Annotated in this window: 54 protein-coding genes and 2 pseudogenes (2 of these 56 running past the window's edge); 31 read left to right on the forward strand and 25 right to left on the reverse strand. The window is 54.9% G+C overall.

The window, feature by feature from the left end; translation table 11 throughout:
* The 5 genes from rstB to AC6I8B_RS10380 all read left to right on the forward strand — a co-directional run.
* On the forward strand, positions 1-703 hold the 3' portion of the coding sequence (rstB, locus tag AC6I8B_RS10360; RefSeq protein ID WP_010244663.1) for a two-component system sensor histidine kinase RstB. The gene continues 599 nt to the left of window position 1, outside the view; only the last 703 of its 1302 coding nucleotides appear in the window; its start codon lies beyond the left edge, outside the window; its stop codon occupies positions 701-703.
* Between the two features lie 19 nt (positions 704-722).
* Positions 723-2210 (forward strand): carboxypeptidase M32, encoded by a 1488-nt coding sequence (locus tag AC6I8B_RS10365; RefSeq protein WP_332837840.1) that lies wholly within the window; start codon positions 723-725, stop codon positions 2208-2210.
* A gap of 159 nt (positions 2211-2369) precedes the next feature.
* Positions 2370-2897: an acid resistance repetitive basic protein Asr gene (gene asr, locus AC6I8B_RS10370; RefSeq protein WP_064704288.1), complete on the forward strand. Its 528-nt coding sequence runs from the start codon at positions 2370-2372 to the stop codon at positions 2895-2897.
* 81 nt (positions 2898-2978) lie between these two features.
* On the forward strand, positions 2979-3059 hold the full coding sequence (gene ydgU, locus AC6I8B_RS10375) for a small membrane protein YdgU (protein ID WP_010244657.1): 81 nt from the start codon (positions 2979-2981) through the stop codon (positions 3057-3059).
* A gap of 115 nt (positions 3060-3174) precedes the next feature.
* Positions 3175-3984, forward strand: a complete 810-nt coding sequence (locus AC6I8B_RS10380) for a trypsin-like serine peptidase (protein ID WP_010670211.1) — start codon at positions 3175-3177, stop codon at positions 3982-3984.
* 58 nt (positions 3985-4042) lie between these two features.
* Here AC6I8B_RS10380 and hrpA read toward each other — a convergent pair whose 3' ends face one another.
* Positions 4043-7945, reverse strand: a complete 3903-nt coding sequence (gene hrpA / locus AC6I8B_RS10385) for an ATP-dependent RNA helicase HrpA (protein ID WP_157352229.1) — start codon at positions 7943-7945, stop codon at positions 4043-4045.
* A 257-nt stretch (positions 7946-8202) separates the two neighbouring features.
* On the opposite strand from hrpA, the gene azoR reads away from it, so the two are divergent.
* Positions 8203-8802: an FMN-dependent NADH-azoreductase gene (azoR, locus tag AC6I8B_RS10390; protein ID WP_010244651.1), complete on the forward strand. Its 600-nt coding sequence runs from the start codon at positions 8203-8205 to the stop codon at positions 8800-8802.
* Between the two features lie 64 nt (positions 8803-8866).
* Here the strand turns inward: azoR and AC6I8B_RS10395 are convergent, their stop codons facing one another.
* Genes AC6I8B_RS10395 through AC6I8B_RS10405 form a run of 3 tightly spaced genes read right to left on the reverse strand, consistent with a single transcriptional unit; the run spans position 8867 to position 12032 of the window.
* On the reverse strand, positions 8867-9205 hold the full coding sequence (locus AC6I8B_RS10395; RefSeq protein WP_033779117.1) for a YdbL family probable chaperone protein: 339 nt from the start codon (positions 9203-9205) through the stop codon (positions 8867-8869).
* A gap of 11 nt (positions 9206-9216) precedes the next feature.
* Entirely contained in the window at positions 9217-9405 is a 189-nt protein-coding gene (locus AC6I8B_RS10400; protein WP_009090058.1) for a YnbE family lipoprotein, read from the reverse strand.
* Positions 9402-12032: a YdbH family protein gene (locus AC6I8B_RS10405; protein ID WP_157352232.1), complete on the reverse strand. Its 2631-nt coding sequence runs from the start codon at positions 12030-12032 to the stop codon at positions 9402-9404. Before AC6I8B_RS10405 ends, AC6I8B_RS10400 begins: the two co-directional genes overlap by 4 nt.
* Before the next feature lie 146 nt (positions 12033-12178).
* On the opposite strand from AC6I8B_RS10405, the gene AC6I8B_RS10410 reads away from it, so the two are divergent.
* Positions 12179-13171 (forward strand): 2-hydroxyacid dehydrogenase, encoded by a 993-nt coding sequence (locus AC6I8B_RS10410; protein WP_157352235.1) that lies wholly within the window; start codon positions 12179-12181, stop codon positions 13169-13171.
* A gap of 31 nt (positions 13172-13202) precedes the next feature.
* Here AC6I8B_RS10410 and AC6I8B_RS10415 read toward each other — a convergent pair whose 3' ends face one another.
* Positions 13203-13478: a putative hemolysin gene (locus tag AC6I8B_RS10415; protein WP_003853763.1), complete on the reverse strand. Its 276-nt coding sequence runs from the start codon at positions 13476-13478 to the stop codon at positions 13203-13205.
* A gap of 184 nt (positions 13479-13662) precedes the next feature.
* Here AC6I8B_RS10415 and AC6I8B_RS10420 point away from each other — a divergent pair, with 184 nt between their 5' ends.
* From AC6I8B_RS10420 to ttcA, 3 genes are all read left to right on the forward strand, one after another.
* Positions 13663-14319 carry an MgtC/SapB family protein gene (locus tag AC6I8B_RS10420; RefSeq protein WP_010244641.1) on the forward strand — a complete coding sequence of 219 codons (657 nt, stop codon included), beginning with the start codon at positions 13663-13665 and terminating at the stop codon, positions 14317-14319.
* 213 nt (positions 14320-14532) lie between these two features.
* Complete coding sequence (locus tag AC6I8B_RS10425) at positions 14533-14793, forward strand: hypothetical protein (RefSeq protein WP_022625602.1); 261 nt, start codon at positions 14533-14535, stop codon at positions 14791-14793.
* Positions 14794-15947: 1154 nt separating this feature from the next.
* The gene (gene ttcA, locus AC6I8B_RS10430; RefSeq protein ID WP_157352240.1) at positions 15948-16883 is read left to right on the forward strand and encodes a tRNA 2-thiocytidine(32) synthetase TtcA; all 936 of its coding nucleotides are present in this window, start codon (positions 15948-15950) and stop codon (positions 16881-16883) included.
* 87 nt (positions 16884-16970) lie between these two features.
* Here the strand turns inward: ttcA and ynaL are convergent.
* The 3 genes and pseudogenes from ynaL to AC6I8B_RS10445 form a co-directional block, all read right to left on the reverse strand.
* Positions 16971-17075, reverse strand: a pseudogene (ynaL, locus tag AC6I8B_RS10435) (proline-rich small protein YnaL); the annotation flags it as partial.
* A 294-nt stretch (positions 17076-17369) separates the two neighbouring features.
* Positions 17370-18353 (reverse strand): zinc transporter ZntB, encoded by a 984-nt coding sequence (gene zntB, locus AC6I8B_RS10440; RefSeq protein WP_010244630.1) that lies wholly within the window; start codon positions 18351-18353, stop codon positions 17370-17372.
* Positions 18354-18470: 117 nt separating this feature from the next.
* Complete coding sequence (locus AC6I8B_RS10445) at positions 18471-20090, reverse strand: peptide ABC transporter substrate-binding protein (protein ID WP_010670219.1); 1620 nt, start codon at positions 20088-20090, stop codon at positions 18471-18473.
* 152 nt (positions 20091-20242) lie between these two features.
* Between AC6I8B_RS10445 and mpaA the strand changes: the two genes are divergently transcribed.
* On the forward strand, positions 20243-20950 hold the full coding sequence (mpaA, locus tag AC6I8B_RS10450; protein ID WP_010244624.1) for a murein tripeptide amidase MpaA: 708 nt from the start codon (positions 20243-20245) through the stop codon (positions 20948-20950).
* On the opposite strand, the gene ycjG is transcribed toward mpaA, so the two are convergent.
* On the reverse strand, positions 20925-21908 hold the full coding sequence (ycjG, locus tag AC6I8B_RS10455; RefSeq protein ID WP_497817429.1) for an L-Ala-D/L-Glu epimerase: 984 nt from the start codon (positions 21906-21908) through the stop codon (positions 20925-20927). The two genes, mpaA and ycjG, sit on opposite strands and share 26 nt — an antisense overlap.
* A gap of 146 nt (positions 21909-22054) precedes the next feature.
* Here ycjG and tpx point away from each other — a divergent pair, with 146 nt between their 5' ends.
* The gene (gene tpx / locus AC6I8B_RS10460; RefSeq protein WP_010244619.1) at positions 22055-22558 is read left to right on the forward strand and encodes a thiol peroxidase; all 504 of its coding nucleotides are present in this window, start codon (positions 22055-22057) and stop codon (positions 22556-22558) included.
* A gap of 52 nt (positions 22559-22610) precedes the next feature.
* On the opposite strand, the gene tyrR is transcribed toward tpx, so the two are convergent.
* The 7 genes from tyrR to pspA form a co-directional block, all read right to left on the reverse strand.
* A complete protein-coding gene (gene tyrR, locus AC6I8B_RS10465; protein ID WP_010244616.1) occupies positions 22611-24176 on the reverse strand; it encodes a transcriptional regulator TyrR in 1566 nt (521 codons plus the stop codon).
* A 336-nt stretch (positions 24177-24512) separates the two neighbouring features.
* A complete protein-coding gene (locus AC6I8B_RS10470) occupies positions 24513-25574 on the reverse strand; it encodes a YcjF family protein (RefSeq protein ID WP_157352246.1) in 1062 nt (353 codons plus the stop codon).
* A complete protein-coding gene (locus tag AC6I8B_RS10475) occupies positions 25571-26968 on the reverse strand; it encodes a YcjX family GTP-binding protein (protein ID WP_157352249.1) in 1398 nt (465 codons plus the stop codon). The genes AC6I8B_RS10470 and AC6I8B_RS10475 overlap by 4 nt, the downstream gene beginning before the upstream one ends.
* The gene (pspD, locus tag AC6I8B_RS10480) at positions 26949-27197 is read right to left on the reverse strand and encodes a phage shock protein PspD (protein WP_010670225.1); all 249 of its coding nucleotides are present in this window, start codon (positions 27195-27197) and stop codon (positions 26949-26951) included. Before pspD ends, AC6I8B_RS10475 begins: the two co-directional genes overlap by 20 nt.
* A gap of 61 nt (positions 27198-27258) precedes the next feature.
* A complete protein-coding gene (gene pspC, locus AC6I8B_RS10485) occupies positions 27259-27609 on the reverse strand; it encodes an envelope stress response membrane protein PspC (RefSeq protein WP_157352253.1) in 351 nt (116 codons plus the stop codon).
* Positions 27606-27833, reverse strand: a complete 228-nt coding sequence (gene pspB / locus AC6I8B_RS10490) for an envelope stress response membrane protein PspB (RefSeq protein WP_010244592.1) — start codon at positions 27831-27833, stop codon at positions 27606-27608. The genes pspC and pspB overlap by 4 nt, the downstream gene beginning before the upstream one ends.
* Positions 27834-27868: 35 nt before the next feature.
* On the reverse strand, positions 27869-28534 hold the full coding sequence (pspA, locus tag AC6I8B_RS10495) for a phage shock protein PspA (protein ID WP_010244588.1): 666 nt from the start codon (positions 28532-28534) through the stop codon (positions 27869-27871).
* Between the two features lie 164 nt (positions 28535-28698).
* On the opposite strand from pspA, the gene pspF reads away from it, so the two are divergent.
* Positions 28699-29700 carry a phage shock protein operon transcriptional activator gene (pspF, locus tag AC6I8B_RS10500; protein WP_010670227.1) on the forward strand — a complete coding sequence of 334 codons (1002 nt, stop codon included), beginning with the start codon at positions 28699-28701 and terminating at the stop codon, positions 29698-29700.
* Between the two features lie 92 nt (positions 29701-29792).
* On the opposite strand, the gene AC6I8B_RS10505 is transcribed toward pspF, so the two are convergent.
* The gene (locus tag AC6I8B_RS10505) at positions 29793-31028 is read right to left on the reverse strand and encodes an MFS transporter (protein WP_157352256.1); all 1236 of its coding nucleotides are present in this window, start codon (positions 31026-31028) and stop codon (positions 29793-29795) included.
* Between the two features lie 424 nt (positions 31029-31452).
* Here AC6I8B_RS10505 and AC6I8B_RS10510 point away from each other — a divergent pair, with 424 nt between their 5' ends.
* Genes AC6I8B_RS10510 through AC6I8B_RS10520 form a run of 3 tightly spaced genes read left to right on the forward strand, consistent with a single transcriptional unit; the run spans position 31453 to position 32764 of the window.
* Positions 31453-31938, forward strand: coding sequence for an Hcp family type VI secretion system effector (locus AC6I8B_RS10510; protein ID WP_033757795.1), 486 nt, complete (start codon positions 31453-31455; stop codon positions 31936-31938).
* A gap of 3 nt (positions 31939-31941) precedes the next feature.
* Positions 31942-32358: a polymorphic toxin type 44 domain-containing protein gene (locus AC6I8B_RS10515; protein WP_157352261.1), complete on the forward strand. Its 417-nt coding sequence runs from the start codon at positions 31942-31944 to the stop codon at positions 32356-32358.
* Positions 32336-32764, forward strand: coding sequence for a hypothetical protein (locus tag AC6I8B_RS10520; protein WP_157352264.1), 429 nt, complete (start codon positions 32336-32338; stop codon positions 32762-32764). The genes AC6I8B_RS10515 and AC6I8B_RS10520 overlap by 23 nt, the downstream gene beginning before the upstream one ends.
* On the opposite strand, the gene AC6I8B_RS10525 is transcribed toward AC6I8B_RS10520, so the two are convergent.
* Positions 32725-32928 (reverse strand): hypothetical protein, encoded by a 204-nt coding sequence (locus AC6I8B_RS10525; protein WP_157352268.1) that lies wholly within the window; start codon positions 32926-32928, stop codon positions 32725-32727. The two genes, AC6I8B_RS10520 and AC6I8B_RS10525, sit on opposite strands and share 40 nt — an antisense overlap.
* A gap of 171 nt (positions 32929-33099) precedes the next feature.
* On the opposite strand from AC6I8B_RS10525, the gene sapA reads away from it, so the two are divergent.
* The 4 genes from sapA (at position 33100) to AC6I8B_RS10545 (ending at position 37233) form a co-directional block, all read left to right on the forward strand.
* Positions 33100-34722, forward strand: a complete 1623-nt coding sequence (sapA, locus tag AC6I8B_RS10530) for an ABC transporter substrate-binding protein SapA (RefSeq protein WP_031292936.1) — start codon at positions 33100-33102, stop codon at positions 34720-34722.
* On the forward strand, positions 34723-35688 hold the full coding sequence (gene sapB / locus AC6I8B_RS10535; protein ID WP_010244573.1) for a putrescine export ABC transporter permease SapB: 966 nt from the start codon (positions 34723-34725) through the stop codon (positions 35686-35688).
* Between the two features lie 151 nt (positions 35689-35839).
* Positions 35840-36046 (forward strand): TraR/DksA C4-type zinc finger protein, encoded by a 207-nt coding sequence (locus tag AC6I8B_RS10540; RefSeq protein WP_157352272.1) that lies wholly within the window; start codon positions 35840-35842, stop codon positions 36044-36046.
* A 296-nt stretch (positions 36047-36342) separates the two neighbouring features.
* The gene (locus AC6I8B_RS10545; protein WP_010244568.1) at positions 36343-37233 is read left to right on the forward strand and encodes a GNAT family protein; all 891 of its coding nucleotides are present in this window, start codon (positions 36343-36345) and stop codon (positions 37231-37233) included.
* Between the two features lie 224 nt (positions 37234-37457).
* Here AC6I8B_RS10545 and AC6I8B_RS10550 read toward each other — a convergent pair whose 3' ends face one another.
* Together AC6I8B_RS10550 and AC6I8B_RS10555 are read right to left on the reverse strand one after the other, a co-directional pair.
* Entirely contained in the window at positions 37458-37847 is a 390-nt protein-coding gene (locus tag AC6I8B_RS10550; RefSeq protein WP_232526428.1) for a helix-turn-helix domain-containing protein, read from the reverse strand.
* Between the two features lie 304 nt (positions 37848-38151).
* Positions 38152-38340, reverse strand: a complete 189-nt coding sequence (locus AC6I8B_RS10555; protein ID WP_033757798.1) for a hypothetical protein — start codon at positions 38338-38340, stop codon at positions 38152-38154.
* 90 nt (positions 38341-38430) lie between these two features.
* Between AC6I8B_RS10555 and AC6I8B_RS10560 the strand changes: the two genes are divergently transcribed.
* Positions 38431-38634 (forward strand): hypothetical protein, encoded by a 204-nt coding sequence (locus AC6I8B_RS10560; RefSeq protein ID WP_010244562.1) that lies wholly within the window; start codon positions 38431-38433, stop codon positions 38632-38634.
* A gap of 68 nt (positions 38635-38702) precedes the next feature.
* Here AC6I8B_RS10560 and AC6I8B_RS10565 read toward each other — a convergent pair.
* A pseudogene (locus AC6I8B_RS10565) lies at positions 38703-38983 on the reverse strand (Arm DNA-binding domain-containing protein); the annotation flags it as partial.
* Positions 38984-39165: 182 nt separating this feature from the next.
* On the opposite strand from AC6I8B_RS10565, the gene sapC reads away from it, so the two are divergent.
* The 5 genes from sapC (at position 39166) to AC6I8B_RS10590 (ending at position 44117) form a co-directional block, all read left to right on the forward strand.
* The gene (gene sapC / locus AC6I8B_RS10570) at positions 39166-40056 is read left to right on the forward strand and encodes a putrescine export ABC transporter permease SapC (protein WP_010670235.1); all 891 of its coding nucleotides are present in this window, start codon (positions 39166-39168) and stop codon (positions 40054-40056) included.
* Positions 40057-41052 carry a putrescine export ABC transporter ATP-binding protein SapD gene (sapD, locus tag AC6I8B_RS10575; RefSeq protein WP_157352276.1) on the forward strand — a complete coding sequence of 332 codons (996 nt, stop codon included), beginning with the start codon at positions 40057-40059 and terminating at the stop codon, positions 41050-41052.
* Position 41053: 1 nt separating this feature from the next.
* Positions 41054-41857: a putrescine export ABC transporter ATP-binding protein SapF gene (sapF, locus tag AC6I8B_RS10580; protein WP_010244550.1), complete on the forward strand. Its 804-nt coding sequence runs from the start codon at positions 41054-41056 to the stop codon at positions 41855-41857.
* Between the two features lie 141 nt (positions 41858-41998).
* Positions 41999-42787 (forward strand): enoyl-ACP reductase FabI, encoded by a 789-nt coding sequence (fabI, locus tag AC6I8B_RS10585; RefSeq protein ID WP_010244547.1) that lies wholly within the window; start codon positions 41999-42001, stop codon positions 42785-42787.
* Positions 42788-43004: 217 nt separating this feature from the next.
* Complete coding sequence (locus AC6I8B_RS10590) at positions 43005-44117, forward strand: CMD domain-containing protein (RefSeq protein ID WP_157352284.1); 1113 nt, start codon at positions 43005-43007, stop codon at positions 44115-44117.
* A 6-nt stretch (positions 44118-44123) separates the two neighbouring features.
* On the opposite strand, the gene AC6I8B_RS10595 is transcribed toward AC6I8B_RS10590, so the two are convergent.
* From AC6I8B_RS10595 to AC6I8B_RS10610, 4 genes are all read right to left on the reverse strand, one after another.
* Positions 44124-45020 (reverse strand): LysR family transcriptional regulator, encoded by an 897-nt coding sequence (locus AC6I8B_RS10595; protein ID WP_029519092.1) that lies wholly within the window; start codon positions 45018-45020, stop codon positions 44124-44126.
* Between the two features lie 191 nt (positions 45021-45211).
* Entirely contained in the window at positions 45212-45943 is a 732-nt protein-coding gene (locus AC6I8B_RS10600; protein WP_052271812.1) for a YoaK family protein, read from the reverse strand.
* A 151-nt stretch (positions 45944-46094) separates the two neighbouring features.
* The gene (locus AC6I8B_RS10605) at positions 46095-47639 is read right to left on the reverse strand and encodes a methyl-accepting chemotaxis protein (RefSeq protein ID WP_157352291.1); all 1545 of its coding nucleotides are present in this window, start codon (positions 47637-47639) and stop codon (positions 46095-46097) included.
* A 186-nt stretch (positions 47640-47825) separates the two neighbouring features.
* Positions 47826-49412: a PTS transporter subunit EIIC gene (locus AC6I8B_RS10610; RefSeq protein WP_033787723.1), complete on the reverse strand. Its 1587-nt coding sequence runs from the start codon at positions 49410-49412 to the stop codon at positions 47826-47828.
* Positions 49413-49673: 261 nt separating this feature from the next.
* On the opposite strand from AC6I8B_RS10610, the gene AC6I8B_RS10615 reads away from it, so the two are divergent.
* From AC6I8B_RS10615 to pdeR, 5 genes are all read left to right on the forward strand, one after another.
* Positions 49674-51977, forward strand: coding sequence for an FdhF/YdeP family oxidoreductase (locus AC6I8B_RS10615; RefSeq protein ID WP_157352294.1), 2304 nt, complete (start codon positions 49674-49676; stop codon positions 51975-51977).
* Between the two features lie 112 nt (positions 51978-52089).
* A complete protein-coding gene (locus AC6I8B_RS10620; RefSeq protein ID WP_157352297.1) occupies positions 52090-54024 on the forward strand; it encodes an exoribonuclease II in 1935 nt (644 codons plus the stop codon).
* 201 nt (positions 54025-54225) lie between these two features.
* Positions 54226-56295 carry a carbon starvation CstA family protein gene (locus AC6I8B_RS10625; RefSeq protein ID WP_157352300.1) on the forward strand — a complete coding sequence of 690 codons (2070 nt, stop codon included), beginning with the start codon at positions 54226-54228 and terminating at the stop codon, positions 56293-56295.
* The gene (locus AC6I8B_RS10630) at positions 56288-56578 is read left to right on the forward strand and encodes a YbdD/YjiX family protein (protein WP_033779088.1); all 291 of its coding nucleotides are present in this window, start codon (positions 56288-56290) and stop codon (positions 56576-56578) included. The genes AC6I8B_RS10625 and AC6I8B_RS10630 overlap by 8 nt, the downstream gene beginning before the upstream one ends.
* 159 nt (positions 56579-56737) lie before the next feature.
* Positions 56738-57671 carry the 5' portion of a cyclic di-GMP phosphodiesterase gene (gene pdeR, locus AC6I8B_RS10635; RefSeq protein WP_010244518.1) on the forward strand. 1052 nt of this gene lie beyond the right edge of the window, so the window shows 934 of its 1986 coding nt (coding positions 1-934); the start codon lies at positions 56738-56740; its stop codon lies off the right edge, out of view.

Below are 57671 nucleotides of genomic sequence, written 5' to 3' on the forward strand. Positions count from 1 at the left end.
GATGGCTGAGAATATCAATACGCTGGTCGCCAGTAAGAAGCAGTTGATTGACGGTATTGCGCATGAGTTACGCACTCCGCTGGTGCGCCTGCGTTACCGGCTGGAGATGAGCGACAACCTCACGGATGGCGAACGGGTGGCGCTGAATCGCGATATCGGCCAGCTCGAAAGCCTGATTGAGGAGCTGCTGACCTATGCGCGTCTTGATCGGCCGCGCGTCGATCTCAATCTGAAAACACTGGATTTGGCCAACTGGCTGCGCGAACGGCTTGACGATTTCCGCACTATCAATCCCGACGTGCGGCTCGACCTTGAGCTGCCGCAGCGTGAAAACATCGGCATTTCTGATACCCGCCTGATGGAGCGGGTACTGGATAACCTGGTCAACAATGCACTGCGTTATGCGCAACAGCGGCTGCGCGTCAGTTTGTGGTTCGACGGTCCGATAGGATGTCTGCAGGTGGAAGATGACGGTCCCGGCATTCCGCCTGAAGAGCGTGAGCGGGTTTTCGAACCCTTTGTCCGGCTGGACCCCAGCCGCGATCGCGCTACAGGCGGCTGCGGACTGGGACTTGCGATTGTGCACTCTATTGCCCAGGCGCTGAGCGGCAATGTGACTATTGAATCCAGTCCGCTGGGCGGCGCCAGCGTTCGCTTTTGCTGGCCGGTTGATCTAACCTTGCGGGAAATTCCGCTGCGTTAAAAACCACAAGGAGTCTTACGTGACCTCAGCGTATCAACAACTTACCAAGACGTTCCAGCGCCTTTCCCGTTTCAGCCACGTCACGGCCATCGCCGGATGTGACATGCAAACCACCATGCCGCCGGGCGGCAGTCAGGCGCGTGGTGAAGCGCTGGCCGAAATGAGCGTGTTGCAGCACCAGATCCTCACTGCCCCTCAGGTTGGTGAGTGGCTCAGGGCCGCAGAGCAGCAGTCACTCAACGATGTTGAGCGGGCCAATCTCAACGAGATGCAGCGCGCTTACCAGCAGGCCACCCTGCTGCCTGATGATTTTGTTGAAGCCAAATCAATCGCCGGTTCGGTATGTGAACATGCATGGCGCACTCAGCGTCCCGCCAACGACTGGCAGGGCTTCGCCGCCAATCTCAAAGAGGTGGTGCGTCTGAGCCGCGAAGAGGCCCAGCGCCGCGCCGACGCCACTGGCTGCTCGCGTTACGATGCGCTGCTGGATCTTTATGAACCGGGGATGACCCGCGCCCGGCTGGATGAAACCTTTGGCGAACTGAAAACCTGGCTGCCCGATCTGTTACAGCAGGTCGTGGAAAAACAGGCGCAACAGACTGTTGTCACGCCGCAGGGACCGTTCGCCCTGCCTGCTCAGCGTCAGCTCGGCCTGAGCATCATGGAAACGCTGGGTTTCGACTTTAACCATGGCCGGCTGGATATCAGTGCGCATCCCTTCTGCGGTGGCGTGCCGGAAGATGTGCGCATTACCACCCGTTACAACGAGAATGAGTTTCTCAGCGCCCTGATGGGCGTGATCCACGAAACCGGCCACGCCCGCTATGAGCAAAATCTGCCGCAGCAGTGGCGCGGGCAGCCGGTGGCGCTGGCGCGCTCCACCGCTATCCACGAATCACAAAGCCTGTTTATGGAGATGCAGCTTGGTCGCAGCCGCGAATTCCTGCAGCACATTCTGCCGCAGGTCATCGCCACCTTTGGCGACCAGCCTGCCCTGCAGGCGGATAATTTTGTACGCCTGACCCAGCAGGTCAAGCCTGGCCTGATCCGGGTTGACGCCGATGAGCTCAGCTATCCGGCGCATGTCATTCTGCGTTATGAAATCGAGCAGGCCCTGATTGAAGGTGAGATTGAGGTTGAGGATATTCCGGCGCTGTGGGATGAGAAAATGATGCAGTCGCTGGGTCTGGATACCCGGGGTAACTACCGCGATGGCTGTATGCAGGATATCCACTGGACCGACGGCGCCTTTGGCTACTTCCCGACCTATACGCTGGGCGCGATGTACGCCGCACAGCTATTCCGCTCGGTACATCTTGCGATTCCTCAGCTCAGCGAGCTGATTCAGCACGGTGAGCTGCAGCCGGTATTCGACTGGCTGCAACAGAACATCTGGCAGCACGGCAGCCGTTTCTCCACCGACCAGCTACTGATCAACGCCACCGGCGAAGCGCTGAATCCGGCTTTCTTCCGCCAGCACCTTGAACAACGTTACCTGAATAGCTAAGCTCTCGGGCGGTCTGCTGACCGCCCTTTCCCGCCTTTGTACAATCGGTTACACGCCGATACCAAACACCCACGGACACCGTTCATTGATATCCCTATAGTCTCTTCACCGGCCCCGCAGTGGGCTACACATGAAAAAATAGTCTTCGAGGGATTTGCAATGAAAAAATTATTTGCACTGGTTGTCGCCGCTGCTATGGGTATGTCTTCTGTTGCTTTCGCTGCTGACACCACAGCTGCTCCAGCTGCTGCGCCAGCCGCAACAACCACTACTACCGCTGCAGCACCGGCTAAAACCGTTCACAAAACTGCGCACAAGAAACACCATAAAGCGGCTCAGAAAGCGCAGGCTGCTAAGAAACACCACAAAAAAGCTGTGAAAAAAGATGCCGCGCAGAAAGCGCAGGCTGCTAAAAAAGTTCACCACAAAAAAGTAGCTAAACCTGCTGCACAGAAAGCCCAGGCCGCTAAAAAAGTTCACCACAAAAAAGCCACTAAACCAGCTGCTCAGAAAGCCCAGGCCGCTAAAAAAGTTCACCACAAAAAAGCCACTCAGCCAGCCGCTCAGAAAGCCCAGGCTGCTAAAAAAGTTCACCACAAAAAAGTAGCTAAACCAGCTGCACAGAAAGCTCAGGCTGCTAAAAAAGTTCACCACAAAAAAGTTGTGAAACCAGCAGCTAAAAACTAAGGTCGCCTTCAGCGCACGGCCACGAGATGATGATTAAAAACACCCGGTTCTGCCGGGTGTTTCTTTACTGGAGTGGATGATATGGTGCGTCGCTATCGCTTCGAAATTATTCTGCTGGTGATGATCCTGTGTGGCATTGTTGCAGCAAGCTTTTTTGTTTAACCGCTGTAGCGTACTGATTAACCAATAAAACTCCCTTTTTCAACGCTCACCGACTATAGTTACCGTACTTACGTAATAACAATAACGTTAATTTTTTCTCGCCATTGAGATTTCTATGCGCCTGGCTACCCTGTTAATGGTTGGACTCTTCAGCTTTGCCACCACGGTTCATGCCGATGATGACGATGACTCGCCTACTCCTGCTGAAATTAAGATGCTGTTTTTCGGTAAGGATCATCGCCAGGCAATCACCGATATTACCGCTGCCCCCTGGGATGCCATTGGTCAGTTGGAAACCGAAAGCGGCAACCTCTGTACTGCCACACTCATCTCTCCGCATCTGGCGCTGACCGCCGGACACTGCCTCCTTGCCCCGCCGGGTAATTTCGATAAGCCGGTTGCGCTGCGATTTATGGCCAGCGATAAAGGCTGGCGCTACGAGCTTCATGATATTGATGCGCGGGTTGAACCCTCGCTGGCGTCAAAGTTAAAAGCGGATGGTGAAGGCTGGATCGTGCCGAGCAGTGCAGCCCCCTATGATTACGGCATCGTGATTTTACGCAATCCGCCCTCAGCGATTACGCCTATTCCGCTGTTCGATGGCTCACGCAGCGATCTCACTGCGGCGCTGAAGCTGACCGGACGCAAAGTGACGCAGGCGGGCTATCCGGCTGATCATCTGGACACGCTTTACTCCCACAGCGATTGCCTGATTACCGGCTGGGCGCAGCGCGCCGTGCTGTCGCATCAGTGTGACACCCTGCCAGGTGACAGTGGTTCGCCACTGCTGCTCAACAGCGATAAAGGCTGGCAGTTAATCGCGGTACAAAGCTCAGCACCGGCTGCGAAAGATCGCTACCTGGCTGATAACCGTGCGATTTCGGTCACCTCGTTTAAAGATAAGCTGGAATCCCTCGCGCAGTAGTCCGCACTCTCACTCCCCATCATCGGATGCGCGCCTGTTACGGCGCGCATCCCGGCGTTTAACCCGCTATCTGCTCCATCATCTGCAGAATACGCTTATCTGAGATGGGATAAGGCGTACCCAGCTGCTGAGCAAAATAGCTGATTCGCAGCTCTTCGATCATCCAGCGGATGCTCTGCACCTCTTCATCATCCTGACGCTGCGGCGGCAACTTGTTGCGCCACGCCTGATAAGCCTGCTCCACTGCCTGCACTTTTAACATCCGCGCACGATCGCTGTGCGGATCGGCAGGCAGTTTTTCCAGTCGGCGCTCAATCCCATGCAGATAACGCAGCGTATCGGCCAGTCGCTGCCAGCCGTTGCCTGTGACAAAGCCGCGATAAACCAGGCCACTTAACTGCGCTTTGATGTCAGATAACGCCAGCGCCATGGTCATATCGACCCGACCCTTCAGACGCTTATTGATGTTGAAGACTGCCGTCAGGATCTGCTCGACCTGCTTCGCGATGGTCACCACGGTTTCATTGAGTTCGCCGCGCACTTTGTCACGCAACTGCTCAAACGAGGTTTGATCCCAGGCCGGACCGCCCGCTTCCCCCATCAGCTTGTCGATGCCACAGGCGATGCAGTCGTCAATCAGCTCCAGCACTTTGCCATAAGGGTTAAAGTAGAGTCCGAGCTTGGCTTTGTTCGGCAACTTCTCGTGCAGATACTTAACCGGTGACGGCACATTCAGCAGCAGCAGGCGACGCTGACCGCGCCACATCATTTTTTGCTGCTCCTGCTCGCTGTCAAACAGGCGAATGGCGACGCTCTCTTTCTCGTCCACCAGCGCAGGCCAGGCTTTAACCTGGTAGCTGCCGCGTTTCTGTTCATAACTGCGTGGCAGATCGCCAAAACTCCAGATATGCAGCCCGCTCTGCTCCAGCCCGTCATCCGCCACTTTCGACAGCGTTTCCTGCACTTTGTCTTTCAGCTGTGCCTTAAGCGCAGTGAGATCTTTGCCTTCCAGCAGTTTACGGTTGTGCTCGTCGACTACCCGGAACGTCATTTTCAGATGATCGGGCACCTGTTCCCACTGCCAGCTTTCCCGCTCCAGCGTGACGCCGGTCATGCGGCGAAATTCCCGCGCCAGCGCATCAGGCAGCGGCATCTCCATCGCTTTCACCCTTCCCAAGAACGCCTCGGCATAGTTGGGCGCAGGCACCAGGTTACGGCGCAGCGGCTTAGGCAGCGACTTAATCAGTGCGATGATCAGTTCACGGCGTACACCGGGGATCTGCCACTCAAAACCGCTATCCTCTACCTGGTTCAGCAGCGGCAGCGGAATATGTACCGTCACGCCATCCGCATCTGCGCCAGGCTCAAACTGATAACTCAGCTTAAGTTTGAGGTTGCCCTGATGCCAGAAGTTGGGGTAGTCGAGCTGACTGACTTTATCCGCACCCTCTTTGATCAGCATCTGTTTGTCGAAATTCAGCAGTTCTGCGTTTTCGCGACTGGCCTGTTTCCACCAGCTGTCGAAATGCTTCGCTGAGACCACCTCTTTGCCAATGCGCTGGTCATAAAAAGCAAACAGTGTTTCGTCATCGACCAGAATGTCGCGACGACGGGATTTGTGTTCCAGATCTTCCACTTCGCTGCGCAGCTTCTGGTTTGCGCGGAAGAAGGCGTGCCGGGTCTGCCAGTCGCCCTCCACCAGCGCGTGACGAATAAACAGTTCACGGCTCAGGGTGGGATCGATGCTGCCATAGTTAACTTTACGGGCGGCGACAATCGGCAGGCCATAGAGCGTGACTTTTTCGGTGGCCATCACCGCGCCCTGCGATTTCTCCCAGTGCGGTTCACTGTAGCTGCGCTTGATCAGATGCTGTGCCAGCGGCTCAATCCACTCCGGTTCAATACGGCCCGCCGTGCGGCCCCACAGGCGGCTGGTCTCGACCAGTTCCGCCACCATGGTCCACTTCGGCGGCTTTTTAAACAGCCCGGAGCCAGGGAAGATCGCGAAGCGGGTATTGCGCGCGCCGGTATACTCCTGCTTATCGGTGTCTTTCTGCCCGATATGCGACAGCAGACCACTTAACAGCGCGCAGTGGACAGGCTGCAGCTCAGCCGGTTCACTGTTAACCGGAATGCCCAGTTCACGCACCACCTGCCGCAGCTGGGTGTAGATATCCTGCCATTCCCGCACGCGCAGATAGTTAAGGAAATCGCTTTTGCACTGGCGGCGGAAAACATTACCGGACAGCGCTTTCTGCTGCTCTGCCAGGTAGTTCCAGAGATTCACATAGGCGAGGAAGTCGGAGTCTTTGTCGGCAAAGCGCCGGTGCTTCTCATCGGACGCCTGCTTTTTATCTGCCGGACGCTCACGCGGGTCCTGAATCGACAGGCCTGCGGTGATAATCATCACTTCGCGCACGCAGCCAAATTTCTGCGCTTCCAGCACCATCCGCGCCAAGCGGGGATCCACCGGCAGCTGCGCCAGCTGACGCCCGGAACCGGTAAGCTTATAGTGACCGGTCTCTTCGTTCAGGGTCAGCGCGCCCAGCTCTTCCAGCAGGCGGACGCCATCCTGGATATTGCGCTTATCGGGCGCTTCCACAAACGGGAAGGCGGCGATATCGCCGAGGCCCAGCGAGGTCATCTGCAGGATGACTGACGCCAGGTTGGTGCGCAGGATTTCAGGATCGGTAAAGGCCGGACGACTCAGGAAGTCATCTTCTGCGTAGAGACGGATACAGATACCGTCTGAAACACGGCCGCAACGCCCTTTACGCTGGTTGGCAGACGCCTGTGATATCGGTTCAATCGGCAGGCGCTGCACTTTGGTACGGAAACTGTAACGACTGATACGCGCCGTACCGGGATCGATCACATATTTAATCCCAGGCACCGTCAGCGAGGTTTCCGCGACGTTGGTCGCCAGCACGATACGACGGCCACTGTGCGACTGAAACACCCGGTTCTGTTCAGCGTTCGACAGCCGTGCATAGAGCGGCAGCACTTCGGTGTGTGGCAGATCGCGTTTGTTCAGCGCGTCGGCGGTATCACGTATTTCACGCTCACCACTCATGAAGATCAGGATATCGCCCCGACTTTCCCGGCCCAGCTCATCTACGGCATCAAAAATCGCCTGCAGCTGGTCACGATCGCCATCATCCGCCTCTTCGATCACCGGCCGATAGCGCACTTCAACCGGATAGGTCCGGCCTGAGACTTCAATCACCGGCGCATTATTGAAATGACGCGAGAAACGCTGTGGATCGATGGTGGCGGAAGTGATAATCACTTTCAGATCGGGGCGACGCGGCAGCAGCTCACGCAGATAACCGAGCAGGAAATCGATATTCAGGCTGCGTTCGTGCGCTTCATCAATAATGATGGTGTCATATTGCATCAGCAGACGATCCTGCTGGATCTCCGCCAGCAGAATTCCGTCGGTCATCAGTTTAATCTGCGTCAGGTCACTGACCTGGTCGTTAAACCGTACTTTATAGCCCACGCAGCCGCCCAGCGAAGTGCTGAGCTCATCGGCAATGCGATTCGCCACGGTACGTGCGGCCAGACGGCGCGGCTGCGTATGACCAATCAGACCCGTCACACCACGTCCCAGCGCCAGACAGATTTTCGGCAGCTGCGTGGTTTTACCCGAGCCGGTTTCACCGGCGACAATCACTACCTGGTGATCGCGAATCGCCTCAGCAATATCCTGCTGCTTCTGACTGACCGGCAGATTGTCCGGGAAGGTAATGGCTGGCGTGGCCGCACGGCGCTGGGCCACGCGCTGCTCGGCAGCGATAAAGTCCTGCTCAAGCTCGCTGGCAATGCCCTGCTGTGCCTCGGGATTTTTAGCTTTTCTGGCACCCTGTAAACGGCGCTGTAACCGCTGGCGATCGCGCAGCATTACACCCTCGAGGCGTGACCAGAGCGCTGCCAGTGGGGAAGTATCGGGAGATGACATAATAGTGACGTACCTTACTCAGACGGTGTCGCTGCCTGAAGCAGCGCCCTGCAAGCCGGGATAACCAGCTGATTCAATAAAAATAATTGCGCGCATCATAGCACATTCTGAACTGTTCCGGCGGCTGGCCCTGGTTACGCTCATTCAATAAATTCGAACATGGGTCTCGAAATATTGCGCTTTCACCGCGCCATCGATAACCGTAGAGTGTAAACCATTGAGCGGAAAGTCTTCCGCGTAACAGACAGGAAACCACCATGAGCAAAGTTTTAGTTCTGAAATCAAGCATTCTTGCAGGCTACTCACAATCAAGCCAGCTCGCTGACTTCTACATCGAACAGGCAAAGGCCCAGGGTAAAGAGGTTACCGTACGTGACCTGGCGGCTAACCCGATCCCGGTACTGGATGGCGAGTTAGTGGGTGCAATGCGTCCCTCTGATACCCCGCTGTCACCTCGTCAGCAGGAGGCTCTGGACCTGTCTGATGAACTGATTGCAGAACTGCAGGCTCATGATGAAGTGGTGATTGCCGCGCCAATGTACAACTTCAACATCCCGACGCAACTGAAAAACTATTTCGACCTGATTGCCCGTGCTGGCGTGACGTTCCGCTACACCGAAGCAGGCCCGGAAGGTCTGGTTAAAGGCAAAACGGCAGTCGTTATCTCCAGCCGTGGCGGCATTCATAAAGATACCCCTACTGACCTGCTGACCCCTTACGTCAAGCTGTTCCTGGGCTTCATCGGCATCACTGACGTTGAGTTCGTGTTTGCTGAAGGCATCGCTTACGGTCCGGAAGTGGCCAGCAAAGCGACCGCTGAAGCGAAAGACGCTATCAAGCAGATCGTGACGGCATAAGTCTCACTCATCTCAGGATGACGCTTTAAAAGACCGGGCCATGCGCCCGGTTTTTTTTCGCCGGTTACTGACTGCTTTCTGCCGCTTTTCTCAGCCACTGACCGTTAATGCCGCGCACATATTCCCCCGCTGCCGCACGGCTCACCAGCTTCTGTCCGGCAATACTGGCGACATCGGCCGTGGAGAGATTATTCTGTTCTGCCAGTCGCTGATACTCCTGCTGACGTCCGGCATTAATACGCTGCACCAGTGCCAGCGTTTCACTATCCTGCGCACGTGCCGCCAGATAGCCGGAGAGCGTTTCACCTGCCCGCCCCGATTGCCGCGCCTGATCCAGCGTCAGTGCCCAGGCAGGCTGCGCCATCGTCAGGGCGAGGAACAGCACCGCGCTTATGCGTTTCATCGTTGCTCTCCTCAGAACAGACCGCTCTGGTTTTTCAATAGCGCTTCCACGTCTTTATCGACTTTGATGTGGATCTCATGTTCGATTTTCACGTTCATGTTGATGGTGATGGGATCTTTAGGTGCCGTGACTTCAATGCGCGGCACGCAGCCGATGCTCAGCAGTCCGGCCGCCAGAACCAGTAGTGCCCTCAGGCTCATGGTGAAGTGTCCTTGTTGGATGGCAAATTCGCATGTTGCTCTAACCAGGATTGCAAATTATCGCCAAAGCGCAGGCTGCGCCAGAGCTGAAACAGGTTTTCCTGATGATGATAGTTGAGATTAACCGTCTGACGACGGTTACTGAACTGGCTGACGCCCTGCACCTGCGCCTCCATGGTGAGGTCGCCAAGATTATCCAGATTGATCGTGGCCCAGCTGCGGGAGACTTCCATATAGCGTAACCAGTCCAGCGCGGCGCCCGTCGCCACGTTATTGCGGGTAATCGCATCCGCCATATCTTTATCCAGCCGGAAGGTCAGCGGACCGCTGTTGGCAATCCACCCTTTCTCCACCAGCCAGTGTGGATTATTGAGCCACAGCGGCAGCTCACCGTTGACCTTGCCCGACATGGCAAACTGTTTAGGTTTCAGCGCCGTCACCAGCTCGCTGAGGCTGATATTGCGCAGCGACACCCGGGCTGGCTCATGCTGCGGCATGCGCAAAGCGGGCAGCGTAATTTGTCCGCCCAGCAGATCAAGGCTGACATCCTGCAACGTCAGCGGCGCCTGTTCGGACCACGGCCAGTTACCCTGCAGGTCAGCGCGAATATTCTGCATCGCAAACTGGTTCTTAACCTCGGCAATGCGCAGTGATACCGGGCCATGCTGACCAAATTGCCATTGCTGCTCATGGAATCTGAACGGCAGCGAGAAGTCGATACCGTTAACCTGGCTGTCAGGCGTCCAGATGCTGCCCTGTTTTACCGTCCAGTGGCCTCCCGCCTGGAAACCCTGTTCACTTGCGGCGGAAAAAGCGACCTGTGCCTGCAAACGGCCGCCCTGGATCTGCATTTTCATGTCGGGGCTGAGCAACGGCTGAAACACCGTCAGCGACTGTGCCGGCCACCAGGCCTGGCCGCGCAGCCGTTCGCCATCCCAGCGGCCGTTAACCCGCAGCGGGCCAACCTTGCCCGCCTGTAAACTGCCTCGCCAGATAAAATAGCCGGGATCACGACCTTCAGCCTCAAAGTCGAGCGTGGAGTCTGCCAGATGTCCGCCATAGCTGAAGCGGGTCTCTCCTGCCTGCAGGCGGAAATGCCCATTGAACGCCGGATGCGCCGCATCGCGCTGCCAGTTTACCGGTTTAGTCAGTGTCAGACGCGGTTTTGCAACGTTGACACTGCCATACGCCAGCTGATTAAAACCGGTGGACAAGGTATCCAGATGGATCAGGGTGTCGTGCCAGCCGCCCGTGCCTTTAACATCCCAGCGCGCCTGCAGCGGCAGCATCTCGCCACCTCCCCAGTAGCGCCAGTTCCATTCGCCCTTATCGGGCCAGAAATCATTGGCGCGGCCATCGAGATGCAACCGGAAGCGGCCAAAACTGGCATCGTGCGCATTCAGAATGGCCTGCAGGCGTCCATCAATACCCTGCGAGGAGAGTCGTACGCCCGCCAGCGGCCAGCGCGCTTCGTCCACTTCCAGCGTTGACAGCAACCGGCCCCGCAGGCGCAGCAGCGATTTAGGTTGCAGCACCAGTTGAGGATCGAGGATCGAGCCGCTGAGCACGCCCGGAATGGAGCCGTAAAGTTGCAGGTCGGCCAGCTTGCTTTCGCCCGTTAGCTGAAACGGCAGGTTGCTGTTGGTCAGGCTGAGGTTGCCGGGACCGACGCCGAGCACCACGTTGCCCTTGCCGCCGCGTCCCTGGGTCAGCAGGTTAACGCGACCGCTAATCTGGCTACTTTCAAGGCCAGACTGCCAGTTATCCAGCGTCAGGTTAACAAACCCTGATAGCGGCTGAGCCTCCAGCGGCCAGAAGTATTCGCCCTTTTCAATCCGAATCTGATCGCGGCTGATCTGCCACGGCAGTCTGAGAAGCGGCCTGGTCACTTCGGCCATTGCCACGCGTAGCTCGCCCTGCTGCTGCTGCCAGTTAAGCGTCAGCTTCAGGGGATGCGGCAGCGCGTCCAGCGCCAGCTGTCCGGTCACCTCGCCGTTCACCGGCAGATCAGTGGCAAAGGTGGGTAACGCCAGATGACCACTCAGCGTGACGGGTTCAGGAAGTGCAGGATGGGTGAGCGTCAGGCGACTGATAGCGAGCTGCTGACCGGTCAGCGTTGCCGCCAGCTGCAGATTATCGCCCTGATAACTGAGTTGCTGACGATCTTTTTCCAGCGTCAGATCCAGCGCGCCCGCATACGTCTGCCACGGCGTAACAATTAATTTGCCCAGATGAACGTCGGCGCCAGGCAGCATTGCCTGCCATTCGGCCAGCGTTTTGGGGGCTGCCTTGCTGCCATCACTGGCCGGTAATTTTTGCAGGCAGGTGCTATCCAGCGTCAGCTCTGACGCATTCAGTTTCCAGCGCGACTGATGCCAGCCCAGTGACACTCCCTTTACCGTTGCCAGGGAGCAATCCCCTGCGAGATAACGAAGTTGTGGCAACCACAGGCCACCCTCCCGCCAGCGCGGTGCGCCCGACAGCTCAATGCGGGTATCTTCAGGTAGCCAGATGCCGACCAGCCGCGGCAGCCATTGCGTGACAGTCAAGATCAGGCCGAGCAGCAGCAGAATCAGCGCCAGAATGGCGGCCAGCCGTCGCCGGAACATCCGTGGCATAAAAGCCATAATCCTTTTCCCTACAGTATCCTGACAACGATGATGGCATGTAATCTGCCAGAGGTGAAGGTCTGCGCCGGACACAAGTCAGCTGTTTCAGCAAAGTCAGTCAGAAAACGTTATCCTTGCTCTATCACCTCTGCAGGAGCACAACGATGAAAATCGCGGTTTACAGCACCAAACATTACGATCAGAAATACCTTGAGCAGGTCAATCAGCAGTTCGGCTTTGAACTGGTGTTTTTTGACTTTTTACTCTCTGAAAGCACCGCCAAAACCGCTGTGGGTTGCGATGCTGTCTGTATCTTTGTAAACGATGACGGCAGCCGCCCGGTGCTGGAAGAGCTGACCGGGCTGGGTGTGAAATACATCGCGTTGCGCTGCGCCGGTTTCAATAATGTTGATCTGGCTGCTGCAAAAGAGCTGGGTCTGGAAGTGGTGCGCGTGCCGGCCTACTCACCGGAAGCGGTCGCTGAACATACTATCGGCCTGATGATGACCCTGAATCGCCGTATTCATCGCGCTTATCAGCGTACCCGTGACGCAAACTTTTCGCTCGACGGCCTGACCGGTTTTAACATGCATAACAAAACCGCGGGTGTTATCGGTACCGGTAAAATCGGGATCGCGACGATGCGGATTCTGAAAGGTTTTGGTATGCGGCTGCTGGCGTATGATCCCTACCCGAGTGAGCAGGCGCTGGAACTGGGCGCGGAATATGTTGATCTGAAGACGCTGTTTGCTGAATCCCACGTCATTACCCTGCACTGTCCGCTGACGCCGGAGAATCATCATCTGCTCAACGCCGATGCGTTTAAACAGATGCGTGATGGGGTGATGGTTATCAACACCAGTCGGGGTGGTCTGATTGATTCACAGGCGGCGATTGACGCGCTGAAACAGCAGAAAATCGGCGCGCTCGGCATGGATGTTTATGAGAATGAACGTGATCTGTTCTTTGAAGATAAGTCGAATGATGTGATTCAGGACGATGTGTTCCGCCGTCTGTCGGCGTGCCATAACGTGTTGTTCACCGGCCATCAGGCGTTTTTAACCGCCGAAGCGCTGACCGCCATTTCTGAAACGACACTGAATAATCTCAGCCAGCTCGACCGGGGTGAAAACTGCCCGAACCGACTCTCTGCCTGACTGTGCGGGCCGGAGCAATCCGGCCTGATCATCAGCGCGCGCAATTCCCGCCAATTAACGCCTGCTCATCACACCGACGTCCATTGACTAACTGACACATCCCCACTCTTGAGCCATCCAGCTGATGCGAAAATGCCAGCGTTCCGCCCGCATTCGAACAGGTGCTTTCTGCCAGGGAAGACATCACCACCCGTGGCTGGATGTGGGCGGCGGTGGCTTGTTGCGGTGGCTCGTTATCATCACTGTTGCTGCTGCAGGCAGAGAGTAATAATGCGGCACCGGCCAGCAAAAAAGTGGCTGCTTTCATCAGTCGGACTCCGGGAAGTGGGGGAAAAGGCTGGCTCAGCATATGTCAGGCAGCACAACGGGTCGAGAGGTGAAACAGCTTTTTACAAAATTCTCCGGCGTCATTTGCAAGCAGAATTATCTTGTTTACCTGTTATCGCTGAACTGTCACCCTTTTTCGGCCCTTATTAATTCGGAGTAAAGCCATGTTAATGGATATGTTAATTCGCATAGCGCTGGCCGGTATTCTCGGCGGCCTGATCGGCATGGAGCGCCAGATGCGGGCCAAAGAAGCGGGACTGCGTACCCATATTCTGGTCGGTATCGGCAGTGCGATGTTTATGCTGGTATCGAAATATGGCTTCGCCGATATGCTCAATAGTGACCATGTGGCACTGGATCCCAGCCGTATTGCTGCCCAGGTAGTCAGCGGCATGGGTTTCCTTGGCGCAGGCACCATTATGATTCAGAAGCAGGTGGTGAAAGGCTTAACCACGGCGGCGGGATTATGGGTGACTGCGGCGATTGGTCTGGTGATTGGTAGCGGCATGTATGAGATAGGCATTTATGGCACAGTGCTGGCACTGGTGGTGCTGGAAGTCTTCCGCCGCCTGAGCCATTTTCTCATCGGTAAACATCATACGCTGCTGGTTTTTCTTAAGCCCAAAAGTGTGCCACTGGTGCTGCTGGTCATGCAGCGGGAAGGCATTCGCTATGGCAATGTGACGGTGATTAATCGGGATGAGGAGAGTGGTCTGTGTGAGCTCAGTGTTCAGGTGACGCTGTCCCGCAAGTCAAACGATGCTCACCTCTACGATAAGGTCATGGAGATCAAAGGAGTTCAGTCGCTGGAGATGATGTAAATTCCTTTCCATAAAGATCATTCCTGCTGAACACAGGCCGGTCAGCGCCAGGACGTTGCAGAAGGGAGTTATCGGTACGCACTGCCTTCTGCCCTTTGCATCAGATTCATCTATTATCATAATCATGCAGCCTGACCTGAGATATAGAGCCCGCCGGGAATTAATGTCATAATCCGTGATTGTTTATTAAGGTAACCATTTATCCGGTGAAAAATGCGCCAGAACTCTGACCATCGTGACGAAACCCTGTCCGCTTCTGTACGTAAAAGTAGCTGGCCGGTACTAAGCATGCTTATCTTTACGCTGATTGCGGGCGCTATGGCCATCATGATGATCCTGGATCATCGTAATTCCGTAAATAATGCGCTTGAGACCGGACAGTGTCTGGTGGGGGAAGGCGCTGAAAGTTTGCTGGAAATGCTCAGACATTTTTTACATCATGCTTATCGCTGGATTTTTAAAGCCTGTGGCTAGCAATAATAAATTCAGTGCAGCAGGAAATGCAGCAATCCGTGTCGGTTTACCAGCAACAAAACGCCGCAATACATGACTGCAACATAGCAGAGTAAAAAGAGTATCAGCGTCAATATAAATCGGACACCATAATTTTTTATATCGTGAGTGTTTACCGGATGTCTCATCGAATTTAAAGTTTGCTCCGTCCTTATTCACATATATAGCCAGCAATTTAACGATTTGTTACGCTGCCCGCATTACCATGATGTGCGGAACGATGAAGTCACAGCAAGTATCTCAGGAAAAACAGTTATGAGTGTAAAAATTAAAGCCGCCCTTTTTAACTTTCACATTCACTTTAATGGCTTTAATTTCACCCGTCTGCTTTGAAAAGCAACAGCTTTGGACGTGGCGATATCTGCCAGTAAAATCGATTCAGATTTAATAGGATACAAAAAACACTGATGCCTGTGCATCTTACGTATTCCCAATTATAACCCGGCAGTGTCAACGCATATTCAACAGCAGCGTTTTTCAGATTCAGGCGTTAATGAAATTAACAGTGCATCAGGATATTTAACTCCCTGCGAATTTATAGCAACAATTCGAAGGAAATTCTCAAATCAGATAAGCATAAAAAGAACGCCGTTTATGCATGATTGATTAATAGCGGTGCATGCTCTTTTTTTTATTAACTGGTCGCTCTGATGAAATATCTGTTAATTATCTCAATCATTTTTATGACTGCGGGTTGTGCGGCAAAAAAAGAGAATGCGCGGGCTGATGCTTACCAGGCATCATTGCCATCCTGTTCTGCGCACAATGATGAAATCGATTGCCAGTGGAAAGATGTCCCAGCCAGCTGACATCGCATAGTTGAACTCTGTTCGTGTTGTCTCAGCCCGCAATTTTTGGGTAATGACCTGTTAAGGCCTGCCCTCTTTTTTCACTGAGTACCGCCGCATCGATTTATGTCGCTGCTCCCTTAACGAGTAGTCTCTGCCGGATTCCCCGGGCGGCTATCCGCTGATTACTTCACTCCAGTACTGGCATTCGCGGCAACAATCCGTACCATACGCTGCATATTCGTGACACCGCAGTGAAGTGTCTGGCTGAACGCGCACGGCAATTTGCCCTTTAGCTACGCTTTCTGGATTTTGAGATAGGTAAAAATGCAAGAAAATCAAACGGTTGACAAGAAAGAACAGTACAACCTTAATAAACTGCAAAAACGTCTGCGTCGTAACGTTGGCGAAGCCATTGCAGATTTTAATATGATTGAAGAAGGCGACCGCATCATGGTCTGCCTGTCGGGCGGCAAAGACAGCTACACCATGCTGGAAATTTTGCGCAGTCTGCAAAAAAGCGCGCCGGTCAACTTCAGTCTGATTGCCGTTAATCTCGACCAGAAACAGCCGGGCTTCCCTGAGCATATCCTGCCGGAATATCTTGAGTCGCAGGGCGTTGAGTATCGGATTATCGAAGAAGATACCTACTCCATCGTCAAAGATAAGATCCCGGAAGGCAAAACCACCTGCTCACTCTGCTCGCGCCTGCGCCGTGGCATTCTCTATCGCGTCGCGACTGAGCTGGGCTGTACTAAAATTGCGCTGGGCCACCATCGCGATGACATTCTGCAGACGCTGTTCCTGAACATGTTTTACGGCGGAAAAATGAAAGGCATGCCGCCAAAGCTGATGAGCGACGATGGCAAGCAGATTGTGATCCGTCCGCTGGCTTACTGCCGCGAGAAAGATATCATCCGCTTCTCAGAAGCGCGTCAGTTCCCGATTATTCCGTGTAACCTCTGCGGTTCTCAGCCGAACCTGCAGCGTCAGGTGGTGGCTGATATGCTGCGAGACTGGGATAAGCGCTATCCTGGCCGTATCGAAACCATGTTCAGCGCGATGCAGAATGTGGTGCCGTCACATATGGCGGATATCAACCTGTTCGATTTTAAAGGCATTAAGCACGGCGATGCGGTGGTTGATGGCGGAGATCTCGCTTTTGACCGGGAAACCCTGCCGCTACAGCCTGTTGGCTGGCGGGCTGATGAAGAGGATACCCCGGATACCAGCGCCCGTCTGGATGTGATTCAGATTAAATGAGTGCTGAAAAGGTTAAGGGCGTGCTGCTGGCAGCACGCCCTTTTTTTATATGTTGCGGTGCGGTGGTGGATCCATTATCGGCGGAAATTCCGGATCAGTCGGCGGATCAGGCTGGGGTTGTGGCTGAGGAATAGGCTCAGGAATCGGGATCGGATCCGTGGGGATAGGCTCGCTGTTAAAAATCGCGCTCATGCCGTACTCCTTTTGTTGCGAATGGATTTTAAGCTTAGGTAAGGAACGGCGTTACAGCCAGGCGGGCAAAAAAAAAGCCGGCACACGGGCCGGCATGTTTCGAATTAAATGTGCTATGCATTAATTCTAAATTAGGAAGTAAGACAATATGGAGCGCAACGCCCATCGCTTGACGTTGCATTCACCTGCGGGAGAGAGTTTGCGTCAGCAGCGACAATGGGTTCTTGATGTCGATCAGCTTTTGCGTCCTTTACGGGATTTTCAGCGCAGATAACCGATACGCTACGCATAACGCTAGAGCCAGCGCCGTTTGCGCAGGTACCCCGCTACCCCCACGGCCAGCGCCACCAGCAGCAGACAGAAGATAGAGAAACCGTATCGCCATTCGCCACCCGGAATACCGCCCAGGTTGACGCCAAACAGGCCGGTCAGGAAGGTGGCTGGCAGAAAAATCATCGCCATCAGTGACATGGTATAGGTACGGCGGTTCATCGACTCCGCCATCGCAGAAGCAACCTCATCAGCCAGAATCGCGGTACGCGCCACCCCCGCATCCAGATCATCCAGCCCGCGTCCCAGCCGATCGGCGATTTCCTGCATCCGGCGGCGTTCGGTGTCATCCATCCAGGCCAGTTTTTCACTGGCCAGCCGCGCATAGACATCCCGCTGCGGTGCCATATACCGCCGCATCACAATCAGCTGTTTGCGCAGCAGGCCGAGTTCGCCTCGTGCCGGCATCCGCTGGTCAAGCAGCGCATCTTCCAGCTCAATGATTTTGTCATGTAAATCTTCGATAAACTCGCTGGTGTGATCGGTCAGGGCATCACAGATATCGACCAGCCAGCTGCCGCAGTCAATCGGGCCGTTACCATTCTGCAAATCCGTGAGGACTTCATCGACGGCAGAAACTTTACGCCGCCGGGTCGAGACGATGAGCTTATCGTTGATAAACACCCGCATCACCACCAGCTGGTCGCGACGCGCATCGCTGTTGTGGTTGACGCTGCGCAGCACGATCATAAAGCCGTCGCCCAGCCGGCTGACGCGTGGACGCATACTGTCGCCCGCTAAGGCGTCACGCACGGCATCAGGAATTTGTGTCGTCGACTGCAGCCATTCCGCGCTCTTACGGTGGGTATAGTTCAGATGGAGCCAGCAGGGCTGCTCACACTGGATGACTTCATCTTCAGCAATCGGGATCATCCCGCCCTTGCCATCCAGCTGGCAGGAAATTATGGCATCTGAAACCTGTAACGCTTTTCCTTCAATTACGTCCACACCGTCGCCTCACTACTAAAATCAATACGATACAGTCTAGCGTGACGGTGTTGAGTTGCAATCTCCGGGCTGTGTAGAAAGATGTCAGACGGTGGCCGGTTGACCGGCCACCTGCACTCAGTGCTTTTCAATCCACAGTTCACGACTGTAGGCGACATCTTCAGGGTTAGTGATGGGATAGCCTTTGACCCAGGGTTTAATCAGGCGGCCATTGGTGTACTGATAGATGGGGGCGATCGGAGCCTGCTCAGCCAGGATCTGCTCGGCACGGTTGTAATCGCTGTTACGTACCTGATCGCTGGTCTCCCGGCTGGCTTTGGCGATAACCGCATCATAATCCGCGTTGTTAAAGCGCGCGATGTTGCTGCTGTTGCCCGACGTCAGCAGATTCAGGAAGGTGGAGGGTTCATTGTAGTCACCGACCCACGAGGCGCGGATCACATCGAAGTTTCCGCTGTTACGGCTGTCGATATAGGTTTTCCACTCCTGGTTCTCCAGCGTGACATCCACACCGAGGTTCTTTTTCCACATCGAGGCCACAGCAATCGCAATCTTCTGGTGGCTCTCAGAGGTGTTGTAGAGCAGTTTGAGTTTCAGCGGCTTGCCGGGACCGTAACCGGCAGCAGCGAGCAGCGATTTGGCCTGTGCATTCAGGCTGTTCTGATCGTGCTGTTGCATGAACGTGGGCAGTGGCTTAAAGCCTGCTGTCACATCTGGCGTAAAGTGCCACGCCGGTTTCTCACCGGTTCCCAGCACTTTTTCAGCAATCACTTTCCGGTCGATAGACCAGGAGAGCGCTTTGCGAACCCGCACATCGGCCGTTGGCCCTTTCTGCGTGTTAAACGCGTAGTAATAGGTGCCTAACTGGTCAGGTGTGTAGACCTCTCCGGGCAGGGTTTTCTTCAGTAGTGCATACATGTTTTTCGGGAAGGATTCGGTGATATCAATATCGTTGGATCGATAACGTTTAGTGGCGCTCGACTCTTCATTAATCGGCACGAAAGTCACTTTCGTCAGCACCGAATGGGCATCATCCCAGTAGTGAGGATTACGTGTCAGTACGATTTTTTCGTTCACTACGCGTTCGCTAAGCTGATAGGCCCCGTTGCCCACCAGTTTGCCGGGTGACGTCCAGCTGTCACCCTGTTGCGCAATAATTTTCTGCGGCACCGGGAAAAGCGCCACGTTAGCCACCAGCGCCGGGAACCACGGCACCGGACGATCCAGCGTCACCTTAAGCTGGTTTTTACTCTGGGCGACCACACCCAGCTTGTCGGGCGTCATTTCGCCTTTGGTTATCGCTGCCGCATTTTGAATACCGCTTAAGCCCGCGAACCAGGCAAAGGCTGAACTGTTTTTCGGATCGACCAGGCGCTGCCAGCTGTAGACAAAATCCTGAGCCGTAACCGGATCACCGTTCGACCAGCGCGCGTTATTACGCAGCGTAAAGACCCAGGTTTTGTTATCACTGCTGCTCCAGCTCTGCGCCACGCCCGGCACGATTTTGCCCTGCGCATCCTGATTGGTCAGCCCTTCAAACAGATCGCGTATCACCTGAATTTCAGGCAGTCCTACCGCTTTAAGCGGATCGAGCGAAGCGGGTTCATCTTTAATATGGCGAACGATCTGCTGCTGTTCAGCCAGCTGTGCGCCAGCGGGTGGATTCGCCGCGATGGCGGGTGTGATGATGCTGCTCAGGCTGATTGCTGCCAGCGTCATGCGAAAGGTCTTGACCATTATCACTCCTTTACCCCAAAGAAGCGCTGCATCAGTCTGTTGCCGATGCAACTTGTGCAGGGCACTTTAGCGCAAATGGCTGACAGATAAATAGCTATTTTCCGCGCACGGCTTTTCCGCTACTTTTAGTAAAACCCTTTGAGGAAATAACTATGTCGCCACTCCATCCACGTCCCCTGCGCGGCAAACTGGACGTCCCCTATCAGCAGTATGGCCGCTCAGTGCTGGGCGCGCCGCTGCTCTGGTTTCCGGCGCCGCTGGGCGATCCCGAGAGCGGGTTGATTCTGGCAGGCACTCACGGTGATGAGAATGCGGCCATCGCCACCCTCTCCGCCGCATTACGGACGCTGCCTGATGGAATGCGACGGCACCACGTGGTGTTAGCAGTCAATCCTGATGGCTGTCAGCTCGGACTGCGCGCGAACGCAAACGGCGTCGATCTCAACCGCAACTTTCCGGCGGCGAACTGGCAGTCAGGCGAGACGGTGTATCGCTGGAACAGCGCTACCGATGAGCGTGATGTGGCGCTCTCGACCGGCACTCATCCGGCTTCTGAACCGGAAACCCAGGCGCTCTGTGCGCTGATTCATCAGCTGAAACCACGCTGGATTGTCTCATGGCATGAACCGCTGGGCTGTATTGACGACCCGCATCAGGCAGAGATTGGTGGCTGGCTGGCCAGCCACACCGGCCTTCCGCGGGTCAGCAGCGTTGGTTATGACACGCCAGGCTCATTCGGCAGCTGGTGTAAAGATCTCAGCCTGCCCTGCGTCACTGCTGAAATGCCGGTGATTTCAGTGGATGAAGCCACTGAAACCTACCTGGAGATGATGGTTAATCTGCTGCGCTGGCAGCAATGATCAACTGACCGTTGCGCACTTTAATCGCCGGTTCTGCATCCACCGCCAGCCAGGTCGGCCCGTCGAGATCGGCAAAGCGGGTCTGCGGCACCAGCGGCAGTGCGGCGCGTATCGCCCGCGAGGTGCAGAGCATGCAGCCGAGCATTACCGCAAAACCCTGCTGCAGAGCCGCATTGGCCAGCGCCAGCGCCTCGGTCAGCCCGCCCGCTTTATCCAGCTTAATGTTGACCATCTCATAACGACCTCGCAGTGCCGCCAGGCTGTCACGGGTGTGACAGCTCTCATCGGCGCAGATCGGTAATGGATGGATAAAGTTCTCCAGCGCCGCATCCTCACCCGCTGGCAGGGGCTGTTCCAGCATCGCCACATTGATGTCCGCCAGCAGCTGACAGCGCGCCGCCAGACCTTCGGCGTGCCAGGATTCATTGGCATCCACAATCAGGGTCGCGTCCGGCACGGCGGCGCGAATCGCCATCAGCCGTTCGGTAATGAAATTATTATCCAGCTTAATCTTCAGTAGTGTTGCCCCATGCTGCCACTGCGCCAGCGCGCTGCTGGCCATCGCCTCGGGAGTATCAATGCTGACGGTCTGCGCGGTCACCACATCCTCCGGTGCAGTCACGCCACTAAGCTGCCAGAGGCTGCTCTGCTGCTGGTGTGAGGCGAGATCCCATAGTGCGCTGTCAATGGCGTTGCGCGCCGCCCCGGCTGGCAGCGCCTGTTGTAACGCCTCGCGCGTCATGCCCTGTTGCAGCGCGGGCAGCAGCGCGGCGATTTGCGCCAGTACCGACGCCTCGCTTTCACCATAGCGCGCATAAGGCGTCGCTTCGCCAACGCCTTTTACTCCGTCTTCCTCAATTTCAACCACCACCACTTTGACTTCAGTCCGGGTTCCACGGGCAATGACAAACGGCGTATGCAACGGCCAGGCTTCGGGATAACTTTTTACCGTTCTCATTTCCACTCCACAATGTGTGATGCAGTGGCAGACCGCCACGTTAAATTCCACAATTGAACTCGTAAACCCTTAACATTTATGTCATAAACAACGGCTATCTTTAGCCGTTTTGTGTCAGATCTTTTTTATCATTAAAAGGAATCACTATGTCTCAGACTGTTCATTTTCAGGGTAACGCCGTACCGGTTGCTGGTCAGTTTCCTCAGGCTGGCGATAAAGCCAAAGCTTTCACGCTGGTAGCGAAAAACCTGGTCAACGTCGCGCTCTCTGAGTATGCAGGAAAACGCAAAATTCTGAACATTTTCCCGAGTGTTGATACCGGTGTCTGTGCTTCATCAGTGCGCAAATTCAATCAGGCTGCAAGCGAACTGAATAACACCGTGGTGTTATGCATCTCTGCCGATCTGCCGTTTGCCCAGTCGCGCTTCTGTGGCGCAGAAAACCTGAACAACGTGGTGACGTTGTCGACCCTGCGCGGCTCAGAGTTTAAATATGATTATGGCGTGGAAATTGCCGATGGTGCGCTGGAAGGTCTGACCGCACGTGCCGTAATTGTGCTGGATGAGAACGATAAAGTGATCTACAGCCAGCTGGTTGATGAAATCACCACTGAGCCAGATTATGATGCTGCGCTGACCGCGCTGAAATAATAAAAAAAGCGGATAACCTGGTTATCCGCTTCCCATCTCTTCTGTTTGCCGTTTATTCGCTTTCGGTGCGCTTCTGCCCCAGACCATACTCCCGCAATTTATTCGCAATCGCCGTATGCGACACACCAAGCCGTTTTGCCAGTTTTCGGGTGCTGGGATAGGAGAGATAGAGCCGCGTCAGAATCGACCGTTCGAAACGACTGGTGATCTGATCCAGCGTCCCTTCCAGCGCCTCATCGCCCAGTGACACATCCAGTGCCTGTTCAGGCAACACGATATCCTGCGGACGCAGTTCGTAACCTTCCAGTTGGGTTAACGCCCGATAAAGCGCATTTTTCAGCTGACGCACGTTGCCAGGCCAGGCGTAGCGGGTCAGAAAAGCGTTAAGTTGCGGCGAGAGTCGCGGACGCGCCATCCCCTGCTCATCCGCAAAGCGGGCAACAAACATCTCGGTCAGCGGCAGAATATCCTGCGGACGATCGCGCAGAGGCGGCAGTTGCAGCGTCAGCACATTGAGCCGGTAAAAGAGATCCTCGCGGAACTCCCCGCGCTGCACCAGCTCAATCAGGTTTTTCTGCGTAGCGCAGATTACCCGCACATTGACATGCACTTCATGCTCTTCACCGACGCGGCGGAAGGTGCCATCATTGAGAAAACGCAGCAGCTTGGTCTGCATTCTCGGCGACATCTCACCAATCTCATCCAGCAGCACAGAGCCGCCGTTAGCCTGCTCAAAAAAGCCCTTCTTACCTTCCAGCGCATTCGGATAGGCTCCGGCGGCATGACCAAACAGCTCGCTTTCAGCGACGTCATCTGGAAGTGAGGCACAGTTGAGCGCCAAAAAGGGATTCTTACCGCGGGCACTGCGCAGATGGCAGGCGCGTGCCAGCATATCTTTCCCGGTGCCGGTGTCGCCAACAATCAATAAAGGCGCATCGAGCATCGCCAGTTTCCGCGCCTGATCCACCACCTGACGCATCTTCGGCGTGACAGCAATGATATGGTCAAACTCCGATTCATCGGTGACCACCAGATTCTGCAACTGACGACCCATGCGGGCTGTCGACTTCAGCATCACCATCGCCCCCACCGGCCTGTTGATCTGGCCCTCTTCGCCCGGCAGATAAATAGGACGCGCTTCCATCAGAAAATCGCGGCCCTCAATGACCACATGCTGCGCCTGCGCTTCAACCCGATCGCTCTCCAGCCAGCGCATGAAGTTGAAGCCGTTAATCAGATTACCGGCGCTAAAGTTGCGCATCTTCTCTTCATCGAGATTAAACAGGTTCTGTGCGGCCGGATTAGCCAGTTCAACCTTGCTTTTCAGATCGATGGAGAAAACCGGATCCGGCATCGCCACCAGCAGGGCGCTCAGCGCACGATGCTCGCGTTCAGAGGGCATGTACGCTACCGTGCGCACATCTGTTACGCCCGGTGTACGCCGGATTTCCGCCATCAGATTGCTGAAGGCGTCAAATTCCAGTGCAGAAAAGTTCAGGTAGATGCGGCCCAGCGCCGTGATTTCGATACCGCGTAAATCAATGTTGCGTGCCACCAGCAGATCGAGCAGTTCACGCGTCAGACCGAGTCGGTCCTGACAGAACACTTCCAGACGCATTGCGTTCGCCTTAATCAGGTTCAGATAAGACAATAATACGCTAAGTCGCGCACCTGCAGAAAGGGATCTGTCAGGAAAAGTTGACAGCTCCGGCGCGTATGGCGGACTTTTGTACTGCCCGAGAAAATCCTGATGAGTGGTCACAAATGTTTGCCGGGATGGCGCATTTTATCAGGGAGAAAAATGGAATGGCCTACACGCTGCCAGCGGATCCGGTGATCACTGATGAGTCGGGCTGTCCGGGTGAGTGTCTGGTCATCGACTCCCGACAAGTGCTGCGCCAGCCACACTAAAGAATAAAGGCGGCAATGCCGCCTTTAATTTGTCACGAGAGCGTCAGGCTGACTTATTGCCGCCCTTCTGCAACGCCTCTTTCAACTGGCCCAGCAGCTCACGACGGAAATCGCCGAGCCGTGGTTTATCCTGCTCCAGCCACGGCAGTGGACGGCACAGCTCCATCGCTTTGATGCCCAGCCTTGCAGTCAGCAAACCCGCGCCAATACCCTGCGCGGCGCGCGTGGAAAGCCGGGCGGCGATATCCTGCGACATCCAGTCCATACCCACTTCCCGCACCAGTTCGGAAGCCCCGGCAAAGGCCATGTTGAGCAGCACCAGACGGAACAGCCGGATGCGGCTGAAGTAGCCCAGCTCAATGCCGTAAATAGCCGCAATGCGATTGACCAGCCGCAGATTACGCCAGGCGATAAACGCCATATCCACGAGCGCCAGCGGGCTGACCGCAATCATCAGCGTGGCTTCAGCAGCATGACGGCTGATTTCGCGCCGCGCCTGCCGATCCAGCACCGGCTGCACCAGTTGCGCATATAAGCGGACAATTTCACTGTCATTGTGGGTTTCGTGCAGCGAGGCATGCCAGCGCTGCAGGGCCGGATGCGCCTGATCCAGCTCTGCCTGCTGCGCCAGTTTTTCGCAGAATGCCCGACCTTTGCCGATGCCATGACTGTGCAGCAACTCACGGCCCACATCCCGCTCCTCGGCGCGCTGACGCAGCTGATAGAGACGACGCCACTCGGTGGTCAGCGCGCCCACACCCGCCAGGACGATCAGACCACCCGCCACGCCGCTGCCCAGTGAAAACCAGTCGCGGGCCAGCCAGGCGTCATGTGTCCACTGGACACCCTGCACAATCACGCTGACGCCAAACAGCAGCACGCCAGCGGTCACCAGTTTGCGCCACAGGCTGCGCTTAGGTTTCAGCGCAGCTTCCACCGCCCGTTCACCAGCGCCCTCCTCTTCGACAGCGACTTCTTCATCCTGCACCGCCAGAAACGCCGCCTGCGCTTCCGCTTCAAAAGTCTGCGCCGGGCGCAGCGGCGTGGTGCTGCTCTCGTCCAGCGGACGGGCAAAATCGATACGCGGCTTTAGCGGATCACTCATCGCAATTTATCTCCCAATAAAAATTCCAGCGCGGCATCCATGCGGATATGTGGCAGCGGGCGATCGACGTCAAGCTGCTGCGGCCGGAACTGTTCAAACTGAAACCCCTGCTGCTGCCAGAAGGCATTACCGGGCAGACGCGGCGGGACTTCACCCGGATAGACGGTGAGCGGCTCACCATCATCCAGCCGGTTTCCGCGCAGGGCCGGGATCTTCTCGCCGCGGTGATCGACCAGCCCGCTCTGCGTCGCCTGCACCGACGCCAGCCCGATGCAATCCATGCTAATCCCCTCAAACGCCGCGTTCTGCCAGGCATCCTGCACCAGCTGCTGCAACAGTGACACCATATTGCCGTGCTGATCGCTGGTGATGTGATCCGCCTTGGTTGCAGCAAACAGCAATTTGTCGATTACCGGTGAAAAGAGCCGACGAAACAGGGTTCGCTGACCGTAATGAAAACTCTGCATCAGCTGCGTCAGTGCCAGCCGCATGTCGTTAAACGCCTGGGGTCCGCTGTTAAGCGGTTGCAGGCAGTCAACCAGCACAATCTGACGGTCAAAACGCAGGAAGTGATTTTTATAGAAACCTTTCACCACATGCTGACAGTAGTAGTTAAACCGCTGCTGCAGCATGCTGAAGTTACTGCCCTTGTCCGCCTGCGCCAGCTTAGTGAGTTGCGCTTCATCAGCCGTCGGCCAGGGGAAGAACTGCAGCGCGGGGGCGCCTGCCATATCGCCAGGCAGCACGAAGCGACCGGGCTGAATAAAGTGTAAGCCTTCAGATTTACAGCGATGCAGATAGTCGGTCCAGGCAGCGGCAATCTCTGCCAGCTGGGTTTCATCGGCGGGTGCAAGCGGGTCGAGTTTTTCGCAGAGGATACGCCAGGGCTTTGCCCACTCAGCCCGATCGCCCTGCAGCAGACCGTTCATCTGCCGGGACCAGGCGAGATAATCCTGCGCCAGCATCGGCAGATCCAGCAGCCATTCGCCGGGATAGTCGACAATCTCCAGATAGAGTGTCGCAGTCTCTTTCAGGTGACGCAGCAGCGAATCATTGGGACGATAACGCAGCGCCAGGCGCATTTCGCTGACGCCGCGTGTGGGTGTGGGCCAGGCAGGCGGCGTGCTGTAGAGCTGTGCCAGCCCTTCGTCATAGGTGAAACGGGCCGTGCCCATGTCACGCTGGGGTACCCGCTTTACGCCTAACAGGCGCTCATCCCGCACCACGGAAAATAGCGGCAAACGCGCGCCGCTGTGAACGGTTAAAAGCTGATTAACCAGTGAGGTGATGAAGGCGGTTTTGCCGCTGCGGCTTAATCCGGTTACCGCCAGCCGCAGGTGGCGATCAACGCCACGGTTCATCAACGCCATCAATTCAGTTTGCAGTCTTTTCATCTTTCTCCCTGATGAAGCGCGATGCCACCCGGTTCATCACGCGTTTCAGCAATGGCTCAAGCGCCACAGCCAGCAGCAGACGTAACGGGCGTCGCGCTACCGATTTCACTGCCCAGCCAGTGACACCGGCGGGACCGTAGGTAACAGCATTAATAATGATGAATTTAGCGGCCGACTTCAATGCAGGTGCCGCGCGGTGACGAAAAGCAGTGGATCGCGAAAAAGACATCAACACCTCCATTGAGTGAGCGAACGGGCCTGAAACAGGCCCGGCAATAACAGTAGCAGAATCAAATCTGGCGGAAGCGGCTGCGCACGCTGAAGGTTTCAGACGTCACATAGCGTTCCAGGTCGCGCACGCTGCGCTCATCCCGTTGCAGGGTGCTCTCCAGCTGATCCAGCAGTTCACTGGCGCTGGGCTGGCGCTCAGTCTGGGAGGCAGAGGCGGGTTTCACATCCAGTACAAAACCCAGCACAAAGTAGGCGATCACCGTAAAGAGAAACAGGCCAAAGAACAGTGATAACACCACGATGACACGCAGCAGACGAACCGGAATATCGAGATACTCTGCCAGACCTGCGCAGACACCCATAAATTTCCCTTCATTTGGCTTGCGCCACAACTTGCGTCCTTTAATCATGGCTGCCTCCAGTTTGGATGTTCAGCGTCCAGAATCGCTTCCAGCGCGTCAATACGTTCGCGCATCCGCTGCGCGTCCTGGGTCACGCGCTGCAGGCGCTGGATTTCGCTTTGCGACAGTTCCGAACCGCCGTTGCGTTTGTTGTTGTAATGCAGCCATAACCAGATCGGTGCGACAAACAACACGAAGATCGTTAACGGTATGGCGAAAAAAAGTGCGCTCATTGACTCTCCTTAATCACTTATCGCAACGTCGATGATTACTCACTGCGGTTCATTTTGGCTTTCAGCGCATTAAGCTGCTCGCTGATTTCATCGTCCGCTTTCAGGTCAGTAAACTCCTGGTTCAGCGTCTTTGGTTTACCAAAACCGTGGCTTTCTGCTTCCGCTTCCATATGGTCGATGCGACGTTCAAAAGATTCAAACCGTGCCATTGCTTCATCGATCTTACCGCTGTCCAGCTGACGACGAACATCGCGTGATGAAGAGGCCGCCTGATGACGCAGCGTCAACGCCTGCTGGCGGGCACGTGTCTCACTCAGTTTTTTCTCCAGCTCGCTGATTTCGCCTTTCATGCGCTCCAGCGTCTCTTCAACATGACCCACTTCCTGTTTCAGGGAGGCGATAAGATCGGTCAGTTTCTGTTTTTCAATCAGCGCCGAACGGGCCAGATCATCTTTATCTTTGCGCAGCGCCAGCTCCGCTTTTTCCTGCCACTCAGCCTGCTGAATCTCCGCCTGATCAATACGGCGTGACAACTGTTTCTTTTCAGCCAGTGCGCGTGCAGAGGTGGAGCGCACTTCAACTAAGGTGTCTTCCATTTCCTGAATCATCAGCCGGACCAGTTTCTGCGGATCTTCCGCACGCTCCAGCAGAGAATTAATGTTGGCATTAACGATGTCGGCGAAACGAGAAAAAATACCCATAATGATGTTCCTCTTTTAATGTTTTAAAACGTGAAGTCCTGCTGAGTTAATACAAAATGCGTGCCAATTTTATAATTTATTGATTTTTATCATATTTTAAATTTTACAGCCTTTCCCGCTTGTTTTAAGATAGTCAAAATGATTAAGGGGTGGCGAAATTCATCATGACAGGCACTAGCGATAATCTCCTGGGGGAGTCAAACAATTTTCTTGAGGTGCTGGAGCAGGTTTCCAAACTGGCTCCTCTTGAGAAACCGGTACTGGTGATTGGTGAGCGTGGAACGGGCAAAGAGCTGATCGCCAGCCGACTGCACTATCTCTCTGACCGCTGGCAGGGGCCGTTTATCTCGCTGAACTGTGCCGCGCTGAATGAAAACCTGCTCGATTCTGAACTGTTTGGTCATGAGGCTGGCGCCTTCACCGGCGCGCAGAAGCGCCATCTTGGCCGTTTTGAACGTGCTGACGGCGGCACGCTGTTTCTCGATGAGCTGGCAACGGCACCGATGCTGGTTCAGGAAAAGCTGCTCAGGGTAATTGAATATGGACAGCTGGAGCGAGTCGGCGGCAATCACTCCCTGCAGGTAAATGTGCGACTGGTCTGTGCGACAAACGAAGACCTGCCCGCGCTGGCGGCGGCGGGAAAATTCCGCGCCGATTTGCTGGATCGTCTGGCCTTTGATGTGGTGCAGTTACCGCCACTGCGCGAACGACGCAGCGATATACTGGTGATGGCCGATCATTTCGCTATCCAGATGTGTCGCGAGCTCGGCCTGTTACTTTTTCCCGGCTTTACCCCACGGGCACAGCAGGCTCTGCTTGATTACCACTGGCCCGGCAATGTTCGCGAACTTAAAAATGTGGTGGAGCGCTCGGTCTATCGTCATAACAGCAGCGAGCAGCCGCTGGATAATGTGATTATCAACCCGTTTGCTTCACGCCCTGAACCGATTGCTGTCATCCGGACCAGTCAGGAGGCGGATAGCAGCGCGCTGCCTGCCCTGCCGCTGGATCTGCGTCAATGGCAGAATCAGCAGGAGCGGGATCTGGTGGAAGCCAGCCTGCAACAGGCACGTTATAACCAACGCCGTGCGGCTGGCTTATTAGGCGTCACCTATCATCAGTTGCGCGCAATGATGAAGAAGCACGATATAAAAGCAGAGAGTTAATTAACGCCGCCCCAACCTATGATTTTTCTCTGCTTTGTGAATTAACAACCCGGTATAAACCGGGCTTTTTTTCACGTTGAGCCACCTATCCATTATGTGTTGTGCGACTTAGTCCCCATTTTTTCAGGTTGCCTGATGGCAGGAACCAGACCGACGCCAGCGGTAGCCATCACCACGGCCAGCGCTGACATCAGCAATACAGCACTCATACCAAAGTGTGTTGCCAGCGGCCCCGCGACCAGTTGTCCAAAGGGAATGGCGATAAAGGAACCCATCGCATCATAAGCGTACACGCGAGCCAGCTTATCCGGTGGGATATGAGTCTGTAATGAGTGCGCCCAGGTTACGCCGAACAGGCCCAATGACATGCCAGCAATGAAGAATCCCACTATCAGCAGTGCTGCTGACGCATCCTGGCTCAGCATAAATATTGGAAGTGCGCAAAGACCCGCCAGCATCGCGCCAATCAGAAGGTCACGACGTGGATGCCATTTCATGGCCAGAAATGAACCTGCAATTAAACCTACGCTATGAGCAGCCACAATAATTCCCCATCGCGCCCGCCCGAAAGAGGCGTCGGCAATCATCGGGCCAAATACCTCTACAATTCCATTGAACGCGACGTTGATAATGGCGAACTGAAGGACTATCGACCAAATCCAGCTTCGTCCGGCGAACTCTGCCCAGCCTTCTTTGATATCGAGCAGGATATTGCCTTGCGAAGCCGCGGCTTTATTCGATTTCACACGGATCAGGAAATAGAGCGGCGCGGAAACAGCAAAACCCAGCGCATCAATTGCCAGCCCCCAGCCCGGCCCGACAGCGCTGGTGATAATTCCCCCCATCGATGCCCCCATTACCGTACCGCCATAAATACTCAGCTGAATTAACGCGTTAGCCTGACGCAAATCCGTTGCAGGAACTACCTGCGGAACCAGCGCAGACGATGCAGGCAGTGCGATGCCTGCCGCCGCACCATTCAGGGCACCCAGCAAAGTCAGGCTAATGACAGTTGCTGAGCCATCGAGTACAGACCAGGCGACGATAGCCTGAGAAACAGCGGCAACTACTGCCGATGAAACTAATACCCGACTGCGTGAGTAGCGATCGGCGACAACACCGCCCACCAGCAGGAAAAGCACGTTACACAGTGAACGGGACGCAACCACTATCCCTAAATCAGAAGCAGACCCGCCAATATCCAGTACCGCAAAAGCTAGCGCAATGGGTGCAATCCCATTGCCCAGCACGGTGAACAGGCGTCCAAAAAAGAGATAGCGAAAGGATGTATGCTGAAAAGCCTGAACGTTTTTTTGGAATTTATTCATTGCCAGGAAGTGGGTAACCAGAAGATGAGCTTATAGTACCTGCGTTTTTGTAAAAGTTAAGCGCGATATTACACTTTCCAGCGTCAGATACATCGAATGCATGCGGATATAAACACAATCTATAATTCAAGGGATTACATGATTTACTCTTCTGAGTTTGAATCTTAACTAAATTAATGATACCAATACCCATTAATAGTTGAAGTGGCTTTTTAATCAGATTTACAGCAATTAATTGAATAATCCATTTCGCACTACATAACCATGGTGTGGAAAGACCCCAGCCATTACATATGAAATTATTAAATATTGATCTTTATCATTATGCCTTCGATTTTTTTAATATGCACTTGAGGTTTATGCGAAGCCAGCATTAACTATCCTCCAAAAGGAATATAACTTAACCCATTAAAGGATTTTTAATATGGCTATTCCAGCATATCTTTGGCTGAAAGATGATGGTGGTGCGAGCATCAATGGTTCAGTAGATGTTAAAGACCGAGAGGGAAGTATTGAAGTTACGGGTTTTTCTCATAACTTAAGACTGCCGACTGATTCTATGACAGGCAAACCCACAGGGACAAGAAAACATGCACCCATCATCGTTCAAAAAGAATTCGATTCATCTTCGCCCTACCTTTATAAAGCAGTGGCAACTGGACAAACATTAAGGTCAGCCGAGTTCAGATGGTACAATATCAACTACGCAGGTCAGGAAGAAGAATACTTCAACATACTACTTGAAAATGTCAGAATTGTCGGTATTTCGCCTATTATGCATGACACTAAAGACCCTGAAAAAGAAAAACATAATCATCTTGAATGCGTTGAGTTTGCTTACGAGAAAATAACCTGGAAGCATTGTGATGGTAACATTATTTTTTCAGATAGCTGGAATGAAAAGGCATAAATCATGAGATATCCTGCCTTAGCGGCATCTCCCTCTCCTCCTTATGATATTCTATCATTTACTCCAGCTGGAGTTTCGTTGATAAACAATATGATGGTTGCACGTTTTCACAGGGGACCCTCAGCCCTGACATATGTCTGGTTTTATACCCAGGTTAAAGGACATGACCCATGGGATTATAAATTTCAACATGGGAGCCAATATGAACATTTTGGTAATTTTCATTATGGTGCTGTGGGGCATGCCGCTGGAATAAAAGACGCTGTTCTTCTTCGCGCAGCCGGTTGGGCGCAAAACCGGGCCGGAACCTGCAGAGAGGAATTTGATGTCTGGTATGGCGCAGCGCCTTTTGGAGATGACCCTGACGATCAATACTGGATAAGAGCAGGGATAGATTATGCAAAACGTTCCGGTTTTTAAAAAGCGCACACTGGTTCTGATGCTGATGCTGATGACTATTGTCTTTGCAGGCTGGCGACTTTCGCAGATATCACCGCTTGAACAGTCGATCATCAGGAAAGTTAACGTCAGCAGCCGGATTAACCTTTACATCACCGAAGCCAGTGCGGGTGCCACAACTGCCTTCTCATACCGTTTTTATCTTTATGATGCATCCCGAAGCGATGAATCTTTTAAAGAAAGTCTGAACGACGACCTAAAGCCTTTCCTGATCACCTCAGATGGTGACGTCTTTCCTCGGGTTCGTGATAAGGCGGTATATTTGACGATAAAAGGCGAGATTTTCGCTTTCCACAATTTGCCTGGTATTCGCATCAACGAGGAGCCCTATTCCGTCCCGGTCTTCCTCACCGCTTCACCACTTTGATCCCCTTTGCTTGCAATCCCTTCCCCGTCCAGGCTGGCATGCCACTCTGCATAAGCCAAAAAAAAGCCCGCCAACAGGCGGGCAACGATACTGGAAGCAATGTGAGCAATGTCGTGCTCTTCTACGGCAGAGCCACCGTCGAAGCGCAGATGAATAATAATCATTCTTATTATCATCTGTAAACAAGTTATTGAGAATTTTTCTCATTACCACACCTTCTGTACGCTCTTTTTACCGCCGCGATGATGAAAATCAGTCTGGCAGCGGTTGCAGGTTTTGGGACAATGCCCGCTTTGCGATACACTCTGTTTAATGCCTCAAAATCGTTGAGTTCTATGTCAAAACTAATATGTTCGCTGTTGCTAAGTCTCAGCGTGTTGAGTGCCCCTGCGTGGTCAGCGCCTGCGGGTGATATCCGCCAGACCGGCTTCGTCTATTGCGTCAGTGGCACGCTGAACACCTTTAATCCGCAGATGGCCAGCAGCGGGCTGACTGTCGATACGCTGGCGGCACAACTCTATGACCGCCTGCTGGATGTCGATCCTTACACCTATCGTCTCAAGCCCGATCTGGCGTCCAGCTGGGAAGTGCGCGATAACGGCGCAACGTATCGCTTTCATCTGCGCAGCGGCGTGCAGTTTCAGCAGACGAATCAGTTCCGCCCCACCCGGGCGCTGAACGCCGACGATGTCGTGTTCAGCTTCGCCCGGATGTTTGACCGCAATCACCCCTGGCACAACGTCAACGGCGGCAACTACCCGTACTTTGACAGTCTGCAATTCTCCGACTCCGTGCAGAGCGTGAAGAAAATCGATAACAGAACGGTTGAGTTCAGGTTAAACAGCCCGGATGCGTCGTTCCTGTGGCACATGGCGACCCATTATGCGCCAGTGCTGTCGAAAGAGTATGCCGACCAGCTCACCGCGCAGGGCCGGCAGGAAGAGATGGACAGACAACCGGTTGGCACCGGTCCTTATCAGCTCAGTGAATACCGTACCGGTCAGTACATCCGCCTGGCGCGCAATCCTCACTACTGGAAAGGGGTGCCGCGTCTGCAACAGGCGGTGATCGATCTCGGCTCGGGCGGCACCGGGCGGCTTTCCAAGCTTCTGACCGGTGAATGTGACGTGCTTGCCTATCCCGCGGCCAGCCAGCTCACCATCCTGCGCGATGACCCGCGCCTGCGGATGACGCTGCGTCCCGGCATGAACATCGCCTATCTGGCCTTTAATACCCGCAAGCCGCCGCTCGACCGCCCTGAGGTGCGTCACGCGCTGGCGCTGGCGATCAACAATGAGCGGTTGATGGAGTCAATCTATTACGGCACCGCCGAAACCGCCGCCTCGATATTACCTCGCGCCTCATGGGCATATGATAATGATGCGCGCATCACCAGCTATGATCCGGAGAAGTCCCGTGCCGCGCTGGCGGCTCTGGGCATCAGCGATCTGCATCTGCGGCTGGTGGTGCCTGCCGCGTCGCAGTCGTGGAATCCCAGCCCGCTGAAAACCGCCGAACTGTTGCAGGCGGATCTGGCGCAGGTTGGCGTCCGGCTGACCATTGTGCCGGTAGAGGGGCGTTTTCAGGAGGCGCAGCTGATGGCGATGAATCATGATCTGACACTGTCAGGCTGGGCCACCGACAGTAACGATCCAGACAGTTTCTTCCGGCCGCTGCTCAGTTGTGCGGCGATTCGCTCGCAGACCAATTACGCGCACTGGTGCTCGCCGGCCTTTGACGAAACGCTGCAGAATGCGCTGTTATCACAACAACTCTCTGGCCGCATCGACAGTTATGACAAAGCGCAGCAGATTCTGGCGCAGGAGTTGCCGGTGCTGCCGCTGGCATCCTCTCTGCGACTGCAGGCGTTTCGTCATGATATTAAAGGGCTGGTCCTGAGTCCGTTTGGCAACGCCTCGTTTGCCGGGGTTTATCGTGAAAGCGATAAGGAAAAGTAAGTGATTATCTATATTTTGCGGCGCCTGCTGCTACTGATCATTACCCTGTTTCTGCTGTCGCTGGTGAGCTTCAGCCTGAGCTACTTTACGCCTGACGCCCCGCTGGAAGGCGCGGCGCTCTCGGACGCCTGGTGGTTCTGGTTTAAAGGGATGCTGCAGTTTGATTTCGGCGTCTCCAGCACCAACGGTCAGGAGATTGGCCTGCAACTGCGTGAGGTTTTCCCGGCCACCATGGAGTTGTGCATCCTGGCGTTTCTGTTCGCGCTGCTGGTCGGGATCCCGCTGGGGATCTGTGCCGGCGTGATGCGCAATAAATGGCAGGACAAAACCATCAGTGCACTGGCGCTGATTGGCTTTTCTGCGCCAATTTTCTGGCTGGCGCTGCTGCTGACGTTGTTCTTCTCGCTGACGCTGGGCTGGCTGCCGGTGTCCGGTCGTCACGACCTGCTCTATCCGGTGCAGAGCGTCACTGGCTTTGCGCTGATTGATGCCTGGATGAGTCCTTCGCCCTGGCGGCATGAGATGATAATCAGCGTCCTGAACCACCTGATTTTACCGGTGCTGGTGCTGGCGATGGCGCCGACGACGGAAGTGATCCGCCTGCTACGCAACAGCACCAGCGACGTGATGGACAAAAATTATGTCAAAGCGGCGGCCACGCGGGGTCTTTCGCCGTTTACCGTAATCCGCCGCCACGTGCTGCATAATGCGCTGCCGCCGGTGATCCCGCGTCTGGGTCTGCAATTTTCCACCATGCTGACGCTGGCGATGATCACCGAGATGGTCTTTAACTGGCCGGGTCTGGGACGCTGGCTGATTAACGCGATTCGCCAGCAGGATTACGCGGCGATCTCCGCTGGTGTGATGGTGATTGGCGGGCTGGTGATTCTGGTCAATGTGATTTCTGACGTGATTGGTGCGGCCATGAATCCGCTGAAACATAAGGAATGGTATGCCCTCCGCTAACGCTCAGGGCGCTAAGGAAAACACAAAATAAATATATGAATTTTGTCTTTCAGAAGTCGTGCTGCAAGCAGGCATTGATGTACACGAATATTGTTCCTGCAGAAACCGAGTTAAGTTCGAAGCGTAAAAATTGATGAGGAGATGAACATTTATGGATGAAGTTGATCTGGCACAGGAGCGTGAAGAAGCGCATCTCGCTGCCTCTCTGACAGCTCGTAAGGCCAAACTTAAAAGCTCAAACGGCTTATGCATCTGGTGCAAAGATGAGCCCGTAGTGGCTGAAACTGCTTTCTGTTCAAGCGAGTGTGATGAGGATTATCACAAGCATCGCCGGGAGCAGAGCCAGCGGATTGTTTGAAAGAGAATGAAGTCACCCGGTCAGGCTATTACGCGGGTGACTCAGATAAACTTGATGTAAATGTCAGGCAGCCCTCACAAATATAAAGCAATAAAAACGACATCGCTTGATAGATTCTTGATATTTCCTTGTCTTTACGTTGATAAAATAAATGCATAATGCCCTGATTAAAATGTCACAGCAGAGACCATCTGTCCGGAGTTAGTGACAGGAAACAAAATAATATAGGGCGGCTGACATTCAGGAACCATCTTTTAACTCGATTTATCAGAGCGACTATCAGGTTTAACATTTATATGAGCCACTTCAAAAGAATGCTTTACGGCTGGGAAAAATCCGACGCTGGCATTTATGAGCACTGTTTTAACCGTTTTGGCGGGAGTGTTAATATGCATCCTGACGTGATCAGGTTTTTCTCATCTCGCACAGGTCATGAGGCAACGTATTTTCATAAAGTAAAGCAAGGTGGCTATATTGCCGCATATGCCCTGCTGGATCACTCACGGATAGGTGTCGATCAATGGAAAAAATTCCCGCTATCTTATGATGAGATCATGGTGCCGGCGGCTAAAAATGCCTCGATGCTTTTCCCTGAAAGAACCAATAAAATGTCACATTTCAACAAGCACAATTTCATAAATTTTAACTTTTCTTTTGCCCGAAAAAATAAAGTGTGCTTTGTAAAAGAGAGCTATTCAGTTAAAACAGAAAAGAATCGCCGCAACGAATACAACCGGTTCATACGTGCGGGTGGCCGCTGCTGTGACATGAATCAATTCAGCCCTGAAGAGCTGGCAGACTATTATATCTTCCTTTTTAAATCCCGTTTTTCTGACAGCATAACCTGTTATTCCAGGGAGAACCTGATCACGCTTATCATTGCCATGAAAAGGATGCTCTTCGGCTATATTCTTTTTGTAGGGGACGAGCCGTGCGCGATGGATCTGCTCTTCATGGCTGAGAGTGAACACATTATCTATTTTGATGTGCCAAACGGCGGCGTTAACATGAAATATTCGGACCTTAGTCCGGGTAGTTTACTTATGTGGAAAAACATTGGTGCGGCACGGGACTACTGTAAGCAGACGGGCAAGGAGATGAGGCTTTCAATCGGTTCACTTGATAAAGAATGGACGTATAAGCTTCGCTGGGCGGATGCGCACTCCACGGGGAAAACAATTTTTTAATCTTTCTTAGGAATCAGGCTTATTTTCTGCAATAAAGCGGCTAAAAATTAGCACAAAACCGCGCGTTCCTGAATTGCCAGGCACCAATGAAGGGTGTTTAAAGATAAAACGTTTAATCTCAGGGCCGGTTTTAATTTTTATGCATCACTGTCCTTCCCCGCCGTCCTGTAGATAATAATTTTCTGCGGATACAATCCGGTAAACCTACGGCATTACGTAAGCTATTAACCTCTGCCTGAAAATGGTGTCATCGCTGGGGAAGCAGAGAGAGTTTTTATCTGATTTTTTGCAGCATCAGTGATTCGCCAGATGCCAGGAGGCATACCAAAATGTCGCGAGAAGGCGCGCGTGAACGTTTGCTGTGAGTCGTAGTTGAACTGATCAGCTACCTCTGCAATAGTGGCTTCAGTAAACCTTAAACTCAGCGAGGCCGCCTGCATTCTGGTGTTATTAATATATTTCCCGAGGCTGACTCCGCAATGTTTTGTGAACATTCTGTTAAGGTGCCATTTTGAATATCCACTTTTTTTAGCAACTTTATCCAGGCTTATTTTTTCATCCGCATGATCATCAATCCATTTTATTAATGCATTAAAGAAGTTTTTATCTGTCATGCCATCCCCCTTTTGCGTTTTTTGCGGTCTCTTTTAATTCAAATCCATTATCACACAAAATTTAATTCTATATTGATCGTTTGCAATTCCCTTGTCTAAGCTCCTTTCATTTTATTCTCGCCACCGATTTATCTCCTTTAGTAAAAGGCTCTATCTCAGCACGAGACTATCCCCTAAAGTCATCAATGAACAATCAGGAAATGATGAAGAATCTGTCAATGCTGCACAAAAAGTGATCTCTGTTGAGGCGAACGTCTTAGGTATTGGATGATCCGTCTTCCGTGGAAGATTTACGGTGTATTACTCATGCAGCATCATGAACGATTTCCTGTGCGGGTTCCGGCAGGGTTTCAGTAGTGGGCCATTCGCGCATAGCATCTGCACCTGAAATCGCCAGGCGGGCATGCTTCCACAGCGGTCTGAACACCGGGACACCTGAAGCCAGCCGGTAATCGCGCGTAATATCGGAATCAGGTAATTCACTGAGATGCATGATATTTTCAGGATAGGCTAAAATTCTTTATGTAAGCGTCAGCAACAAACCTCGCGGTAACGACGCGGTTTATCAGAAAGAGGACGAAAAATGAAATTCGCTGTAATTTTTGAAGATACCGGCGTTGAAGAGGAACATGAGTTTGACACCAAACCTGTTGCCGGAGATTTAGTAACGTTAACGCGCGATGGGATAGGTAAAGATTATATCGTGATCATTGAACCGGATCCTGATCACACCCATGACGATGGGCCTGATGGACACCCGACAAAGGCCAGGGTCCGGCCAGCGTAGCCTCCGCTAAGATCTAATCCGCCGCCCAACAGGGCGGTTTTTATTGCCTGTTATCCGGAGGTGAATATAACTTTTTTCAGGCTGTTCAGGATGATATGCCGACGCGGATCATAACCCTTTGCAATCCAGAGCCGAAATTGCTGACGCCGTTTCCTTGCCTGTAACAGGGATATCGACGGATAATCCCCTGTAGTTAGCTGACGGGCTAAGCCTCCCAGCGATTACGGTAGAAAAATGTCACGCCGCCTCGAATGGAGAGCCTGACATTCAGTCCGGACGAGTTGAAGATAACCTCTGCTTTGTCGCGGCGCTTACCCAGCGCTTTCCTGAGCTTAGTGTCTGTCTGCAATGTGTACATCTTCTTTGCTTCTTTGCGTCTACGCAGAGGCGTACACAAAACACATAAATTAACGCTACTCAGAGTCAGCCATGATAAAGAAACATAAAGCATGTCCTCAGGATAACCCTCTGATATGAGTGATTTTTATAAAGAAACGTTGTCCGAACTCAAGCACAATAAAGTGAAAGCGTATGCCCTCCGATAATATCTACGCCGAAAAACGCCTGCCCAGCGCGTTTCGTCAGAGCTGGCACCATTTTTATGGCAACCCGATTTCGATGGTCGGGCTGTATGGCTTTGGCGCACTGCTGCTGCTCTGTCTGTTTGGCGGGCTGATAGCGCCATACGATATCGATCAGCAGTTCCTGGGTTATCAGTTGCTGCCGCCGTCCTGGTCACACTACGGCGATGTCTCCTTCTTTCTCGGCACTGACGATCTGGGTCGGGATGTGCTGAGCCGCCTGCTGAGCGGTGCGGGCCCAACGGTGGGTTCGGCGATTCTGGTGACGCTGTTCGCCACGCTTGGCGCGCTGGTGCTGGGCGTACTGGCGGGCATGACGCATGGCATACGCTCGGCGGTGATGAACCACGTGCTGGACACCCTGCTCTCTATTCCGTCGCTGTTACTGGCGATTATCGTGGTGGCGTTTCTCGGACCGCGACTCGAGCATGCATTGCTGGCCGTCTGGCTGGCGCTGATTCCACGTCTGGTGCGCGAGATTTACAGTGCCGTGCATGATGAGCTGGAAAAAGAGTATGTGGTGGCGGCACGTCTGGATGGTGCCAGAGGCCGCAACATCCTGCGCTACGCCATTTTGCCTAACATTTTACCGTTGCTGATCACCGAAATTACCCGCGCGCTGTCGATGGCGATTCTGGATATTGCCGCACTCGGGTTTCTCGACCTGGGCGCGCAGCTACCTTCGCCCGAATGGGGAGCGATGCTGGGTGATTCGCTGGAGCTGATCTACGTCGCCCCCTGGACCGTTATGCTGCCGGGTGTGGCGCTGATGGTCAGCGTATTAATTGTTAACCTGCTCGGTGACGGCATCCGTCGCGCCGTCGAAGCGGGAGTGGAATAAATGCCGTTACTCGATATCCGTAATCTGACCATTGAATTTATGACCGCTGACGGACCGGTCAAAGCGGTCGATCGCGTCAATCTGACGCTGGGCGAAGGTGAAATCCGTGGCCTGGTCGGTGAGTCCGGCTCCGGTAAGAGTCTGGTTGCCAAGGCGATCTGCGGCGTGACTAACGATAACTGGCGTGTCACCGCCGATCGCCTGGTGTTTGATGATGTTGACCTGCTGCGCCTGTCGTCGCGCGAGCGCCGCCGCATTATCGGACATAACGTCTCGATGATTTTTCAGGAGCCGCAATCCTGTCTGGATCCCTCTGAAAGCATCGGTCGTCAGCTGATGCAGGTGATCCCGCGCTGGACTTATAAAGGTCCGTGGCTGAAACGCTTCTGGTTCTGGCGCAAAACCCGCGCCATCGAACTGCTGCATCGCGTCGGCATTAAAGATCACAAAGATATAATGCGCAGCTTCCCCTATGAGCTGACCGAAGGCGAATGCCAGAAAGTCATGATCGCGATTGCGCTGGCTAATCAGCCGCGTCTGCTGATTGCCGATGAGCCGACGAATGCCATGGAACCCACTACGCAGGCGCAGATTTTCCGCCTGCTGAGCCGTCTGAACCAGAATAACAACACCACCATTCTGTTGATCAGTCATGACCTGCGCACCATGAGCCAGTGGGCGGACCGTATCAACGTGATGTACTGTGGTCAGACGGTAGAAACCGCCCAGAGCGAAGATTTAATGAGTACGCCGCACCATCCTTATACTCAGGCGCTGATTCGGGCGATGCCCGATTTTGGACGATCCCTGCCGCACAAAAGCCGTCTCAATACTTTGTCAGGAGCGATCCCGTCGCTGGAGAGCCTGCCGATTGGTTGTCGTCTGGGGCCACGTTGCCCTTATGCGCAGCGCAAATGTATTGAAACGCCACGGCTAACCGGCAGCAAAACGCATCTTTATGCCTGTCATTTCCCGCTGAATATGGAGGGCCAGTAGCATGGAGACCCTGCTGGAAGTGCGCAACCTGAGTAAAACCTTTCGCTATCGCACGGGCCTGTTCCGCCGTCAGCACGTTGAGGCGGTGAAGTCGGTCAGTTTTACCCTACGCGAGAGGCAGACGCTGGCGATAATCGGCGAAAATGGCTCCGGCAAGTCCACGCTGGCGAAGATGCTCAGCGGCATGGTCGCCCCTACCGAAGGTGAGATTCTGATAGACGATCATCCGCTGACCTTCGGCGATTATGGCTATCGCAGTCAGCGCATCCGCATGATTTTCCAGGATCCCTCAACCTCACTGAATCCGCGTCAGCGTATCAGCCAGATTCTGGAGTTCCCGCTGCGGCTCAATACCGATCTCAGCGCGGAGGATCGAGAGAAACGCATTATCGCTACCCTGCGTCAGGTGGGATTACTGCGCGATCACGCCGGCTATTATCCGCACATGCTGGCACCCGGTCAGAAGCAGCGTCTGGGGCTGGCCCGCGCGTTGATTTTGCAACCCAAAGTGATTGTGGCCGATGAAGCGCTGGCCTCGCTGGATATGACCATGCGTTCCCAGCTGGTGAATCTGATGCTGGAACTGCAGGAGAAGCATGGTATCGCATACATTTATGTTACCCAGCATCTGGGGATGATGAAGCACATCAGCGATAAGGTGCTGGTGATGCATCAGGGCGAAGTGGTCGAGCGCGGCGGCACCGCTGATGTACTGGCCTCCCCGCTGCACGATCTGACCCGACGACTGATCAGCAGCCACTTTGGCGAAGCATTGAGTGCCGAAGCCTGGCGGCGAGAGCGTTGATTTTTGCTGCATATCGCGGAAATTGCGGGCCGATTTACCTGATTTATGAGAGACGTGCTAGAATCCGCACGTCGATTAACGTCGGTCGCTTACTTTTTAACCATGCGGCCGCCAACTACAATGACCATAAGGATTACAGCTATGGGTTTTCTTTCCGGTAAGCGCATTCTGATTACTGGCGTTGCCAGTAAACTTTCCATCGCCTACGGTATTGCACAGGCGATGCACAAACAGGGCGCAGAACTGGCTTTCACCTACCAGAACGACAAATTAAAAGGTCGTGTGGAAGAGTTTGCCAAAGATTTGGGTTCAGACATCGTGCTGCCATGTGACGTAGCCGAAGATGAGAGCATCAAATCTCTGTTCACTGAACTGGCAAAAACCTGGCCGAAATTTGACGGTTTCGTTCACTCTATCGGTTTCGCCCCTGGCGAGCAGCTGGTTGGCGACTACGTGAACGCCGTTACCCGCGAAGGCTTTAAAATCGCGCATGACATCAGTGCTTACAGCTTCGTCGCGATGGCCAAAGAGTGCCGCGAGATGCTGAATCCACACTCTGCGCTGCTGACCCTCTCTTACCTGGGTGCTGAGCGCGCGATCCCGAACTACAACGTGATGGGTCTGGCGAAAGCGTCGCTGGAAGCCAACGTGCGCTACATGGCAAACGCCATGGGCCCGGAAGGCGTGCGTGTTAACGCCGTTTCTGCCGGTCCAATCCGCACCCTGGCAGCATCAGGCATCAAAGATTTCCGTAAGATGCTGGCACACTGCGAAGCGGTCACCCCGATTCGCCGTACCGTTACCATCGAAGATGTCGGCAACTCAGCAGCATTCCTCTGCTCTGACCTGGCTGGCGGCATCACCGGTGAAGTGGTACACGTTGATGGCGGCTTCAGCATCGCCGCAATGAACGAACTGGAACTGAAATAAGTTCTGCAAGGGCGAGCCTGGCTCGCCCTTCTCTTTGCTCCCGCCTCGCCCTTCCTGCCTGATTTCGCTGCCGTTATACCGTAACGCTATTAATTATCACCGATCAATCTTTTGCCCCGGACTGGCCATCAGCGACGATAAGCCTGCCCTTCGGTTTATGCACATTTTCAGATTCTGCCGCCTGCATACCGAACCCGAATTTGCAAAAGGATTGATCATGGAACAACGCCGCTATCCGGGCCATAACCACTGGTTTTACGAGAGCCAGACCAGTCCACGTACCTCACAGGCCGCACCGCTGGTGCCAGAGGCCGCCCATATCGATGACCGTTTTTTGCTGGGATGTTACGCCGATGACAACGTGGTGCAGTCACTGCTACGCACTAATCAGCCCGCCCTGCTGGCGGCGCGCGATCTGGCACAGCTGCTGTTTCCCGACCGCGTCGTCACCACGCTCACGCACACCTTAACGCTTTACGATCGCCTCAGCACGGCGCTGACGGTGGCGCAGGTGGCGGGTGTACAGCGGCTGTGTAATCACTACTCTGCCCGCCTCAATCCGTTGCCCGGGCCCGACTCCTCACGTGAAAGTAATAATCGCCTGACCCAGATTACGCAGTATGCACGCCAGCTGGCGATGCAGCCTGAGCTGATCAGCGCCAGCGCAATCACCGCTCTGGATGCGGTCGGCCTGACAGAGCCCGATATTGTGACGCTGAATCAGGTGATCGGCTTTGTCAGTTATCAGGCGCGGGTGGTCGCCGGTTTACAGGCGCTGCAGGCCCAGCCGGTACGCTGGCTGCCCGGCAGCACTGCACCACCGGATGCTGAGGCCGCAGGTTTTGATCAGGCTGCCCGCTGGCAGCCCGTGCTGAAACCGCTGGAGTTGCGGTATGCCAGTGCTGAGCAGCTCGCTGCCATTACCCGCTGTCAATCGCTGCCGGGAATGCAGGACGCGGTATGGCTGCTGGCACACGATCCCTCAGTGCTCTATGGCTGGGCGCAACTGCGTCAGCATCTCACTCAGGACAATACTCTGGCAGAAGCGACGGCCGCCCGTATTCTGGGCAGTCGCTGGGCGTTCCGGCTGCTGGCCGGAAATGAGATCTTAATTGAGGGCGTGGATGACGCGGCGGCAAAAGAGGAAGAGCAGCAGATTATTGCGCTGGCGGCGCAGCTGACCCGTTCGCCAGAGCGTTTCAGCGCGGCCCATCTGCAGCCGCTAATGGAGGCGGGCTGGGAAGCTGATGCGCTGTTCGCGCTGATACAGAGCGTGGCGATAGGCAACTGGAACAGCCGCCTGTTTTATGCGCTGGGCGAGGCGCAGTAACTGGAATTACACCGGCAGCAGGCCCCGTGCTTCATCGAAAAAGTGCTGCGCCAGCGGTGTGGCTCGGCCCGGTTCGGCAATTACCAGCGCCGCCTGGCGCGCCATCGGCGGCAGCGTAATAGCGCGCTGCTGCAGCCCCTGTAATGAAGCGGATAGGAGATGACCGACCGGCGACACCAGCAGCCCGAGACCGACCTGCGCGCATTGCATCAGTTGCATGACAGAGGCGCTCTCGACGATCACCCGGGGTACCAGCGCCGCCTCGCGAAAAGCCATATCAAGATAACGCCGGAAATAACGCGTCGGCTCCGCCAGGCAGAGCGGCTGTTGTGCCACTTCATCAAGCGTCAGCGCGGTTTCCCCCACCAGCTCAGGGAAATGGTCGGGATGGAATATGGCTTCAACGCCCCGATCTGCCAGCATCTCGGTCTGAAAATGGAGTTCACGCAGGGTTGCCATCTCGAAAAAACCGATCCCGACATCCACGGTGTGGCTGTTGAGTGCTTCCAGCAACTGGTCAGCACTGAGTACCGCAATGCGATAGTCGAGCTGAGGATAACGCGCCTGCACCGCTTTCAGCAGCAGCGGCAGTGCCATGCTGCACTGCGGCACCACGCCAACCCGCAGCGTACCGTTCACCCCATGCTTCAGCGATTCCACTTCCAGCTTCAGCCCCTGATAGACCGAAACAATTTCCCGCGCCCACGCCAGCACACGGTCGCCCTCTGGGGTAAATCCGGCAAAGTTATTGCTGCGGTTAATCAGCGGCAGGCCCAGCTCGCGCTCAAGATTCTTCAGGCGCATAGAGAGGGTTGGCTGTGTTACAAAACTGGCTTCCGCGGCCCGCCCAAAATGGCGTTCACGCTCCAGGTTACACAAATAAATGAGTTGTTTAATGTCGATGTTAATTATCCATCAGCAGGTTGAAGGCTGTTCGCATTACTGTCTCGTTCGCAGGATCAACCAGAGTATAAGGCTGAATGTTACCCCGCGCAGGCTAGGATGTTTTAACCGCACGGTTCATTTGCGCAGGCGGAGCGATGAAATCAGGACTCCGCGCCGCCCTGGTTTACGCATCAGTGAGGGTAGCGCACTTAAATCATCGCGCCCTGTTGTTTTGCTGGCTTAGTAAAGATGGCATTCAGCGCCAGACAGATTAACCCGAACCCTACTGGCAGCAGGAAATCGTAGCTAAGCAGCCGGTAAAGCCCGATTCCGGCTATCCCTCCTGCAAGGAAAGAAAGCAGGGTCAGACAGTGCAGTCGCAGCCGACTCAGATAGAGCGGTGCCTCTTTCGGTGACGCTGTGCGCCGCAGCACCTCAAACAGCATTGCCAGCTCAATCCCGATATCGGTCGCCGTGCCGGAGATATGGGTAGTGCGAACGCGGGCATTGGAGATACGCGTCACCACCGCATTCTGCAACCCCATTAAAAAGCTCAGGCTCATAATTAACACCACACCGGGCGACTGCGGCGGAAAGTGATTTTCAATCACCCCCAGTGCAATCAGCGCGCTGCCCTCAATCAGGATGACAAAGGCATAGATGGTGCGGATATTTCTGCGGTGCCCGGCATTAATGATCAGCGTTGAAAACAGGGAACCCGCAATAAACAGAAGCACGATCGACAGAAAAAACAGGCCAGGCCCCAGATTCGCTTTTGCCAGGTGATCGGACAGCAGCGAGACATTCCCGGTCATGTTGGCTGAAAAAAAACCGACGATCTCAAAGGCTGCGGTATTCAGTGCGCCTGCGGCAGCGGCAAGCGTGCAGGCCAGTCGGGTATCCGCGCTGTTGCTGCGGGCACTTTCCGTGCTGATTAGCATGACCACCCCATATTTACTGGAAAGCCTTATAATCCGCCGATTAGCCCTGCGCCACAAGGCACTGAATCAAACTCTCCCTTCTCTGTCGGGCATTACTCAGCATCGGGGCTCCGGACTCCGCGCTGTATAAACTCAGCGCGGAGAGCCCTGATTAACTGTTTGCCAGACGGAAGGTGGAGACCGACTGCGTCAGATACTGCACCTGCTCTTCCAGCGAGGCAGATGCCGCGGCAGACTCCTGCACCAGCGCCGAGTTCTGCTGTGTGACGCTGTCCATCTCGGTAACCGCCTGCTCAATCTGACCGATACCGCGACTCTGTTCATCAGAAGCGGTTGAGATGTGCTCCATCAGCAGATTCACGCGGCTGACAGAGGAGATAATGGCGCTCATCGCCTCACCGGTCCGGCTGACCTGATCGGAACCGGCGTGGATGATCGAAACAGATTCCGCAATCAGCCCCTCAATCTCTTTGGCTGCGGTAGCGCTGCGCTGGGCCAGATTACGGACTTCCCCTGCCACCACCGCAAAACCGCGACCCTGTTCACCCGCCCTGGCGGCTTCGACTGCCGCGTTCAGCGCCAGAATATTGGTCTGGAAGGCGATGCTGTCGATCACGGTGGTGATCTCCTCGATCTTCTTCGAGCTGGCATTAATCAGCGCCATCGATGTCACCACTTCCTGCGAGACCTTTTCGCCGCTTTCCGCGTTTTTCACCGCTTCACTGGTCAGGCGGCAGGCTTCAAAGACGTTTTCAGTGTTCTGTTTCACCGTTGCGCCCAGCTGCTCCATGCTGGCAGCGGTTTCCGTCAGCGCGGCGGCCTGCTGTTCGGTTCGCGAGGCGAGATCGATGTTGCCCGCCGCAATCTCCTGAGAGGCGGTGGAGACTGAGCGGGTTGAATCGCGCACCTGGAGAATAATGGCGGTCAGCGCGCTGCGCATCTGCTCCAGCGAGCCCATCAGCAACTGAATCTCACTGCGCGAACCGGCTTTGACCGGCACCGTGGTATCCAGGACGCCCGCCGCAATCAGCTTGCAGTGTTCCTGCGCATCATTGATCGGCGAAAGCACATAGCGCTTCATGAAGATGTAAATGGCGACGATGATGGCGAAAAACAGCACCCCAAACAGCCCCAGCAGGGTAATGCCGGAGGTAAAGTGACTCTGTGCATCGCTGTTAAGCTTTTTGGCATAGGTTTCATGCTGAGCCAGCACCCGGTCCAGAATGATTTCATACTGACGATCAAGGCGAACCACGGTGGCGATCTGATTTTTAAAGCGCACCTGATCGTGTGCCTCTGCCGCCTCAATCAACGGCTGTAAACCCTGCTGACGATAGGCCTGATAAGCCTGGCTATAGGCGTCGGCTTCCGCCTCTTCGCCCGGCAGACGCGGCGCGTTCATATAGGCCTGAAATGCAGCATCCGCTTTGCTGGCCACGGTCCGAACGCTGTCCAGCGTGGCGGGATTGTTTGAGTCACTGCCCTCAATCTCCTTCATGTACTCCATCAGACGCACACGCAGCGTGCGGCTGTGGTTGATGGGGTCAATCACCGAGAGCACCACACGGATCTCTTTGTTAACCGCATTCAGCGAGTGATTGCTCTGGATCAGCAGCCAGGTGCTGATTGCCACGCTGGTAAGAAAAAGCGCCAGCAGGAAGGAGAAGATAATCAGGGAGGATTTTTTTAACGACATCGCGGTGTTCCGAAAAGTAAGAGGATTAGTCGCTATATCGGCAGAAAGGTACGGCCCATTAGGGCTGGGCTTTTTTTAGTTACAATAAGCGGGACGGCAGCGGGCGGAGCGTGCCCTGGAACAGGCGCTAACCGCCCACGGGCGTCGGGCGGTTAGCGTTGTGACGAAGAGTGAAACAGGCTGCCGTTAAGCGACGCCCAGTGCCATTTTTACCTCGTTGGCGATCTTCTCGACCTGCGGGCCGTAGATCACCTGAATGTCGTGCTCGCTGACGCGATTGACTCCGTTGGCACCGGTGCTCATCAGCGTCTGATCGACCACCTGATTCATCTCTTTGACCCGCACGCGCAGCCGGGTAAAGCAGCAATCGACATCCTCGATATTGGCCTGCCCGCCCAGCCCGCTGATAATGACCTGAGTCCGTTCATCCGCGGCGACCTGTTGCGGTTTCTCATCCTCCGATTCACGGCCCGGCGTTTCAACATTCATCCGGGTGATCACCAGCCGGAAAGCGTAGTAGTAGATCGGCGCATAGATCACGCCCAGCGCCAGCGTCCACCACCAGTGGGTTTTTGCCCCGCCCAGCATGCCGAACACCACCAGGTCGATAACACCGCCCTGCACGTTGCCAATCATCAGATGCAGCATCGACATCAGCATAAACGACAGGCCGGTCAGGAAAGCGTGCAGCAGATAGAGCACCGGCGAGACAAAGATAAAGCAGAACTCCAGCGGTTCGGTGATGCCGGTGGTGAAGGAGGTCAGCGCCCCCGCCATGACCAGTGCTTTCACCCGCTGTTTATGCTCGGGTCGGGCGGTGTGATAGATCGCCAGCGCCGCGGCGGGCAGGCCGAACATCATCACCGGAATCTTGCCCTGCGCCAGAAACTGCGTGGCGGTGCGCAGCGTCTCATCGGGGATCGATCCCGGATGAGTCAGCGACGCGTTGAAGATGTTCAGTGCGCCAACCACGGTCTGACCATCGACCACCGCCATGCCGCCAATAGGCGTGAAACGCACGGTTTCGTTAAGGATATGATGCAGGCCGGTGGGGATCAGGATGCGCTCAAAGGCTCCCAGCAGAAAAGCGCCATACTGCCCGCTTTTGCCAATCATCTGTCCAATCCAGGCAATACCGTCGCCAATGGTCGGCCAGATCAACGCCAGCAAGACCCCAATCAGTGGCAGACAGATCACGGTCACAATCGGCACAAAACGCCGTCCGCCAAAGAAGCTGATCGCGGTAGGCAATTGCTGGGTATAAAAGCGATTGTGCAGCGCCACCGTTACCAGTCCGGCAATCACCCCGCCCAGTACGCTCATGTTGTAGGTAAAGACGCCCAGCATGTTGATATATTCCGCCGAGGTCATCATGGCGGAGGTCTGATCCATCCCCGCCTGCTGCAGGGCTGCAGGTGTGGTGGTGGCGGCGGTGATCCCCTTGGCCGCCAGCGTCGCGCTGATACCAACGTTCATCACGATATAGCCAATCACCGCGGCAAAGGCGGCGGTAGGTTTTTCCGCTTTCGCCAGTCCGATGGCACTCGCTACCGCAAAGAAGACCGGCAGATTAGCGAATAGCGCTCCGGCAACCTTGCGAATAAAGCCGATAATTAACTGCGGCACCTGCATCTGCGCAAAGGCATCGCCGGTGACCGCCGGGTTCTGCATGGCCGCCGCCAGTCCAAGGAAGATACCTGCGGCAGCGATGACCGAGATTGGCATCATCAACGCTTTGCCAAATGCATGAATCTGGCTGGTCAGCTGTTTCATGGAGTCGTGCCCTCTCTGATTGTGAACAGCAAGTATTAGCCTGTTGTCGGGAGAACTCCCGTTATCAGCAGGTTAAAGGCGGGTAAAATCTGACCATCATCACATTTCTGGCTTATGCACGATAAACGCCAGCTATCGCACCATTAAGTCAATCAATTAGACAAGGTATGAGGATAGCTGCAGACTTCCTTTCACCATCAGGATATAACCTGATAACAAACACCAAACAATAATTCCTACTATAAAAAGCCTGCACTCAATATGAAATTTAAACGCAAAATCAAACCCTATCGCGCGGCAGCGGGCGGCTGGGGTTCACTGGAAGCCACCACGCGTTTCGTTCTTGACAGCAAAGCGGCCCTGAAAAATATGCGCAACCTGATGCGCATGAACAAAGCGCGCGGTTTTGACTGTCCGGGCTGCGCCTGGGGTGATGACAATAAAAGTACCTTCAGCTTCTGCGAGAACGGCGCCAAAGCGGTGACCTGGGAAGCGACACGCCGGATGGTCGACACCGACTTTTTCGCTAAACACAGCGTAACCACGCTCTATACCCAGAGTGACTACTTCCTGGAGTATCAGGGACGTCTGACCCATCCGCTGCGCTACAACGCGGAAACCGATCACTACGAGCCCATCAGCTGGGATGATGCGTTTGCGCTGATCGCGCAGCACATCAAGGCGATGGATCATCCGGATCAGATGGAGCTTTACACCTCCGGTCGCGCCAGCAATGAAGCCTCCTGGCTCTATCAGCTGTTTGGTCGCCTGATGGGGACCAATAACTTCCCTGACTGCTCCAATATGTGCCACGAAGCCAGCGGCACCGGCCTGAAGCGCAGCATTGGCGTCGGTAAAGGCACCATTCGTCTGGATGATTTCGACCACGCAGATGCCATTTTTGTCTTCGGTCAGAATCCAGGCACTAACCATCCGCGTATGCTGCACAGCCTGCGTCACGCTGCCGATCACGGTGCGAAAATCGTCACCTTTAATACTCTGCGTGAACGCGGTCTGGAACGTTTTGCCGATCCGCAGAAACCGCTGGAAGTGGTGACTTCGAAAGCGGGCAACATCAGCTCCTCCTATTACCAGCCGAACCTGGGCGGTGATATGGCGGCGGTGCGCGGCATGGTGAAATCCCTGCTGGAAACCCACCGCGCGCGTCTGGCGGCTGACGAAAGCGGCCTGTTCGATCAGACCTTTATCAATGCTAAAACCAACGGCATTGAGGCGTATCTCGACGCCGTGGATAACACCAGCTGGATGCAGATTGTGGCGCAGTCGGGCCTGACGCAGGCGCAGATCCGTGAAGCCGCGGCGATCTACCAGAGCGCTGACCGGGTGATCTGTACCTGGGCGATGGGTATCACCCAGCACAAACACTCTGTCGACACGGTGCGCGAGATCACCAACCTGCAGTTGCTGTTTGGCCAGCTGGGTAAAAAAGGCGCAGGCCTCTGCCCGGTTCGTGGTCACAGTAATGTGCAGGGCAACCGCACCATGGGCATCGATGAGAAACCGGCGAAAGCCTTCCTGGATGCGCTGGGGAATCATTTCAATTTCGAGCCCCCGCGTGCGGCAGGCCACAACACCGTGGAAGCGCTGAACGCCATGCTGCGTGATGAAGTGAAAGTGCTGATCGCGCTGGGTGGCAACCTGGCAGCCGCTGCACCCGACTCACCGCGCACCGAAGAGGCGATGTCACGCTGTGGTCTGACCGTGCATATCAGCACCAAACTGAACCGCAGCCATCTGGTGCCGGGTCACGATGGGCTGATCCTGCCGACGCTGGGCCGCACCGAGCGCGATCTGCAGGCCACCGGCAATCAGTTTATTACCGTGGAAGACTCTTTCAGCATGGTGCACGCCTCTGAAGGGATCGGTATTCCGCTGGCGGAAACACAGCGTTCTGAGACCTGGATTGTTGCCGGTATCGCCGAGGCGGTGCTGGGTGATGAAAAAGTGAAATGGCGCGAGCTGGCGGGTGATTACAACCTGATCCGTGAGCATATCGCCGCGACGATCCCGGGCTTTGCCGACTTTAACGCCAAATGCGATATCCCGGGCGGTTTCTATCTGGGCAACGCAGCAGCCGAGTTGCGCTTCAATACCCCGAGCCAGAAAGCGGAATTTAACGCCTCAGCGCTGCCGACCTCACTGTTCCCGAATCTTGATCAGGACGTGCCTTTTACCCTGCAGACACTGCGTTCGCACGACCAGTACAACACTACCATTTACGGCCTCGATGACCGTTACCGTGGCGTGTTTGGTCAGCGTGAAGTGGTGTTCATCAACCCGGACGATATGGCAGACCTGGGCTTTACCGAAGGCCAGAATGTCGATATCGAAACGCTGTGGAATGATGGCATTACCCGTCGCGTCAGCGGATTCAAACTGGTTCCCTACAATATTCCGCGCGGTAACCTGGCGGCCTATTATCCGGAAACCAACCCGCTGGTGCCACTGAACAGCTTTGGTGATGACAGTGGTACACCGACCTCAAAATCGGTGCCGGTGAAGCTGGAACTCTCTGAGGCACTGGCCGATCAGCGCATCGCCTGACAGCCCTTTCACTCCCCCCTAAAAAGCCGGCTCGTCCGGCTTTTTGCCTTGCCGCGCGACGTCGATTCGCGTAAAACTGTCAGCCGCAATCAGCCAACGAAACGTAAAAATTATGTTCCAGGATAACCCGCTGCTCGCGCAGCTGAAAGAGAAGCTCCATTCGCAAACGCCTCGTGCTGAAGGCGTCGTAAAAGGCACTGAAAAAGGCTTCGGCTTTCTGGAAGTCGATGCGCAAAAAAGTTACTTCATTCCGCCACCGCAGATGAAGAAAGTGATGCACGGCGATCGCATCACCGCCGTGATCCACAGCGATAAAGATCGCGAAAGCGCTGAGCCGGAAACCCTGGTTGAGCCGTTCCTGAGCCGCTTTGTTGGCCGGGTACAGAAGAAAGACGATCGCCTGTCTATTGTGCCGGATCATCCCCTGCTGAAGGATGCGATCCAGTGTCGCCCTGCGCGCGATGTCAGCCATGAGTTTGAAAATGGTGACTGGGCCGTGGCGGAGATGCGTCGCCATCCGCTGAAAGGCGATCGCGGCTTTTATGCCGAACTCACCGATTTTATTGTCAAAGCTGATGACCATCTGGCGCCGTGGTGGGTGACGCTGTCGCGTCATAACCTTGAGCGTGAAGCGCCCGATGTCAGTTTTGGCGAGATGCTGGATGAAAATCTGACGCGTGAAGATCTGACCGCGCTGGATTTCGTTACCATCGACAGCGCCAGCACCCAGGATATGGATGATGCGCTCTTTGCGGAAGCACTGGACGATGGCGCCCTGCGTCTGACCATCGCTATCGCCGACCCTACCGCCTATGTGCCGGAAGGCAGTCAGCTCGATAAGCTGGCGGCGCAGCGTGCGTTTACTAACTACCTGCCGGGCTTTAACATCCCGATGCTGCCGCGCGAACTCTCTGATGATGTCTGCTCGCTGCGTCCGAATGTGCGCCGTCCGGCCCTGGCCTGCCGCGTTACCGTGGCAGCCGATGGCAGTTTAGGTGATGACGTTGAGTTCTTTGCCGCCTGGATCGAATCCAAGGCCAAGCTGGCGTATGACGACGTCTCTGACTGGCTGGAAAACAGCGGCTCATGGCAGCCGGAAAGTGAGGCGATTGCTGAACAGATTCGCCTGCTGCATCGCCTCTGCCTGGCGCGCAGCGAGTGGCGTCAGACTCACGCGCTGGTGTTTAAAGATCGCCCGGATTACCGCTTCCTGCTGGGTGAAAAAGGTGAAGTGCTGGAGATTGTGGCTGAACCGCGCCGCATCGCTAACCGCATTGTCGAAGAGTCTATGATTCTGGCCAACGTCTGCGCGGCGAAAGTGCTGCGTGACCGTCTCGGTTTTGGTATCTACAACGTCCATGCCGGTTTCGATGCCACCAATGCTGAACAGGCCGCGGCCGTGCTGGCCAACCATGGTATTACCGTGGATGCGCAGGCGATCACCACGCTGGAAGGTTTCCGCGTGCTGCGTCGTGAGCTTGATGCCCAGCCGACCCAGTTCCTCGACAGCCGGATCCGTCGCTTCCAGACCTTCGCTGAGATCAGCACCGAGCCTGGCCCGCACTTTGGCCTGGGACTTGAGGCTTACGCCACATGGACCTCACCGATTCGTAAGTTCGGCGACATGGTCAACCATCGTCTGCTGAAAGCGATTATTCGCGGTGAGCAGATCGCTCGTCCGGATGATGCGCTGACGGTGACGATGAGTGAGCGCCGCCGCCTGAACCGCATGGCGGAACGTGATGTTGGCGACTGGCTCTACGCCCGTTATCTGGCGCCGTTTGCAGCAACCGACCGTCGCTTCAGCGCCGAGATTATCGATGTGTCACGTGGTGGCATGCGTGTTCGCCTGCTGGAGTTTGGCGCGGTCGCCTTTATCCCGGCTCCGTTCATTCACTCGGTGCGTGATGAGCTGGTCTGCAGCCAGGAAAATGGCAGCGTTCAGATTAAAGGCGAAGTGGTTTACCGTGTGACCGATGTGATTGATGTCACCATCGCCGAAGTCCGCATGGAAACCCGCAGCGTCGTGGCGCGTCCCGCCGTCTGAGTAGTGACGTACTGAGCAGTCAATCGGGCGGGATAACTCCGGTTATCCCGTCTGTTTCCACCCCGCCCGCATTGCAAAAAAGTTAAATTTGTACCCCGCTTCACACTTCTCCACTGATTAACTTTCACTTACATTCCATTACATTAAGTTTGACTCGTTGTTTTCGATCGCTTTCCTCTCGGTCCTCACAAGGAGTTAGTCATGAAAAACGTCAAAACCAGTGCGATCTGGTTAGTGGTGGCGTTAATCGGCGCGGGCGCTTTCGCCATGCTGGCCCTCAGCCGCGGCGAACACGTCAACGCAGTCTGGCTGGTGATAGCCGCTGTCGCCTGTTACAGCATCGCTTATCGCTTCTACAGCCTGTTTATCGCCCGCAATATTTTCGAACTGGACGACCGCCGGATGACGCCTGCCGAGCGGCTGAGCGACGGGCTCGATTATGTCCCGACCAATAAATGGGTGCTGTTTGGTCACCACTTTGCGGCTATTGCCGGTGCCGGCCCGCTGGTGGGTCCGATTCTGGCGGCGCAGATGGGCTTTCTGCCTGGCACCATCTGGATCCTGGTCGGGGTGATGCTGGCGGGTGCGGTACAGGATTTCCTGATCCTGTTTATCTCAACCCGTCGTGATGGCCGTTCACTGGGCGAGATGGCGCGGCAGGAGCTGGGTGCGTTTGCCGGTGTGGTGACCATGCTCGGCGCGCTGGGCGTCATGATCATTATCCTGTCGGCGCTGGCGCTGGTGGTGGTCAAGGCGCTGGCGAACAGTCCGTGGGGACTGTTTACCATCGCGGCCACCATTCCGATTGCGCTGTTTATGGGCGTCTACATGCGCTTTATCCGGCCCGGTAAAATCGCCGAAGTTTCACTGATTGGCTTTGTGCTGATGATGGCGGCGATTATCTATGGTGGTGACGTAGCCCAGCATCCTTACTGGGGGCCCTTCTTTACCCTGAAAGGCACCTCACTGACCTGGGTGCTGGTGATCTACGGCTTTATTGCCTCCGTGCTGCCGGTCTGGCTGCTGCTGGCTCCGCGTGACTACCTTTCGACCTTTCTTAAAATCGGCGTGATTGTCGGGCTGGCGGTGGGGATTGTTTTTGCCATGCCAGAGATGAAAATGCCGGCGGTCACCAAATTTATCGACGGCACCGGCCCGGTCTTCTCCGGCGCGATGTTCCCGTTCCTGTTTATTACTATTGCCTGCGGCGCCATCTCCGGCTTCCATGCGCTGGTCTCCAGCGGCACCACGCCAAAACTGGTGGAGCGGGAAAGTCATATCCGCTTTATTGGCTATGGCGCGATGCTGATGGAATCCTTTGTGGCGATCATGGCGCTGATTTGTGCCTCGGTGCTCGATCCGGGCGTCTACTTTGCCATGAACTCCCCGGCTGCGCTGATTGGTACCACCGTTGAAAGCGCCTCTCAGGTGATCAACGGCTGGGGCTTTGTCGTCACGCCGGAAATGCTGAGCGGCATCGCCCGTGACGTGGGTGAAGGCTCGATCCTGTCCCGCGCAGGCGGCGCGCCAACCTTCGCGGTGGGGATGGCCCACATCATTACCGAGATCTTTAACAGCCGGGCGATGATGGCGTTCTGGTATCACTTCGCCATTCTGTTTGAAGCGCTGTTTATTCTGACGGCGGTCGATGCCGGTACCCGCGCCTGCCGCTTTATGGTGCAGGATCTGGCAGGCACCGTGGTGCCTTCTATGGCGAATAACCGCTCCTGGCTGGGCAATATGGCCGGCACGACCGTGGCGGTCGCGGGCTGGGGCTTCTTTGTCTATCAGGGCGTGGTCGATCCGCTCGGCGGCATTAACACTCTGTGGCCGCTGTTTGGTATCGGCAATCAGATGCTGGCGTCCATGGCGCTGATCCTCGGCACCGTGGTGCTGTTTAAAATGAAAAAGCAGCGTTACGCCTGGGTGACTATCCTGCCAACTGTCTGGCTGTTTATCACCTCGATGACTGCCGGCTGGCAGAAAATCTTCCATGAAAAACCGTCGATTGGCTTCCTGGCGCAGGCGAATAAGTTCCGCAAAGGGCTGGATGAAGGCGTGATCATCGCCCCGGCAAAAAGCGTGGCGGATATGCAGACCATCGTTTTCAGCAATCAGATTAACGCGGCCCTGTGCGCCTTCTTTATGCTGGTGGCGGTCACGATGCTCATCTCTGCGTTCTTTGTCATTCGCCGGGCGCTGCGCAGCGATCTTCCTACTACGCATGAGTCCATTGTGACGCTGCGCAACAAGGAGGTGCGTCATGTCTGATGCTATTCATCAGTCCCGGCGTCCGCAGGGAGAGTGGCAGATTATCCGCTGCCAGCCTGCCGCCTCCCCACTGCCACAGACATTCAGCTGGCGGGGATTCTGGCGCGGCCTGCAACAGTGTTTTCGCTTAATGGTCGGGGTGCAGGATTATCAAAAATATCTGCAGCATATGCGACTCCATCATCCCGATCAGCCGCCGATGAATGAGCGCGATTTCCACCGTTACTGTCTGGATGCACGCTTCCCCAGCCAGGCAGGCAAACTGGGTAAATGTCCCTGCTGACCGCACTAAACAGCCCCGCACTGTCGGGGCTTTTTTGTGCCATTCTTATCTGGATGGGAAAATATATTCGGTTTGCATCTTGTGCTGGCGTCAGATGATGAATACTGTTGCTAAAATAATGAGATAACGCCTGCAGAGCACTTCCCGGAGGAAGTTTCCATGACCGATGAACAAGGGCAAACGTTGTTGTACACCCTTTTCGGTACAACCAGCCCTCATTGGCGTCTGACCGCGGACAGCGATGCGTTGCATTTTGCCGAAGATGAGTCGTCACAAACTAATATCGCCCTGCCGTTAACCCCCGGCCAGGCAGCCATGATACGCGCGATGCCGGTCATCACATCAAGCATCAATCTGACCATGACGCTGCAGGGCATTGATGTTCCGATGCATTTTGTCGGACGCAAAGTGAATCAGGCGACCTGGGCAGGAACCGCTTCTGCCTGGGGCGATACCTCAGCGGTCGCCCGCGACTTAACTCTGGGTCTTTCATTCGCCGAACAGGTGGTTTCTGAAGCTAACTCGGTGATTGTGATCCTCGATCAGCGCGGTAATATTCAGCGTTTTAACCGTCTTAGTGAAGAATACACCGGTCTGAATGAGCATGAGGTTATCGGCCGTAACGTCTTTCAGCTCTTTATGACCAAACAGGAGGCCTCTCAGTCACGACGTAACATCGCGGGCTTCTTCCGTGACGGTAACTCCTATGAGGTGGAGCGCTGGGTTAAAACCAAAAAAGGTCAGCGACTGTTTCTGTTTCGTAATAAGTTTGTTCACAGCGGCAGTGGCAAAAATGAAATTTTCCTCATCTGTTCTGGCACCGACATAACCGAGGAGCGACGCGCCCAGGAACGCCTCCGGGTGCTGGCAAACACCGATACGGTGACCGGTTTGCCTAATCGCAACGCAATTCATCAACAGATTAGCCTGGCGCTGGAGCGATCTGAGCGCGATGAGACCGGCGTGGTCTACCTCGATCTCGATAATTTCAAAAAAGTGAACGACGCCTACGGTCATATGTTCGGCGATCAGTTACTGCAGGCGGTTTCACTGGCGATTCTTAGCTGTCTGGGTAAAGACCAGACTCTGGGCC

This window comes from Pantoea sp. X-Soil-ISGK-285, assembly GCF_059730815.1.

Coding starts and splice junctions, on each gene's coding strand:
- AC6I8B_RS10605 (WP_157352291.1), bottom strand. CDS start 47,639: ATGTCGTTAAAAAAATCCTCCCTGATTATCTTCTCCTTCCTGCTGGCG.
- AC6I8B_RS10610 (WP_033787723.1), bottom strand. CDS start 49,412: ATGAAACAGCTGACCAGCCAGATTCATGCATTTGGCAAAGCGTTGATG.
- tyrR (WP_010244616.1), bottom strand. CDS start 24,176: ATGCGTCTGGAAGTGTTCTGTCAGGACCGACTCGGTCTGACGCGTGAA.
- pspA (WP_010244588.1), bottom strand. CDS start 28,534: ATGGGTATTTTTTCTCGTTTCGCCGACATCGTTAATGCCAACATTAAT.
- pspB (WP_010244592.1), bottom strand. CDS start 27,833: ATGAGCGCACTTTTTTTCGCCATACCGTTAACGATCTTCGTGTTGTTT.
- AC6I8B_RS10410 (WP_157352235.1), top strand. CDS start 12,179: ATGAAAATCGCGGTTTACAGCACCAAACATTACGATCAGAAATACCTT.
- sapD (WP_157352276.1), top strand. CDS start 40,057: ATGCCGTTACTCGATATCCGTAATCTGACCATTGAATTTATGACCGCT.
- AC6I8B_RS10600 (WP_052271812.1), bottom strand. CDS start 45,943: ATGCTAATCAGCACGGAAAGTGCCCGCAGCAACAGCGCGGATACCCGA.
- AC6I8B_RS10540 (WP_157352272.1), top strand. CDS start 35,840: ATGGATGAAGTTGATCTGGCACAGGAGCGTGAAGAAGCGCATCTCGCT.
- AC6I8B_RS10560 (WP_010244562.1), top strand. CDS start 38,431: ATGAAATTCGCTGTAATTTTTGAAGATACCGGCGTTGAAGAGGAACAT.
- pspC (WP_157352253.1), bottom strand. CDS start 27,609: ATGATTAAAGGACGCAAGTTGTGGCGCAAGCCAAATGAAGGGAAATTT.
- AC6I8B_RS10615 (WP_157352294.1), top strand. CDS start 49,674: ATGAAATTTAAACGCAAAATCAAACCCTATCGCGCGGCAGCGGGCGGC.
- mpaA (WP_010244624.1), top strand. CDS start 20,243: ATGTCGCCACTCCATCCACGTCCCCTGCGCGGCAAACTGGACGTCCCC.
- AC6I8B_RS10415 (WP_003853763.1), bottom strand. CDS start 13,478: ATGAAAGCAGCCACTTTTTTGCTGGCCGGTGCCGCATTATTACTCTCT.
- AC6I8B_RS10510 (WP_033757795.1), top strand. CDS start 31,453: ATGGCTATTCCAGCATATCTTTGGCTGAAAGATGATGGTGGTGCGAGC.
- sapF (WP_010244550.1), top strand. CDS start 41,054: ATGGAGACCCTGCTGGAAGTGCGCAACCTGAGTAAAACCTTTCGCTAT.
- AC6I8B_RS10445 (WP_010670219.1), bottom strand. CDS start 20,090: ATGGTCAAGACCTTTCGCATGACGCTGGCAGCAATCAGCCTGAGCAGC.
- ycjG (WP_497817429.1), bottom strand. CDS start 21,908: ATGAGAACGGTAAAAAGTTATCCCGAAGCCTGGCCGTTGCATACGCCG.
- AC6I8B_RS10620 (WP_157352297.1), top strand. CDS start 52,090: ATGTTCCAGGATAACCCGCTGCTCGCGCAGCTGAAAGAGAAGCTCCAT.
- ydgU (WP_010244657.1), top strand. CDS start 2,979: ATGGTGCGTCGCTATCGCTTCGAAATTATTCTGCTGGTGATGATCCTG.
- AC6I8B_RS10505 (WP_157352256.1), bottom strand. CDS start 31,028: ATGAATAAATTCCAAAAAAACGTTCAGGCTTTTCAGCATACATCCTTT.
- fabI (WP_010244547.1), top strand. CDS start 41,999: ATGGGTTTTCTTTCCGGTAAGCGCATTCTGATTACTGGCGTTGCCAGT.
- AC6I8B_RS10395 (WP_033779117.1), bottom strand. CDS start 9,205: ATGAAACGCATAAGCGCGGTGCTGTTCCTCGCCCTGACGATGGCGCAG.
- AC6I8B_RS10470 (WP_157352246.1), bottom strand. CDS start 25,574: ATGAGTGATCCGCTAAAGCCGCGTATCGATTTTGCCCGTCCGCTGGAC.
- AC6I8B_RS10545 (WP_010244568.1), top strand. CDS start 36,343: ATGAGCCACTTCAAAAGAATGCTTTACGGCTGGGAAAAATCCGACGCT.
- AC6I8B_RS10525 (WP_157352268.1), bottom strand. CDS start 32,928: ATGATTATTATTCATCTGCGCTTCGACGGTGGCTCTGCCGTAGAAGAG.
- AC6I8B_RS10475 (WP_157352249.1), bottom strand. CDS start 26,968: ATGAAAAGACTGCAAACTGAATTGATGGCGTTGATGAACCGTGGCGTT.
- pspD (WP_010670225.1), bottom strand. CDS start 27,197: ATGTCTTTTTCGCGATCCACTGCTTTTCGTCACCGCGCGGCACCTGCA.
- azoR (WP_010244651.1), top strand. CDS start 8,203: ATGAGCAAAGTTTTAGTTCTGAAATCAAGCATTCTTGCAGGCTACTCA.
- sapA (WP_031292936.1), top strand. CDS start 33,100: ATGTCAAAACTAATATGTTCGCTGTTGCTAAGTCTCAGCGTGTTGAGT.
- pspF (WP_010670227.1), top strand. CDS start 28,699: ATGACAGGCACTAGCGATAATCTCCTGGGGGAGTCAAACAATTTTCTT.
- AC6I8B_RS10625 (WP_157352300.1), top strand. CDS start 54,226: ATGAAAAACGTCAAAACCAGTGCGATCTGGTTAGTGGTGGCGTTAATC.
- AC6I8B_RS10515 (WP_157352261.1), top strand. CDS start 31,942: ATGAGATATCCTGCCTTAGCGGCATCTCCCTCTCCTCCTTATGATATT.
- AC6I8B_RS10590 (WP_157352284.1), top strand. CDS start 43,005: ATGGAACAACGCCGCTATCCGGGCCATAACCACTGGTTTTACGAGAGC.
- tpx (WP_010244619.1), top strand. CDS start 22,055: ATGTCTCAGACTGTTCATTTTCAGGGTAACGCCGTACCGGTTGCTGGT.
- AC6I8B_RS10380 (WP_010670211.1), top strand. CDS start 3,175: ATGCGCCTGGCTACCCTGTTAATGGTTGGACTCTTCAGCTTTGCCACC.
- ttcA (WP_157352240.1), top strand. CDS start 15,948: ATGCAAGAAAATCAAACGGTTGACAAGAAAGAACAGTACAACCTTAAT.
- AC6I8B_RS10630 (WP_033779088.1), top strand. CDS start 56,288: ATGTCTGATGCTATTCATCAGTCCCGGCGTCCGCAGGGAGAGTGGCAG.
- AC6I8B_RS10520 (WP_157352264.1), top strand. CDS start 32,336: ATGCAAAACGTTCCGGTTTTTAAAAAGCGCACACTGGTTCTGATGCTG.
- asr (WP_064704288.1), top strand. CDS start 2,370: ATGAAAAAATTATTTGCACTGGTTGTCGCCGCTGCTATGGGTATGTCT.
- AC6I8B_RS10405 (WP_157352232.1), bottom strand. CDS start 12,032: ATGGCTTTTATGCCACGGATGTTCCGGCGACGGCTGGCCGCCATTCTG.
- sapC (WP_010670235.1), top strand. CDS start 39,166: ATGCCCTCCGATAATATCTACGCCGAAAAACGCCTGCCCAGCGCGTTT.
- AC6I8B_RS10550 (WP_232526428.1), bottom strand. CDS start 37,847: ATGACAGATAAAAACTTCTTTAATGCATTAATAAAATGGATTGATGAT.
- AC6I8B_RS10400 (WP_009090058.1), bottom strand. CDS start 9,405: ATGAGCCTGAGGGCACTACTGGTTCTGGCGGCCGGACTGCTGAGCATC.
- AC6I8B_RS10420 (WP_010244641.1), top strand. CDS start 13,663: ATGTTAATGGATATGTTAATTCGCATAGCGCTGGCCGGTATTCTCGGC.
- AC6I8B_RS10555 (WP_033757798.1), bottom strand. CDS start 38,340: ATGCATCTCAGTGAATTACCTGATTCCGATATTACGCGCGATTACCGG.
- hrpA (WP_157352229.1), bottom strand. CDS start 7,945: ATGTCATCTCCCGATACTTCCCCACTGGCAGCGCTCTGGTCACGCCTC.
- AC6I8B_RS10425 (WP_022625602.1), top strand. CDS start 14,533: ATGCGCCAGAACTCTGACCATCGTGACGAAACCCTGTCCGCTTCTGTA.